The following is a 55,985-nucleotide window of genomic DNA, read 5'->3' as shown; positions in this document are numbered from 1 at the left end:
TGCATATTCTTTCGCAAAATCCTGAGCACAGTTTAACCATAACTGGAATGTTGCAGTTCCTGTAAATCCGATGATGATCAATGCAATGCTCTCTAAAGAGAAGTTTGCATTTTTGATATCCTGGATCAGAGATGTTTTTTGTGCGCCTGCAGCTTCCATCTTTGGAAGTGGTGCAAATAATACGAGCACACCGATGATGATAATGGCAACACCGCAAACATATAATAATACATTTAAAGAAAGGTTCGCACCAACGATGGCTCCGATCATAAACGGCATTAATAACTGAGAACATGAAATTGAAAACTTGGTCAGCATGGTTGCCATACTGGATCTTGGAGCCAGGATTTCAACACAAGCTGGTATCACACCGGTATCCAGGAATGAGTTTGCGATTCCTCCTAATACAGCTGCTATGTATGCAACCGTCATATTTGGTGACATAGCAAGGCCTAAGAAAAAGATTGCGTAAGAACCTGCACCGATAATGGAGGCCACTTTTCTTCCCATTTTATCAGAAAGAGGTCCTGCAAATGGAAGGGCGATCAATCGTCCAAGCCCCAGCGCTGCCGCTACCATTGTTACCAGCCCGATGTCAGAAGCTCCCCACTGCTTTACCAAAGTTTCTTTTACTGCTACCTGGCCTAATACAGAACATCCGATACCATGGATAAAATAATTTAAGTATAAAATAAAGGCACTTGGGTAATATTTTTTGTTCATAATAGATTCCTCTCTTGAATTTCCTCTTATTTAATCGTATTTAATATCCAGCACTTCTTTCATGTGGTCAATCGGCATATGTTTTCCGGTCCACAGATAGAAAGCGGCGTCTCCCTGGAACAGCATCATTCCAAGTCCATTCATTGTCTTGCAGCCGACTTCTTTTGCCATCTTTAACAGTGCTGTCTCTCTCGGCGCATACACAGTATCTGTGACGATTAGGTCTGGACGTAGGAAGGATGCATCAGGAATCACTGACTGGCCTTCTAACGGCTTCATTCCAACGCCTGTAGCCTGAGCGAACAGATAGCTGTCTGCAATCTCTTCCTTTAATTTATCTTTGTCTTCTAAATCGTAAAGGTTTACGATACAATCTGTGTTGGCACGGATCTTTTCAACTGTTTTCTCCGCGTTCTCCCAGAACTTATCTTTCACATTAAAGATTGACATCTCTTTCACACCATCAAGCGCCGCCTGAATCTCGATCGCTGTGGCTGCACCGCCTGCTCCTGTGATTGTCATTTTTTTGCCGATCACGTCAATATCATTATCCTTCAGTGACTGCATGTAGCCGATGCCGTCTGTGATATGTCCTGTCAAAACTCCGTCTTCGTTGACGATCGTGTTGACTGCTCCTGCCATTTCAGCAGCTGGTGACAGCTTATCCAAGTACTGTCCTACGACTGTCTTATTTGGCATGGATACGTTAGATCCTTTCAGCTTTAAGGCGCGTAAGCCTTTTACTGCATCTTCCAGTGTATCATTATCAACCTCAAACGCTAAGTATGCATAGTCAAGTCCTAATGTGGCAAATGCTTCGTTGTGCATCGCCGGTGAACTGGAATGTCTGATCGGATATGCCATCAGCCCGATTAATTCTGTATGTCCTGTGATTCTCTCTGCCATGTGTCATTCTCCTTTTTACTTACCCTTTTTTATTTACCCTGTTACTGCTTCACCCAAAAGTTAATTTTTTAACAACCTTACAAAAACCATTATACACGCATCCCATTGATACTTCTAATACATCTTTCATCATTTTTTAATAGCTTTTTGCTATCATTTATGTTATCCTTCCATATATAAATAGCCATTGAATATTTCCAATGAAATGAGGCCTGCCCTATGAATTTAAACCAACTAATATACTTTCAAAAAATCGCCACACTACAACATTATCACCAGGCGGCAAAGGAATTGAACGTTTCCCAGCCCAGCTTAAGCCGTTCCATCGCTAACCTGGAAGAGGAACTTGGACTTCCCCTTTTTAGGAAAAACGGAAGGAATATTGAGTTGACAAAGTACGGAAAGATCTTTTTAGAGCATGTCAATAAAATCCTAGATGAGGTAAAGATCGCAGAAGACAAAATGAAGGCGCTCTCCAATACCAAAGGCGGCCACATCGACCTGGCCTATGTATTTCCTCTGGCAAAGTCCTATATTCCCCATCTTGTGAGGAGCTTCCTGGATTCAGAGGGGAACCATAATATCACGTTCTCCATGACACAGGAGATCACCAATAAAATGATCCGTGACCTCAAGTCCGAGAGATACGATGTGATTTTTGGATCTTATGTTTCCAACGAACCTGATATTGAGTTTGTTCCGGTCATCAACCAGGAAATGGTCATCATCACACCTCCCGAACACCCATTAAAATATAAGAAAGAAATCTTTCTGGAAGATTTGCTGGACTACCCTGTAATCGGCTACGACCGGACCTCCGGCCTCGGACAGTTTACAACCTCCATTTATCGACAAAACCAGATGGAACCTCAGATTGCCTTTGAGACTTCCGACGAGAATGCGATCGCCGCCCTCGTGTCTGAAAACTTTGGTATCGGATTTGTGGCCCATGTGGAATCATTGAGAGAATATGATGTTGACATCCTTCACTTAAGCAATCTAAAACCGTATCATACGGTTTATATGGCCTACATGAAAAATAACATCATGATTCCGGCTGTAGAAAAATTCATTGGCTTTGTCAAAAGAACAATAGATACAGTCTATTGATTTCTTAAAAAATATCAATTTGTTAAATATTTATCCTTGCCTTATAATAGACTTATCATTACAGATCACCCAAATGCAATGATAACAACCCCATTTAGAAATCGTTGATCTTTTTTGGAGGTTATAAAATGAAGTGCAATTATAAAAATATTTTCAGTCCGCTGACAATCAAAAACATGACAATGAAGAACCGTATCATGATGACACCTATGGGAACCAACTACGGAGAACAGACCGGAGAGATGAGCTTTCTTCATATCAATTACTATGAGCAGAGAGCAAAAGGCGGCGTAGGGCTGATCATGGTGGAAAATGCCAGTGTGGATTCCCCGCTTGGCTCCAACGGTACCACTCAGATCAGAATTGACCATGACAATTACATGCCGCGTTTCTTTAAACTCTGTGAGACCATCCATTCTCACGGTGCATGTATCGGATTACAGTTAAACCACGCAGGTGCTTCTGCACAGTCTAAGCGTACAAACATGCAGCCAGTATCTGCATCAAATATTCCATCCAAGGCAGGCGGAGAAATCCCACGTCCTCTTACAAAAGATGAAATCTATGCCATTGTTAAGAAATACGGCGAAGCTGCTGCCCGCGCACAGGCTTCAGGTTTTGACTGTGTTGAAATCCACGCAGGACATTCCTACCTGATCAACCAGTTCCTATCCCCTACCACCAATGTAAGAACCGATGAGTTCGGGGGATCTGCTGAGAACAGGGCAAGATTTGCAAAACTGGTATTAGAGGAAGTCAGAAAACAGGTGGGACCGATGTTCCCTATTTTTGTCCGTATCAGTGCCGATGAATTTATGGAACACGGCAATACTCTGGAAGACACTTTGGATTATCTCCAATACTTCCAGGAAGAAGTCGATGCGTTTGACGTATCCGCGGGATTAAACGGATCCATCCAGTATCAGATCGATGCCAACTACCTAGAAGACGGATGGAGATCCTACATGGCCAAAGCGGTCAAAGAAAAATACGGCAAACCTTGTGTGACTATGGGAAATATCCGTGACCCTCGTGTGGCTGACGATATCCTTGCACGTGGTGACGCTGACATCATCGGTATGGGCCGCGGTCTTATCGCAGATCCTTGCTGGGTAAAAAAGGTTGCTACAGGACATGAAGACGAACTTAGAAAATGTATTTCCTGTAACATCGGATGCGCAGGCAACCGTATCGGAGTCAATCGTCCGATCCGCTGTACGATTAATCCTACGGTCAATGACGGAGCTGATTACAAAAAGCATAAGATCACAAAACCGTGCAACGTAGTCGTCATAGGTGGAGGTACCGCCGGACTGGAAGCGGCATGCACGGCTGCTGAAGTAGGCTGTACGACGTTCTTATTGGAAAAAGAAGACCACTTGGGCGGACTTTCCGTAGAGATCTCCAAGATTCCTGACAAGAAACGTCTGGGTGACTTTCCTCACTACTTACAGGTGAGAGCATCCAAGTTAAACAACCTGTTTATCTTCAAAGGACAGGAGGCTACACTTTCAGTGATCGAAGCTCTTCATCCGAACATCATTGTCAATGCCACAGGATCCAATCCTCTTCTTCCACCGATTAAAGGTCTTCATGACCATATCGACAAAGAGGGATCCAAGGTTGCTTCTATCTCAGGAATGATCAACCACTTAGCAGATTATCCAGAAGACTGCACAGGCAAAAAAGTCGTTGTGATCGGCGGCGGTGCTGTAGGACTTGACGTTGTAGAATACTTCGCACCAAAAGGCGCCGAAGTCAGCATTGTGGAAATGATGCCTGCCATTGGAAAAGATTTAGATCCTGTTTCCAAATCCGGTGTCACGGCTCTTATGAAAAAGCATGATGTAAACCAGATGCCAAATACGGCTCTCTGTGAAGTCAAGGCTGATTCCTTCCTTGTAAAAGCAGACGGAGAAGAAAAAGATCTTCCGTTTGACTATGGATTTGTCTGTCTGGGTATGCGTGCCAATGCGCCGATTCTTGATGAAGTCCGTGAGGCATATGCAGATACCAACGTAGAAATCGTCAATATCGGTGACAGCGTACGCGCAAGACGTATCATCGACGGCGTACAGGAAGGACACAATATCTTAAGAGTTCTTTCTGACATGGAATACTTATAGACAACACTTGCCAAACTCTTTTCATAACAATTTTTCATAACAGAGAGAAAGGGAACCATGCTGGTCATGGTTCCCTTTCTCTCATTTGTTCTCTTCTACTCATGAAATTTCAACGGAAGTCGGTTCTTTCCTTACTCACCTTTTTGTCTATTGATTAAATTGCTTATACTCATAACTGCCGGAAATGCTACTCCTGCAACCACCCAAACGATCCAACTGATTTCCCAGTTATTTGTAAGAAAACTATATCCCAGATATATTGCCGTGGCAATGAGCCAATAGGTAACTGAAATCGCTTCTATTACAGTGCTGTTCTTTTTCTTTTCCTTTGTATAATCACCTTCTTGTAAAAGTTTTTCATAGCTTGCCCATACAATGCCGCTGCGAACAAAGAAAACTACGCCAATTCCTATAAATACAAAAGAAACAGAAAGCATCTTCATAAACAGCAAATCATTATTTTCATCCATCATTACTCCTACAAACAAAGGAATTATCGCCATAATACAAAGAGTGGTTCCAATGATATTATTTCCTGTGTGGGTTTTATTATATTGTACTTTTCGCTCTGTAACCATTCCACTCACACCGTACTCTGTTTCAAAGACTTCTTTCTCTAAATAGCCATATGCAGCTGTTTTTCTTCCACTTGAAATGAATATCGCAGCCGCAATTGTGATAAGAATAATCAAAATAATCATTCCAATTCCTCCGGCCACATTCTCTTTTAAGCCATATTCCGGGACTTCACTCATTGCTCCCAGTAAAAACAGACAAACAGGCGATACGATACATAAAAAAGTTGCGATTGCGATTGACTTTGATGTCTTAGCCTTTACAGAAAGAAAAGCATTTGCTTCTTCTATTGATACCCGCCTTAATGCAGATGCTTCATTTGAAGATGTATAACATTCTACATCTTCGATTTCATCTTTCAGCAGATAATCTGTCGAGACGCCAAACAACTCTGAAAGACGTAATATTTTCTCAAGGTCAGGAACCGATTGTGCACCCTCCCATTTTGAAACAGACTGCCTCGTAACATTCATTTGTTCCGCTAATTCTTCTTGTGACCAGCCTGCTTTTTTGCGAAGTTGTGTCAGTTTGTCTGCAAAAATCATTTTTATCCTCCTCTGTATAATTAATATACATGTATTTTATTATTTTTCCCGGTTGCATACCACCAATCAGCACCATTCAACGTGTCAACTGTAGGTTGCACTTCTGGATAGGCTTAGGATATACCGGGTACGGCACATACCTGTAAAATCCGGATTATTTGCTCTCTTCTATTCATGAAGCTCCAACGGCAGTCCGTCAGGATCATGGAAAAATGTCATTTTTTTGCCAGTATAGGTATCCCGTCTAATTTCTTCTGTTTTGATTCCTGCCGCATTCAATTCCTTTACAGCCTGCTCTATATCTTCTACATAAAACGCCAAATGCCTGAGACCGCAGGCCTCTGGATAAGACAGTCTTTGGGGATGGCCTTTTCCTGAAAATATCTCCAGCTCACAGTCATGAAGCTTCAGGTCCAGCTTATAGTCCCTTCTGCTCTCTCTGTAGTTTTCCCTTATGATCTGAAACCCCAGCTTATTTACGTAAAAGTCTTTAGACCGCTCGTAATCGCTGACAATGATGGCGACATGGTGTATCCTGCCCAGTTTCATTTCTGATTATCTCCTTCTCTTAGTGTCACAATTCTGTACTTATTATATATTATAAAGTAAAAGAAAGAAAAGGATTGTTTTATGGACAAATGCTGCTGTCACAATCCATGCCCTCCGGCTCCTGTTCCGCCGGAATCCCTTAATTTTTATGCACAATTCGGTGCTTCTAATAACAGCGCCTCCGGCACATATTTAGATTTTTTCCCTGTTTTCCAGGAAGGGGACGGAATACAGCTGGAGAATGATACAACGATCTTACTGGCTCCGGGATATCTATATCTCATAAATTATCTTTTCCTTGCGACTCCTGAAGCAAATAATTATATGCAGATCCTGCCCTATATCAACGGCTCACCCCGTCTGTTATATTCATTTTTTGCCCCTGCCGGAGCAGAGCGGAATGCTTCTGCATCGGGAAGCTTTACTACAAACGAGGCAATTTCTGCTGAGGGGCGGCTGTCATTTCGCCTGACCTATTCTCCCGGCACACGAAATATTGATTTGACCGGTGCTGTATCTGTTACGCCGCTTCAGAATTATTCATAACATTTTGTATAAAAAATACCAGACAATTAAGTTTTGTCTGGTATTTTTATTAATTGTATTAGGTTTTTCTATCTGCTGATATATTTTGCTTCTACCGATGGAAGAGTTATACTAGCCCCCATAACTGACTCATACGTTGTTTCACCGGAACATTTTCCATATACAGTGACCATATCATCCTCTAATATCTTACCAGCAGTTTTTACCCCACTCGCTGTCACATATACTATATGATCATAATTTCCATCCATCGCAATTCTATATGTATCATTTAATGATTGGATAACCTTACCATACACCTTGATATATTTACCTTCATATTTTTCGGGATATCGTGCAATGCTTGTATACCCATAACTTTTGCATTTTGATTTATATTTTGCTTTAGATATGGTAGTACAACGTATTTTTAAGTTACAGCTTTTATCTAGATACGTTATTTTATATGATGTAGTTTTATCTGCTTTCAAAACTGAAGGATTGCTTACGCCCCAATCTGTTACATACTCTGTGGTTCCATCATCAAAATGCGCCGTAACAGAAATACTTGTATTATCTTCGCTTATTTCCGTTCCCGCTATGGTGCTTCCATCATAAGCAGCCGATATCTTTATTAACTTCCTCGGTGATACATAATCACTCAAGTTAATGGTATCAAAAAATTTCTTAGCCGCGTCTTCAGAGTCCAAATCCTTCTTAGCATAAAACCATACATGGAATGCTACACCATCACATGTAACAATTGCTGAATAGTTATTCCATTCCTGCTTCTCTTCCTTGTCCTCATAAGAAATAGCTTTTTGTTTATTTGCGCCATCAAAATTATATTTAATTGTCTTAACATGTTTAACGTTCGTAGAATCGGATCCAATATACTCTTTTAAAACGTCTTTCGTAATTTCATCATTGTCATCCGTTACGCTGGATTCAGTTCCTAAGTATTTGACATAACAACCTGCTACAATTTTACTGTCATCTTCTTTGTCCATTTTGAGATATTTAATCTCATCTTCTTCAGATGCATCATCCCATGCCTTGGGTACCTTAAAGTCTAAAGCATGCGTGGTTATCTTTTTTAGTTGATCTTTTTCAAAATCATCCGCAAGAGTAGCTTTTTTCTTGCATCCACTCAAACAGCAAATTGCAAAAAAGATTAATATTAAACCTACTGAAATTCTTTTCTCTCTCTTCATAAATCATACCCCTTTTCTATATAATATGTTATATTGTAACATATTTACACAAAAAATTCACCAATTGTTCACATTTAGATTATGATTAACGGTCCAATTGATAAAATATCCCCACAAGGCCAGTCCAATGCCCTGGTTCTGCTTCTTCTGAGTGTTCAGGGGGTTCAACCTTCAGAAAGGTCTGCCAAACCAATTTCATTGCTTTCGGAAGTTTAGAATGAAGTAATCTTTTGATGTCTATGCTCATAAATTGCGGCTTACATGTCTTTTCTCTCATTTGCTCGTTGGGAAATCCAAATCTCTCTTTCATAAAAATAGAAACTGCCAGAATCCTGTTTACAATTCCGGCAGATATCTTAACTTACATTTTTAATCTTCTCTTTAATTTCTCTACAGCTTTTTTCTCAATACGGCTCACATAAGAACGCGAAATATCCAGTTCTTTTGCCACTTCCTTTTGGGTCATCGGCTTTTTTCCATACAGTCCATATCTCATGATCAGTGTACTTTTTTCTCTGGACGGCTCCATTTCGTCTACCATCTTATAAAGATCCCTAATTTTTTCCTTGAGATCCAGTTCGTCTACTATGTCGTTCTCATCCGCCCCCAGTACATCCAAAAGATTTATTTCATTCCCCTCTTTGTCAATTCCGATCGGCTCATACAACGATGTATCTTTTGCACTTTTCCTCTCCTGTCTCAGCATCATGAGAAGCTCGTTTTCAATACACCGGGAAGCGTAGGTCACCAGCCGGTGCCCCTTTTCCACATTATAGGTATTGATTGCTTTAATCAGCCCAATGGTTCCGACAGATATCAGATCATCCTTATCCCTGTCGAAATTATTGTATTTCTTTACAATATGGGCAACCAGACGAAGATTGTGTTCCACTAATATATTTCTAGCCTCCATATCCCCCAGGTGGCTTTTCTTTAAATAATATTGTTCCTCTTCTTGTGACAGCGGTTCTAAAAATGCCTGCAAGTAAAGCAACCTCCAAGCCTTTTTAACATTGTATGCCCGCCTGCGTCCAATAGTGCTTTTCCTTCTGAAACTTATTTTTCCTTCTGTAATGGTTCTGTCATATATGTTAAAATCATAATATATTTTATTCAGGAGGTGCTAAGAATGAACGTTTTATTTCATATTGATGAAAGTTCAAGATGGAACATGGCTCTGGGAAACATCCAGAATATGATCCGGTATATGGAAGATCAGGCCATTCCTTATCAGATCGAATTAGTGGCAAACGGCCCTGCAGTCTGTGAACTTCAAGACTCTGTCTCAGAAAAGCTCGGCCTGAAGGAACCCCTGTGCTCTCTATCGCCAAAGATCCGGATCTGCGCCTGCCGCAATGCTCTTATGGGAAATCATATCACGCCCGGACGCCTGCTGCCTTTTGTTGATATTGTGCCTGCCGGCGTAGTGGAGATCGCCCAGCGTCAGGACGACGGCTTTTCGTATATCAAACCATAAAATATCCCACAGTACAATAAAGTTTGACACAAGGTTTTCCCAAATTCTCTCTGCTTTATGATATAATTATGTAAAAACAATACAGGAGATGAGAGAGTATGAGAAAATTAAGAATTGCGGCATTATTATGTCTTTTGTGCCTGCTGACCGCTGGGTGCTCAAAAGAAGAAAATGTCAAAAACAAGACGGTCACTTTAACGTATCAAGAAAAGAAATATGAGGGCAGGTATACCGGCCTCATGACAGACGGCAAGCCAACCGAAGGGACCTTTTCCTATAAGAATGGAGAGGACTATCTCACATACAAAGGCAAAATTTCATCAGGTAAAATGACCGGAAAGGGTACTCTTAGTACCAACCTTATGAAAACTTATTTTACAGGAATGGCCTACACAGGGATCTATAAAGGTCATGTTTCCAATGGCAAGGCCAATGGGGATGGAAGTTTTGAATTTTTGTCTCCTAAGGACTTTAAAGGCTGTATTTATAAGGGCAGCTGGCTTGCAAATATGATGAATGGAACGGGACGTATCGACTCCCCCATTGAGGGGGACGGAGCCTTTATAGGCCACTTTGACAACGGCTATTATGAACCTTCCACATTGGATTCCTATCAGACAATCGGGACCTTTGTGGGACCAAAATATAAAGTTTCTTCAAGGGCTGGGTCATACATAGAAAATAACAGTGAATTCTTTATGACAAAAGATGAAAATGATCTTGCCGCATCTGTTGATACCTCCCTCAATTTTTATGATGTATTAAAAAATCCAGATAAGTATGGAGATAAGATCATGAAATTTTCCAACTATCCGGTTCTAAATTCTACATTGGAAAAGGACCTATTTATCAAAGATCTTTCCTTGATTCTTATCGGTAAACCCTCTGAAAATATCTATGTCTATGTGATATGTCTGGATCCGGTAAAAAATGCTGTCACCAACAGTAATCAGACTGTATATGGACTTCCTCTTGCTTCTTCTGTCTATAAGACCAATTCAGGCGAAAAATTAAAAGTACTGATATTGGCGGGCAGTTTCTTAAAACACGAGTAGCAAAAGGAGGGTAGGATATGAAGAATTTAAAGTTTATCGCAGTCTTTTGTCTGGTCATCTTGTGTCTCACCGGTTGCACCAAAAATGTAAAAAATAAAGAACTGACGGTTTCTTTTCTCGACAGGGATTTAAAGGGCAAGTTTACCGGGACACTGAAAGACAAGAAACCGGAAGGAGAAGGTTCATTTCAGTATAAGAATGGCGAACAGTATTTATACTACAAGGGTGATTTTACCAAGGGGCATCCCTCCGGCAAAGGACACCTAAAGACCAACCTCTGCAAAGTCAAATTTGGCGTCACAGATACCACTGGTATCTATGAAGGTGAATCAATGGATGGAAAACTGAACGGCAAAGGGAAATACAGGGCCCTGACTCCCTCTGATTTAAAATCCACCTATACAGGGTACTGGAAGGACAACCTGGCGCAGGGACAGGGAGAATTGGTCTTTGATGATAAAAGCTATCTTACACAGTCCGGGACTTTTACGGAAGGTTCCTTTACACCAAATCTTCTGGAACTCTTCAACAATTTAGGTTCTAATAAAGATCTGCCTTTTTCGGTCTGCTATAAAGCCCAGAACTTTTTGTCGTACAATGAGGAATTATTCCCAGCCAAAAGTCTGAAAAAGATAAAAAATAAAATGGATCCTTCCATAAAGCTTGAACAGATCCTAAAAAATCCAGACCAATACGGAGATAAGCTTGTAAAGTTATCTAATTATTATGTGGTCGAGTTTGATACATATTCATGTTATGGATACGATATCAGTGAGCTGCTTCTCGTTAATTATTCCAAGAGACAGGTTTGTATTGTATATTATCCAGGAAAGCTTAAACAGATTCATGAATCAGATTTTATAGACGCCTACTGCATACCGATGGGAAATTCCTCCTATAAAAATCGAAATGGAGGTACGGTCAAAACGTATGTTTTTGCGGGAAGTTATATAAAAAAAGTAAAATGAGCAGAAGCCATTGCCGGGTTTGACCAGCCCGGGCAATGGCTTCCTTTAATTAAGCTTGTCTATATACTCTTCCAGGCAGAGATTCTTTTTTTTCATCTCCCTGGCTGCTTTCCTCCCCACATATCGGTAATGCCAAGGTTCGTATCCGATTTTTGTGATGCTGGTCTTGTCTTTTGGATATCTGAGGATAAAACCGTATTTCCAGCTGTTTTTCATCAGCCACTGCTGTTCTTTCCTTCGTTCCTGAGTCACGTCCAGCACAGGGTAGTCCACGGCCACGATGTCTAATGACAGTCCGGTCTGGTGCTCGCTGCGTCCCGGAAGTGCCACCCACATCATTGCTTTTCTCTTGGCTTCGTTTTCTGAATATCCCTGATTGATATACTTATTGATATCCTGTTCCAGAAGATAAGACTGGCGCTCGGATGTACGATATGCAGAACAAACAGAAGGATAAAGTCCCCTGCTCCTGGCCGCATTCATCATCCGCTGCAGATCCGGCAGTATTCTGCGGTCAACCTGGCATCCGTTTTTTAGGGTAGTCAGATCAGGCTCATAGTAATTCGGCACAGCATTTTCATGGTTGACTAACATCAGATTCCAAGGAGTATTCACCCTATGTTTTACTTCCTTGGGTCTCACAAAACTGCTGACAGGGATTGGTTTTTTCACGGTCTGCTGGGTAGAAGTACAATACTGGATGATCAGGATCGATAAAATCCATGTTCCCAGGACCTCCAATAACAGCAGGATAAAATATTTATGTTTTCTTCGTACCGCTTGATTCTTTCTCATTGGTCCGTCACCTACTTTCCAGAGAATCTACTCTCTGGTATTATCATAACCGAACCTTGTATCACAATTCATTCATACTTCCATCAAAGTTGTATCATTTCTCTTCACTGACCTGCTGTCCATAATCCTTTTCCGGAAAAATAGACAGTTCTCCTTCTTCCGCATTCTCTTTGCTATAAAATACAAACATATAGCAGACATTTTCTTTCCCTGCTTTATATTTAACAAAACGATATCCTTTCTTTGCCTTCATGATACTTTCTTCTGTTAACTCAAGATATTCTCCCCATGTCTTCACAATGCGGTCGGCATCGGAAGCCCTGATTCCGAATCCTTCCACGTTGTCTATTGCCAGGATCTTATGCGACGAATCGTCTATGATTATCCTCAGGCTCTTGTCCGCTGACTGTACAGTGATACTGTGGACTCTCAGCCGTCTGGAATAATTTTTTGTATCCAGATAAGTGGTAGTAGTATCATAAAATACCATCGTATTTTTATCTAATGTAACCTTGGGAAACATACCCTTTTGCTTTAATTTTTTTAACTCATTTAAGCAGATTTTTTTCAATGAATCCAGCTCTGCAGAGCCCCAATCATACGATTGATTGGTCACAGCAATTTCTCCATCTGAATCGTTTGTCTGGATGATAAGGGACAATTTTTCCTTTATGGACAACGTATCTGTCTGTATATCGGAGGTATCCTCTACCTTGTCAAGTTCTACTCTATCCCTCATCTTCTGGTCTTGATAGCTTGAAACCAGTGACGGCCAGAAAATACAAGAGACCGCCAACGCGATGGCCGTAATACAGATCAACAGATTTTTATGCCTCATCAGACCGCTCCTTCCTGAACCGGATCGTGACCGCCGTCCCCTCGGATACTTTGCTTACAAATTCCATCTTTGCTCCGTGCAGTTCCACTATGCGGCGGCACAGGGACAGCCCCAGTCCGGCGCCGCCTTCTTTTCTGGCTCTGGATTTGTCCGCCATATAAAAGGCTTCTGTGACTCTGCTCATGTCTTCCTCTGTCATACCCCTGCCATTGTCCTGTATGCACAGGGTATAACCATTCTCATCCGCTCTTCCTTCAAAGCAGATCATACCGTCCTCACCAACTGCCTTTCTTGCATTGTCGATGAGATTCAGGCACAGGCTCTGAAGCAGATCCGGTTCTCCCCAGAATGTCCCTTCCTCAAAAGAGCAATCGAATATTATGCCAGAGGTATTTAACAGCGGTTCCACAAGCCTCTGCACTCTCTCAAACAGGTCAGAAGCAAAAACCGTCCTCATGGAAATCTCCTGTTTGTCCAGTACGATCAGATCCATAAGCTTTAGGGACAGGGATTCCAGGCGTCTGCCCTCCTCAAAAATATAGTTTGCCGCCTGGAACCTCTGCTGCTCACTGAGCCCCCTGGATCTCAGCGTATCTGCGTAACCTATGATGGAGGTCATCGGCGTCTTCAACTCATGGGCAAAACTCCCCATAAACATTTCCTGTCTCAGCGCCGCATCTTTCAACTCACAGATCTTCTGCTCCAGCTGCCCAGCCATGGAATTAAAATCTTCTGCAAGAGAACCGATCTCATCTTCTGAGGTAATCTCTGAGCGTATCTTTAAATCACCTGCCGCAAATGCCCTGACTGCTTTGGAAAGAATTCTAAGCGGGCGGGTCAGCCAGTTCGTGAGACAAAAAACGGCGATTCCCAAGGTGATGATCAAGATCAGAGAAATCTTCTGATAAAGCGCAAGCTGGTTTTCTTTCATCTCGTACAGCGTAGAAATATCCCTGACATTTTCCAGATAAAAAACCTTATCATCTACTGTAAACCGGCAGGCAGACTGCAGATAATATCTGCCCTCCTGCTTAAGGATGGAATATCCCGCATGCCTGGCATCCAGTGTTTTTATAACCGTATCCGGCACCTGGAAACTCAGGTCGGAAAACAGCTGCTGATATCGGCTGTCACAGATACGGAACTTCCGTTCTTTTCCCGGCGAGGAAAGACTGATGGAACCGGCCAGTTTTTTTACTGTGTTCTCCGGAGAGCTGCTCTCCGGCGGAGAAACGGCGATGGATGCTCCTAAGGTAGCCCTGAAAATGTCATTTTCCTGATAAGCCATTTCTACGGCCTGGCGCAGGGATGACTGAAAAGTGGATTGTATCAAAAAATAACCCCCGATACTGAAGGTCAGCATGGTGGCCGTGATGATACTTAAGAATACTTTCCAAGAAAACTTCATTTGCTAATCCTCCAGGCGGTAACCGATTTTATATACGGTTTTGATCTTATGCTCCCATCCGATCTTCTTTCTGAGCCGCTGCACATGCAGATCCACGGTCCTGCTGTCTCCCATATATCCGCTGCCCCAGATCTTTTCATAAATGTAGTCCCTGAACAGGGCAATTTTTTTGTTCTGTATGAAAAGAAGCAGTAATTCATACTCCTTCACGGTCAGGTTTATAACCCTACCCTGCTTTTCTACGATTCTTGCGGACATATCGATCTCAAGGTCCCCGATCTTAAAATTGCTTTCCGTCTTATGATAGCGTCTGAGCACCGACTCCACCCGTGCCAGAAGCTCTGCGATCTCAAAAGGCTTGGTCAGATAATCATCTGCTCCTGCTCTCAGCCCTTTTACCTTATCTTCCGTAGATGACTTGGCCGTGAGAAATATGACCGGGATCCCCAAAGGCCTGATATAATCCATCAGCTCATATCCATCAATCTCAGGAAGCATGACATCCAAAAGAATTAGGTCAAATGCTTCCTGCTCCAGCAGGTCCGCTGCCCTGGCTCCGTCAAAAGCGCAGCCGCAGGAGTAGCCGGCGGCTGAAAGGTTCATCTGGATTAAATTTGATATAGCCGGCTCATCTTCTACAATCAAAATACGGTTCATATCTCTCTCCTTAACTTTTTATATTGATCAAGGTCAATATAACAGCTTTTTGTATCTTATTTGTATCATCTGCCGTAAGCTTACAGATCCAGAAATGCAAACGGATCCTCGTCCTTTACAAAATGCATCAGCATGTAGGCACACATGATTGCCACCCGCTCTTCTTTTAGTATCCTTTTGACTTCCTTCCTGTCTGCCAGAACGATCTCGATCTCCTCGGAATCCTCCTGTCCCTTTTTACTCGGTGTCCCGTTTGCATATCCGTAGATAGTGGCACAGGATTCATCCGTCATGCCCACAGACATAAATCCCGGTTTCTCATACATAGGCTCCGCCTGAATCAAGTCCAGGTCCAGCCCTGTTTCCTCTTTTAATTCACGAATTCCGGCTTCTTTATAATCTTCGCCTTCCTCCACCAGCCCTGCAGGGAATTCGTAGATATAACCGTCGATGGAATACCGGTACTGCTTTACCAGGACTACCTTGTCTCTTTTCTCTCCGTAAAGACTGTAAATGATGATCCCGTCCGGGGTATTCTTTTTTGTTTTCAGTTTCATGCGTTCCATGCTTTTGACTCTGGATGCGATATAATAATTCAGCGGTTTTCCCACACGGTTGGTTCCTTTTAAATGGTACAGGTTTAAATAAGGATTATCCGTCAGCTTCGTTACATCTTTAATATTTCCCATGATACACACTCCTTTTTCGATGATTCCATTATATCGGATATTTTTTCTAGTGGAAACCTCTTTCTCACAGAATGGCGGAACATTCCAGCGCCAGCCCAAAATACTTGTGCAGTCCAGAGAATCCATATTCTTTCAGATCCCTGCATTCCCATTCTTCTGAATCCAGATTGTCCGCCCCATACAGGAACGGGAGAAGTCTGACATCCCTAAACTGTGCTACAGCCAGTGCAGCCGAGAGTTCCATATCTACAGCCAGACAGCCCTGTTCTCTGCGCTCTTTGAGAGTTCTGGGAGTCTCTCTGTATACTGCATCTGTGGTCCATGTCTTTCCGGTCACATAAGATAAATCCAGCTTTCTTAGGCAGGCTTCCAGCTTCCGGATGGAACTCTCCTCCGTGTATATTTCTTCACTGGGCGGGATATAGTGATAACTGGTTCCCTCATCCCGTACAGCAGATGAAGGAATGATGATCTTATCCTGGACTGCCTGCTGGTTTAGAACACCACAGCAGCCAAACAACACGATCTTTTTCACACCCATGGCTATGACTTCCTCCAACCCTGCGATACAGGCAGGGGCCCCTACCCGGGATAAAAAGAGAGCAATCCGTTTTCCTTTATAGCTGATCCCATAAATCGGTGTAATTCCATTTGCAGTGTAAAGCTCCGCGATTTTCTCTGCCTGATTCAGACTGACAAATTTATCAATCATTGTGTTTGAAAAAGTGGTGATACACACCTCCGGAAAACCAGGTTCTGCTACAATGGTATCTTCCGGGTTGATAAATGCTGTTTTTGTATGATCAAAACGCTCAAATATAGTTGCCATGATTACCCCTCCTGTCTGACAAACAATTTACGGATCTCCTTTAACATTCTCCCCGGCACCTCCTGGTCCACCGGCATCAATTTACTGTACATACGGACTCCCTGGTAAGAAAAAATAATCAGGTCAAACACTGCTGGTATATCAATCTGGTTAAACTCCCCCCGGTCAATGCCATATTGGATCAATCTTTTCCATGATGCGTAAGATAACAGATACTGTTCATATAAAGCATTCTCACCGATGGTATTTTCTTTGATGCTGTAATATTCATATATGGCCATACTCAGAGAATGTCCACTGTCTATCATCTCATTTTTATATCGCCGAAGCACATCGTCCAGGATATCGACAGCAGGCAGGCCAAGATCCATTTTCGACTGGAACTCTTCATCCTGACAGCTCATCATATCCTCCGTGATCTCTTTAAAAATCTCACTTGTACTGCTGTAATGGCAATATAAACCGCCCCGGCTCAGTCCCGTGATCTCACAGATATCCTTCATCGTTACTTCCTTAAATCCTTTTTCTGCAAACATAAGACAAGCCTTTTCCTTGATCAAGCCTCTGGTCGCCTTCCCTCGCTTATTCATTCCGCCTCCATTTCCGACATACATGTCTTTTTATACAGAATAAGACACATATGTCGGAAAGTCAACAGAAGATTTAAGTTTTTCCCTATTTTCAGATAATCGAGTCTTTAAGATCTAAAAAAGTAACTGACGATCACATGCGAATACGATAGTTTTTCTTTATTATCGGAAGGAGGCCTTTCCAGAGCCGACTGGAGATAATGAAGAAAACTCATTTCCTCCGGGTGGACGCGCTTCGCGCGATAGAGTATACTTAATTATATCATTAGGTGCGTGTTGATCTCTTTGTTTTATTACAGGAAAGGATGGTTTTTATGGACGTTGGCGAAGGTATGAAAAAAATTCTGCTGGCAGGCATCGGTGCTGTTGCCACGACTGCTGAATCTGCCAAAGACATTGTGGATGACCTGGTTAAAAAGGGGGAACTCACTGTTGAACAGGGCAAGGTCGTGAATGAAGAACTGAAACACAAGGCAAAGGACAAGCTGAAAGATCATGTGACAGTCAATATTGTAAAAGAATACGACAACCTCATGGACGCAGTGGATTCTATGTCTGACAGTGACTTGGAGCTTTTGAAGGAAAAGATCAAAGCAAAAGAACAAAAGGATGCACAAACTCCAAAGGACCCAGAAGAAAATGAGCAGTGACGTTTCCAATCAGAGATTTTTAGACATTCTTAAAGTCTTAAAAAAACATCATCTGGCCAAGGGGATGACTCCAGAAAAGCTGAAGGAGATCTTTGAGGATCTGGGTCCTACCTATGTGAAGCTGGGACAGATTATGTCTATGCGCTCTGATATGCTTCCTGAAATATACTGCGATGAGTTAAAAAAACTCAGAACTGAAGTAAAGCCAATGGAATACTCTTTGGTGAAACAGGTGATCCAACAGGAACTTGGACGCCCTCTGGAGTCTGTTTTTTCCAAGGTGCAGGAGACCCCGCTGGGCTCAGCGTCCATCGCTCAGGTGCACCTAGCGGTGCTCTCCAGCGGAGGCCAGGCTGTCATCAAGGTTCAAAGGCCCCACATCCGGGAGATGATGGAACGGGATATACATCTGCTGAAAAAAGCGGCAAAGTTTCTGAAGGTTGCCATGGGGACCGGGGATCTGATTGATTTTAACACCATCCTGGACGAGCTGTGGAAGACTTCCCAGGAAGAGATGGATTTTATTCGGGAAGCGGAGAATCTACTGACATTTTATGAGAATCAAAGGGACATCTCTTATATCACCTGTCCTCAGGTTTTCACAAAACTTACAACTCCCCGTCTTCTCACCATGTCTTACATTGACGGAATCCAGATTGACCATATGGCGGCCCTTAAATCGGCCGGTTATGATCTGACTGAGATTGGTGAGAAGGCGGCTGAAAATTACTGCAAACAGATATTGGAGGACGGCTTTTTCCACGCGGATCCCCATCCGGGAAACCTCTGGATCTCAGGGGGCCGGATCGCCTGGCTGGACCTGGGTATGACAGGCCGACTGTCCGACCACTATAAACAGTTGCTTAAGAAGGCTATTTCTGCAATCTTAAAGCATGATATTTATACCCTAAAGAATGTTCTGCTGACACTTGGAGAGCCAAAGGACCGTATCAATCACGCCAGACTGTATACTGATGTCGATGACATTGTCAGCCGTTATATGACAATGGATTTCGGAGAGATGCGCCTGGGGGATCTGATTGAGAAGCTATTGGATCTGGTAAAAAAGCATAAGATCGCTATCAGCCCTGATATTACACTCCTGGGACGCAGCATGGTCACAATGGAAGGAACCCTGGCCGCCTGTTCTCCTGAGGTCAATATGCTTAAGATCCTCTCCATGCATATGTCATCCATGATCTACAAGGATTTTGACTGGAAGAAAGAACTGGTCCACCGGGGGCGCACAGCTTATGCTTCCCTTGACAAATCCATGGAGATCCCGTCCCAGTTGTCCGATCTGTTAAATATCACAAAAAATGGGCAGACAAAGCTGAACATTGAGCTGACAGACACAGAGGACTACATACGGGTGTTTCACCGCGCGGCAGGATATCTAGTACTAGGATTGATCGCTTCCGCTCTTTTTATCGGTGCGAGCCTTCTATGTATGACACAGCTGAGGCCGCAGGTTCTGGGAATGCCCTGGATCAGCTTTGCCGGCTTTGTCCTGTCGGGTATCCTGATCCTATATCTGCTGTTTCGGATTTTATTTCGCAGCAAATCATAAGAACGCTGACCTTTGATGTATGTCCATCATTTTGTTATGGCAATTCTGAAATACACTCATGCAGACGCCTGATAAATCTTCTGCTTGCCATTGAAAGACTGTTCTTGTCTTTATATCCTATGGCAATGGTCCTGAAAACCGGAGGATCTGTGGGCCGCAGAGCAAGGCGGTAGTTCGTCCTGTGCAGTATGAGTTCCGCCAGAATACTGACCCCCAATCCCGCTTCTACCATAGTCATGATGGAATAATCATCGTGGATCGTATATTTAATATTGGGTGTGATACCTACTGACCTGAAACTTTCTAAAGGCTCATAGTAATGCCCTTCCTCCAAAAGGATAAATGGTTCCGAGGCTAATTCTTCTAAAGTGACCATGTCCTTTTTGGCCAGCGGATGATCTTCTGGCAAGACGGCCAGCATTTCTCCCTCTTTCAGGGTGACCGTTGAAATTCCGTTTGCGGCACGGGGATTGATAAAACCAAAGTCAATGGCTCCTGTTTTGATCCATTCCTGGATGGACGTATAATCTCCCTGGTGAATGACAAACTCCACCCCAGGGTATTGTTCTTGAAATTCTTTCAGCAAACCTGGCAGCCAGTGGGCCGAAATACTGGAGATCGTTCCCATGCGGATAATGCCTGTCTCCAATCCTTTGATCTCCTTCGTTTTTTCTTGTATTGCCTGATACTGATACACCATCCGCTCAATGTAAGGATAAAGTTCTGCTCCCTCCAAAGTCAGTTTTGTACCTGTACGGAAACGGTTTACCAGCTTTATCGAGAATTCCTTTTCCAAAGACGAGATCATCTGACTCATAGCGGATTGGGTATATCCCAGAGCTTCTGCCGCCTTAGAAAAGCTGCCCAGCTCCACGATTTTGTGCAATGCAATATACCGGTTCATATCTTTACTTCACTTTCTCTAATGTTAAGTTTAGAAATATTTGTTTTACTTATATTTTAAGTGCCTGCTATAATGAAGTCAAACAAAACATAGGAGATACCTGAATATGAAAAACAAAATTCTAAAACAATATGTCATTGACGCATTTACAGATAAAGTTTTCGGCGGTAATCCTGCCGCTGTCTGCATCCTGGACCAATGGCTTCCAGATGAACTGATGATGAGCATAACAAAAGAAAATAATTTGTCTGAGACAGCTTTCGCGTTAAAAGAGGGCAAGGCATACAGTCTGCGCTGGTTTACCCCGGGCGGCGAGATAGACCTGTGCGGCCATGCGACCCTTGCCTGCGCTTTTGTCCTATTCAATTATTACGGCGAAAACAGCGGGAGAATTATATTCCGCACAGTGAGCGGTGAACTAACTGTTATGAAAGATGGAGATCTCTACGAAATGGATTTTCCAGCCTATGACTTGAAGCCTGTACGTATTACGGAAAAAATGGCGGAAGCCATCGGCGCTGTCCCGGCAGAGGCATATATTGGAAGAGATCTGTTATGTGTATTTGAAAACGAACAGATCATCAGAGACTTAAACCCAGATTTGGAGAAACTAAGGGAGCTGGACGGACTCCTGCTTCATATAACAGCAGAAGGAACTGTCACGGATTGTGTGTCAAGGTCGTTTGCCCCTAAACTGAATGTAGCCGAGGATCCTGTATGTGGTTCCGGACACTGCCATATCGTACCCTACTGGTCTGATAAACTGCAGAAGGATCATATTGCTGCCTGTCAGGCCTCTGACCGCGGAGGTACCCTGTACTGCAAAATGCAGGGTGACAGGGTAACACTGGCGGGTAAAGCTGTATTATATTCTAAAGCAGATGTATTTTTGAGACATTGATCCTGAAGGAATTACGCCGATGTGCCACTGCTTTTTTCCGGCAATACAACTCCAAAATTCAAATCCCGAAAAGGGCAATTCCGGTAATCAGATGTACAATGATAAAGAAAGAGACAGCCGTCTATGATGCCGCCTGCTATGCAGGCGGCATCATAGACGGCTGTCTGGAAATGACCTTTGGGGACGGCTCACTGAGCATAATCCCTAGTTCACCTCTGTCAGTGCCTTGATCAGATCTTCTTTTGATCCGTTAAACCAGAAATCCATCAACTTCTTTAGCTGGGCCTTTTTGTACTTTTCTTCGTTGTATAAAGGAGCGATATAAGAAAATCTCCCCCTTCTTTCAACCGTCACGGCTTCCTTTCCCTGCATGCTTGACAGAAAAGTACGCACAGTTGACCTGTTGGCATCCCACTGGAACCTTTCTTTCAATTCCCGCTGTAATTCTTGCAAAGAGATCTCCTGGCCAGCCGCCCAGACACATTTCATGATTAGTTTTTCCCTGTTTGTTAAATCCTTATCCTTCAAAATAGTTCTCCTTTTATTTTAAATCTACGCTCTTAGTTATTTCATAATTATTATATCATTTCCAATTTCTTTTTACAAGAAAGACATCGGATTTATCTCCGATGCCTTCGCTGAATTAATCTTCTTTTCTTCTGAGCAGATATCCCTCCGGGATCTCCTCCCCGAAATCTACATAGATCATCTGTCTTGGATGTGGTGCACTCTCCATGGAAACACCATCCTCATCCTCAATGGCTTTGACCGTCACCTGCCGGTTTTCTCCGTCTGGAACCATCACCTCAATCGTCTCCCCCACAAGGAACTTATTCTTCTGTTCCAGCAGCGCGTATCCCTTTTTGTTATATCCCTGGACAATCCCGATGTAGGTATACTCCTTGATATAAGTGTTGCTGTCATAGATCTGTGAGTTTTCGTCCGTCTTACCATAGTAAAAACCAGTGGTAAACTGACGGTAGGTGCACTTGGAGATCTCCTGTCTGTAATAGTCCATATTGGCCTTATATTTGTCAGGAGATTCTTTGTAATCGTCAATGGCTTTCCGGTAGGTTCTTGCCACCGTCGCCACATAGAGAGCGGTCTTCATCCGTCCCTCGATCTTAAGGCTGTCGATTCCAGCGCTGATCAGATCGTCAATATGTTCGATCATACAGAGATCCTTGGAGTTAAAAATATAGGTCCCCCGTTCATTTTCATACACTGGCATATATTCGCCGGGCCTGGTCTCTTCCACCACAGAGTATTTCCACCGACATGGGTGGGTACATGCTCCCTTGTTGGCGTTCTGTCCTGTAAAATAATTGCTCAGCAGACAACGCCCGGAATGTGAGATACACATGGCTCCATGGACAAATGCCTCAATTTCCAGGTCATCCGGTATGTTCTTTCTGATCTCCCCGATCTCTCTCAAGGATAACTCTCTGGCCGCCACCACGCGGGATGCCCCCTGTTCATGCCAGAACTTATAAGTGGCATAATTGGTGCTGTTGGCCTGAGTGCTGATGTGACGTTCAATCTCCGGGCATTCCTCTTTGGCTGTCATAAAGACTCCTGGATCAGAGATGATCAGTCCGTCGGGCTGAATACTTTTAAGTTCCCTGAAATATTCCCGTATGCCGGAAAGATCCCCGTTATGGGCTACGATATTTGCTGTTATATAAACCTTTACACCGTGCTCATGTGCAAAGCGGACGCCTTCTTTTACATCCTCCATAGAGAAATTCTTGGCCTTCGCCCGCAGCCCGTACATTTCTCCTCCGATGTAAACTGCATCTGCACCGTAGAGCACAGCTACTTTCAGTACTTCTAAATTGCTTGCTGGTATCAGCAGCTCTGTTTTTCTCATGTTACTCTCCTGTTTTCATACTCACTGCCACGCCGTCTCCCAATGGAAGCACAGATGTGTCCAGCAACGGATGTTGTTTCAATGTATATAAATACTCTCTCATCCTTTTGTGGATAGTCCGGTCCCTGCGCTCTATGGCATACCGTGATTTTACAATGTCACCGTCCTGAAGCACATTGTCAGAGACCAGAATGCCCCCAGCAGGAAGCAGCCTCAGAATGTGTTCAAAAAAGCGGATATACTGGCCCTTGGCCGCATCCATGAAGATAAAGTCAAAGGTACCGGAAAGTTCAGCCAAAATCTCTGCGGCATCACCCTCCATGAGAGTGACAGCATCTTTAACTCCGGCTCTTGAAAAGTTCTCCTTTGCCCTCTTGATCCTTCCTTCATTCCGCTCGATGGTGACCACGGTCCCGCCCTCTGGCTGAAACTTGTGCATATAAAGAGATGAAAATCCCACAGCCGTTCCGACCTCCAGGATTTTCATCGGTTGATTCATTTTCACTAATACTTTCAGGAACTCTTTTGTCTCCGGCTTGACGATCGGTACATGGTCTTTTCTGGCCTGGCGCTCAATCCCGTCGAGAAAGTCATCCTCCTCTTTTATAAGCGAGCGGAGATAATCTGTCACGTTTTCATTTACAATCATTTTGTATCCTTTTCACGGGCATCCCCGCACAGGACTGCCATAATCTCATCGATACCCTGAGACTGTGACAGCCTGTACTTTCCGGGGACAAAGTCCGTATCACTGTATTTTGAGAAAAATTTTCTTACCTTAAATCTGTTTCTTCCCACGATCAGATGCTTCTCATAAAGCTGGTCCGCCACCTGGTCGGTTTTCTCTCCTTTTGAGATCACCACCTGTACCTTTCTGGTACTGGAGGCATCATATGCCTCGTTAGAGAAAGCATGATAGGCAAAAGAATACATACCGAAAAACAATCCGATAATCAGGCCGATGATCAAAATCTGATGGACCACTTTCCAAAAAAGTCGAAACAGGTCTTCTCTATTCTTTTTTACATCTTCATCCTTTGTCATCATAACTCCCGGCACATTCCTTTCCGGCGTGGGTTTCTATACTTCTGTAATGATTGGAAGGATCATCGGATCCCTCTTGGTTTTCTTCCAGATATAATTGCTCAGCGTATCCCTGATACAAGATTTTAACTTGCCCCAATCAGTGATATTTTTGGCAAGACAGCCTTCCACAGCATCTTCCACCACCTGTCTGGCTCCTTCCATAAGGCTCTCAGACTCTCTTACATAGACAAAACCGCGGGATACAATATCCGGACCCGCAAGAATATTATTTCCACGTTTCTCCAGGGTCACTGTCACGATGATCAGCCCGTTCTGGGACAGCTGTCTTCTATCATTTAAGACAATATTCCCTACGTCGCCGATGCCGAGGCCGTCAACCAAGATACCCTGTGCCGGAACCTTTCCTGTGACCTTTCCGGCCTTTTTATTTAATTCCAGAACATCTCCTTCTTCCATGATGAAGACATTCTCTTTTGGAATTCCCATCTCGAGGGCCAATTCACTGTGTCTTACCAGATGGCGGTATTCTCCATGGACAGGGACCGCATACTTAGGCTTGGTGAGGGCATACATCAGCCTCAGTTCTTCTCTGCATGCATGTCCGGATACATGGGTATCCTGGAACACAACCTTGGCGCCCTTCATTGCCAGCTCATTCATGATGTTTGATACATTTTTTTCATTTCCCGGGATTGGGCTGGAACTGAACACGATGGTGTCTGTCGGTTTAATGGAAACCTTCCGGTGGGTTCCATTTGCCATCCTGGATAAGGCTGCCATAGTCTCACCCTGGCTTCCGGTCGTGATCATGACAATCTGGTCATCCGGATAATTTCTCATCTGTTCTGTTTCGATGAGCGTATTCTTTGGAATCTTAATATAGCCAAGCTCAGAAGCTGTAGCGATGATGTTGACCATGCTCCGCCCCTCTACTGATACTTTTCTTCCGTGCTTATAGGCGGAATTGATGATCTGCTGTACACGGTCTACATTGGAAGCAAAGGTGGCGACAAGAATCCTTCCGTTGGGATGGGCCGCAAACAGGCTGTCCAGTGTCTTTCCGACGTTCTTTTCAGACTGAGTATAACCAGGCCTCTCCGCATTGGTACTGTCCGCCATCAGCGCAAGAACACCTTCTCTTCCAAGCTCCGCAAATCTTGCCAGATCGATGGCTTCACCAAAGAGCGGTGTGTGGTCGATCTTAAAGTCACCTGTATGGATAATCAGTCCCGCAGGAGTATGGATCGCCAGAGCCGCCGCATCTGCTATGCTGTGGTTTGTCTTGATAAACTCGACTGTAAAGACTCCCAGCTTTATCACGTCACCGTGTTTTACCACAGTCTTTTTCACCTGCTTGAGCAGCCCATGCTCTTTTAACTTGTTGTCGATGAGTCCCATGGTAAGCTTTGTGGCATACACTGGAATATTCAGCTGTTTTTCAATATAAGGGATCGCACCGATATGGTCTTCATGTCCATGGGTGATGACCAGTCCCTTAATCTTCTTTGCATTTTCTTTTAAATATGTCACATCCGGAATGACAAGATCGATTCCGAGCATCTCATCATCCGGAAAGGCCACACCGCAGTCAACAATCAAAATATTATTGTTATATTCAAAGGCGGTGATGTTCATACCAATCTGTCCGAGTCCGCCAAGAGGAATGATCTTTACCGTTCCTGTATTCCTTCTCTGGGTCGTCTTTGGACGTCCCTGTGCCTTCGGAGCTGTCTTCGCCTTAGCAGGTGCCTCTTTTTTGGCAGGCGCCTGGCCTTTCGGCTGATTTTTCGGCTTTTCCTTCACCGTAAGCTCCTTTGATTCTTTTTTGATCACTGCCGGCGCCTTAGGCTGGCTGTACTTTTTCGGCCAGTAATTCCTGGCCTGTTTCTTTTGTTGCTGTCCTTCTGTCTTGTTACCTACACTTGTGTTGTCTGATTTCAAAATAATTCCTCCATTATGATTATTTCCGGTTATTTTGACAATCACGACAATATCCGTACATCTTCAATTCATGATCATGGACGATGAATCCGGTTGTTTTTTCCACCTGTTTTTCTAATTCATCTAATAAATCATCGTCGAACTTTAAAACTTTTCCGCAATTCACACATATCAAATGATGATGGTGGTGCTCATTTTTATCTTCTTTTCCGATTTCATAGCGAACGTATCCATCATCTAAATTCAATTTATCAATTAATCCTAATTCACAAAGTAACTGTATGGTACGATAAATTGTCGCAATCCCGATCTCCGGGATGTCTACTTTAACCAATTCATAGATTTCTTCCGCGGTCAGATGCTGGTCTGGTTTTTGTGAAAGTGCCTTCAATACAGCTTTTCTCTGATTGGTCACTTTTAAACCCTTGCTTTTTAAAATTTGTATAAAAGCTTCTTCATTATAACCCATTCAACCACCTCGAAATCCTGTTGCATTTATACTGTCAAATCAAAATCCTCGATTAATTCATTGAATATCTTAGAAATGATCTCAAGTTCTTCTTCATCTTCTACAATCTCATAAGAGACATAGTCTCCTTCCAGGGAGATTTCCTTCATGATCAAAACGGTCCCGTCTTCTTCCACGGAATCCGCAACAAGCAGGTAGTTTGTTCCTGCCAGTGTCGTCTGTTCCAGAACCATAAATTCCACTTCCTGGCCCTGGTCATCTAAAAAGAGAATTGTGCTCTCTTTATCTTTCATCTTATCAATCCTTTCTTTACAGGGAATCAAGATAACCCTGTAAAATCATTGAAGCAGCAACCTGATCAATGACCTTTTTGCGGTTTTCCCTCCGAACGCCGCTTTCCATCAATACTTTATTGGACGCAACCGTAGTAAGGCGCTCGTCCCACAAGATTACATCAAGTCCGGTTCTGCGCACTAAACTATCGCGGAAAGCTTCCGTTGCCATTCCGCGTTCTCCGACCGTATTATTCATATTCTTTGGATAGCCCAGGACAATCTTTTCTACCTTGTATTCGGCGATGATCTCCTCTATCCTTGCATAAGTTTTTCTTAACTTATTTTCATCTTTTCTCGTAATGGTCTCAAGCGGCTGTGCTGTGATCCCCAGTTCATCGCTGAGAGCGGCCCCCACTGTCTTTGTCCCATAATCAAGCCCAAGTATCCTCATATTTCTACTTCAGCCTTGTGTTGATATAATTTACAAACAGGGCTTCTATGATCTCGTCCCGTTCTACCTTATTGATAATGCTTCTCGCATTCTTATGGCTGGTAATGTAGGTCGGATCGCCTGACATAATATACCCTACCATCTGGTTTACAGGATTATATCCCTTTTCTTCCAATGCCTCATAGACATGCTCTAAAATTCTATGCACATCCAATTCATCTTTCACTACTGAAAAATGTTGTGTCTGATTCTTATCCATAATATCACGTCCTTTTTCGTATCTTTTTTTTATTCTAATATATATCCGAAAAAATAGCAATGGATTTTCTACAGATTTCCTGTCATATATCCATCCTCACTGATACCGGTAAGATGAGCTCTGACAATCTGATTTTCCAGCGGTTCCCTGCTTTTCACCGCCACTTTTACATATTCTCTGGTATGCCCCACATACAGGTTTTCCGCACTGTGCTTTAATTTTTCTTCGATCAGGACATCCCTGTCCGTCCCTATCTGTGCCTGTTCAAAAGCCCGCTTGTGAGTCTCATTCATGGCGATCAAAATGCTGCTTCTCCTTGCTTTTTCCTGATCATCGACCTGATCTTCCATAACAGCCGCTCTGGTTCCTTTACGCTTTGAGTATTTAAAAACATGCATTTCATACAGGTTGATCTCTTCCAGAAATCTTTTGGTGGTCTCAAATTCCTCGGGAGTCTCACCTGGAAATCCTACGATGATATCCGTGGTCAGCGCTGGCTGATCATATGCATCCCTCAATATTCTTATTTTTTCCCGAATCTCCTCTGTAGTATACTTTCGGTTCATACGTTTGAGGGTTTCATCGCAGCCACTCTGAAGGGAAAGATGAAAGTGAGGACAGAACTGTTCTATGTTCTTAAGCCTATTTACAGATTCCTCTGTGATGATCCCCGGCTCCAGGGAACCTAACCGGATCCTTTTGACTCCGCTGATCGTTCCTATCTCCTCCAGCAGGTCGATAAGATCCTTTCCCTCATTAAGGTCCGTGCCATAGGAACACACATGGATCCCGGTGATGACAAATTCCTGGCAGCCGTTCTCAGAAAGCTCCCGGATCTCCTCAAGAATATCTTCCATTGCCCGGCTTCTTACCCTTCCTCTGGCATAGGGAATGATACAGTAGGAACAGAACTGGTTGCAGCCGTCCTGGACTTTGATGTAGGCCCGGGTATGTTCATTTAGATGGCTTACATGCAGTGCTTCGTACTCGCTCCCGGAAGACAGATCCACCACTTCCGTCTCCTGCCTGCGGTCTTCAAAATATGTTTCCAAAATGGAGATGAGATCTTTCTTTTTATTGTTCCCAATAATCAGATCAATCAACGGATCTTTTTCTAATTCCTCTTTCCCCACCTGGGCATAACATCCCACAGCGGCAACCACAGTATCGGGATTCAGTTTCTTGGCACGGTGCAGCATCTGCCTGGACTTGCGCTCAGCGATGTTGGTGACGGAGCAGGTATTTACGATGTACACATCAGCACCTTCTTTGGGATTTACAATTCTTGCTCCTGCATTCGTAAGCATATCAAACATAGCATCGGACTCATACTGGTTGACTTTGCACCCTAACGTCACAATGGCTGCTTTCACATTATCTAAACTCATAGAGTGTTTCTTTTCCTTTCGTTGATATTGACAATTCAAATATTAGCTTGTACACTATCGTCATTGGAGGATGAATCATGTGCGAAGTACAATTAATGCTGAATTCCATAAAGAAGGTCAATGATTTTATAAACATTATCAAAGAATATGACGGCGATTTTTACATAATATCGGGTTCTTATCTCTTAGACGCCGCAAGCGTCATGGATCTGTTCAGCTTAAACTTAAATGAACCAATCCTTCTCGCCTTTCAGATTCCCGAACAGAGGTATGAGATTCTTGAAAGGCTGGAACCATTTCTCTTCTCTCCCTCTTAAGTAACCTCTTTCTATTTAACTACGATCACTTCTGTAGTATCGATGGCTTTTTCCATCAGTTCATCAATGATATCTTTTAGATTTTCTTCCGATTTCTCAATCTTTTTTAAATTTCCTTTTGTAACAGGATGTTTTGCAACAAAGATCGTACAGCAGTCCTCAAACGGCTGAATGGAGGTCTCGAATGTGTCGATCTTCTCCGCAATATTTACGATCTCCTGCTTGTCCATCCCGATCAACGGACGGAAAACCGGCATGGAACACACTTCGTTTGTGATTGCCAGGTTATGGATCGTCTGGCTTGCCACCTGACCGATGCTTTCCCCTGTGATCAGCGCCAGCCCGTCATTTTCTTTTGCAAAATGCTCTGCGATCTTCATCATGTAACGGCGCATGATAATGGTAAGCTGGTCGTGGGGGCATTTCTCATAGATTGCCAGCTGAATGTCTGTAAAGTTAACAACATGCAGATGGATGGGTCCTGCATACTTGGACACGATCTTTGCCAGATCCACTACCTTCTGCTTTGCGCGCTCACTTGTATACGGAGGCGCATGGAAGTAAGTCGCGTCAATCCTGACACCTCTTTTTGCAATCATGTATCCCGCCACGGGACTGTCGATCCCTCCTGATAAAAGCAGCATTGCCCTTCCATTGGTGCCCACCGGCATACCTCCCGGCCCGAGGATCTCTGTAGAATAAATGTAGATCTGCTGCCTTACCTCAATGTTCACCAGTACATCCGGATGATGCACGTCCACCTTTAATTCCGGCCAGACATCCAGAAGCTTTTCTCCCATAAGACAATTGATATCCATAGAGTTTACTGGAAATTCCTTATCCCCCCGCCTTGCGTTCACTTTAAAGGTAAAATCTTTCTTGTCATACTGGCTGTCCACATAGTTTAGCACCGCATCTGCCAGATGCTCCATATCTTTCGTCTGTTCAATGACCATCGGACAGATACCGGTGATGCCAAAGACTGTCTTTAAGCCCTCTACTGCTTCCTCATAGTCAAATTCATCCTGACCTTCCACAAAGACACGCCCGGACTCTTTTCTTACCTTGAACTCACCCACAGGCTTCATGGCATATTTAATCTGTCTTACCAGGGCATCCTCAAACATGTACCTGTTTTTTCCTTTAATACCGATCTCGGCATATTTAATCAAAAAAGCTTGTATTTTCATTTCTTCTCCTTCTTATCTCCTTACAAATTTCCGAAGCATTGGAACCAATTCTTCCAGTGCTGTTATAACCTGGTCTACTTCCTCTTTTGTATTATATACAGAAAAGCTGAACCGCAGGGTTCCGTCCCTGTACTCTGGACTCAGGCCGATGGCTGTGAGAGTGCCGCTTATGTGTGGCCGGTTAGAGGAACATGCTGACCCGGAGGATACATAGATTTCCCTCTCCTCCAACGCATGCAACAGAACCTCGCTTCGGATATTCTTAAAACTGATGCTTGCCACATGGGGCGCATCGCCCGAATTATCCTTAATATCAGGGATCTTGGCGACCTGATCTCTGAAATAATCTCTGACTTCTCCTATCTTTTGCGCATTCTCAGACAAATGTCCTGCCATAATCTCACACGCTTTTGAAAGTCCGGCAATGCCCGGCACATTTTCGGTTCCAGAACGCATGCCCTTTTGCTGTCCGCCGCCAAGTATCAGCGGCTGTATCTTTGTCTTTTCCTTTATATACAAAAAACCGACACCCTTGGGACCATGGATCTTATGGCCGCTCATAGAGAGCAGGTCAATGTTTTCGTTCTTGGGAATCACCGGAATCTTTCCATACCCCTGGATGGCATCTACATGAAATACTGTGTTAGGATTTCTCTCCTTGACGATACTGCCGATCTCTTTTACCGGCTCCACTGCGCCGATCTCATTGTTGACCAGCATAATAGACACAAGGGTGGTATCCTCTCTGACGCTGTCACTAAGCTGCTTAAGATCTACGATTCCTTTCTCGTCCACATTCAGATATGTGACCTCAAACCCTTCGTTTTCTAAATAAAACATTGGTTCGTATACGGAGGCATGTTCAATCCTGGTGGTGATGATGTGTCTGCCACGTCGTTTATTTGCCATGGCTGTCCCAACGATCGCCATATTATTGGACTCTGTCCCCCCGGACGTAAATATGATCTCTTTTTCCTTTGCCTTTAAGGTCCCCGCGATGACAGACCTGGCCTCTTTCACAATATTCTCCGCTTCTAATCCTTTTGTATGCTTTGCGGAAGGATTTCCGTAGGACACTTCCATAGCCTCGTTCATGGCCTCTAAGACCTCCGGAAAAACTTTTGTGGTCGCCGCATTATCCAAATATACTGCCATGTCACTCCTCCAACTCAAACATTAAAACCGACAGCACGGCCATGCCCGCGGTTTCCGTTCTCAATATTCTTCTGCCGAGACTCAAAACTCTGCCTCCTGCCTGTTTCAGTTCTTCGATCTCCAAAGGCTCAAATCCGCCTTCCGGTCCAATAAAAACACCGATGGACTCTTTGCCTTTTGTCTCCCGGATCAACTCTCTTGAATATTCCATACCCTCTGCCGCCTCGTAGGGTACCAGGAGGGCAGACAGGCTTTGGGCTTTCTCTGCAGCTTCTTTCAATGTAAGTACTTCGCTGACCTTTGGCACCAGACCTCTTTTGGACTGTTTTGCCGCACCGAGAGCGATGGCATTCCAGCGCTCTACTTTTTTTCTGGCCTTTTTTTCATCCAGTTTGACAACGCACCGCTTCATCTTCACTGGCACGATCTCACTGGCTCCAAGCTCCACGGCCTTTTGGATGACTAGTTCCATCTTGTCACCTTTAGGCAACCCCTGGAACAGTACAATCCTCTCCTTCAGTTCTGATTCCACACCGTGGATATCCAGAATTTTGGCCAGAACCCTGTTTTCCTCTATCAGTTCCAGTTCACATTCATATTCAATTCCCCGGCGGTTGGAAAGCAGCACATGCTCTCCCTTCTTCATACGGAGCACATTTTTTATATGGTTGACGTCTTCCCCCTCTATTTTGATCAAGGTTTGGTCCACCTGGCTCTCATCTATAAAAAAACGATACATCAATCTTTCCTTTTCCTTGCTGTAATGGAAACCCACTCTTTTAATCTTCTTGTCTTCACTGCCTGAAATCCGTATTCCTCCAGCTTTTGAAGCACATCCTGCTCTTTTGTATCAATAATGCCGGAGATTACAAATGCCCCGTCTTCCTTTAAGAACATGTCTACGATCTCAGTGAGCGGAAGAATCACATCAGCCAGAATATTGGCGGCTACCAGATCATACTGGTGCTCTCCCAGAGATCTTGCGAATTCCATGTCATCCAGTACATTCCCCCCGAACACCTCATACCTGTCCCCGGCTAAATGATTTACATCCATATTTTCCGCCGCGGCTTTCACAGCTCTCGGGTCAATATCTGTCATGACTGTTTTGCCGGCGCCCAGTTTCAGGGCAATAATGGATAAAATACCGCTGCCGCATCCCACGTCCAGCATGACCGTGTCCGGGCCTATCTCTTCCTTCAGGCCCTCAATACAGAGCCTGGTGGTCTCATGGGAGCCTGTTCCGAATGCGGTGCCCGGATCGATCTCTACCACCACATCTCCCTCTTTCTGGTCAGTAAGCTCCTCCCAGGTAGGTTTGATGATGATCGTGTCGTCCAGTCTCAGCGGCTTAAAGAACTGTTTCCAGTTGTTGATCCAGTCCTCTTCCTTGGTGAATCCGTATTCGATCGTACCCTCTCCAATGTCCATAAAATCCTTTACCCTGTCTAACATCTCCTGGATCCTCATGGTCACGTCTTCCAGATTCTCAGATTCATCGAAGTAACAGTGAAGCAGAGCTTTTCCGTCATCCGGTTCCTGATGGTCCGGCAGGACCTCAATGAACATCTCTTTCATCTCCTCCTGAGTCAGAGGCACCCGGTCCTCCACTTCTACACCGCACGCTCCAAGCTCTGTCAGTTCATAACTCAGCATATCCTCCGCTCCGGTCACGGTGCTGATCGTAATTTGGTTCCATCCCATGAAATCTGCTCCTTTAATGTTTCTCATCCGTTTCACTATACCAGTTCATTAGTGTATCACAGAAACCGGCTCAGAACAAGAAGTCCTGCATGGTTTTTGTAACACCCGGGTAGTTTCTTAACTCCGATTCCTTTTCTTTTGCACAGATCACTGCGATATCCCTGCACCCTGCTTCGTAGGCACTTTTGATCCCTGAAAGCGAATCTTCATAAATCCGGATGTGGGACATATCCACGCCGATCAAATCTGCCGCCTTTTCAAACATGGCGATCTTGTTTTCATAAGTCCCGTCATCATAGACGATCCGGGAAGGATCAAACCAGCGGTCCAGACCAAAAGACTCTATGAAAAAGTCCATATTTTCTTTAATGGATGCACTGGCGATAGTAAAAGGAATTCCCTTTTCTTTCAGAAGATCCAGAAATCTTTCTACCCCTTCCACCAAATGGAAATGCTCTTTATCCTCTCTGCAGAATCTCCGGTAGTATTCCTCTTTCAGTTGAGAATATCTGACCTGTTCCTCCTCTGTCGCCCTTCCGTTCATCATGTACTGGATATTTATGATGTTTGGGGTTCCGTTCAGCTTTGTGTGAAGTTCTTCGTCTGTGACATCCGTCCCCCTTAAAAGCCTTGAGATCTCTCCCCACGCCATCACATGCTTATCATCGTCAAAAAACATTGTCCCATTGAAATCAAAAATCACACCCTGATATGTCTCCATACTCATTCTCCTATTCATCATAAATTACAACCACATCATCTTCACGGATCATCGTCTCGCCGTTTGGAATCAAATCCTGGGCCTTTCTCCGTATCATGGCCACCAGCACATGATCTTCCAGATCCAGATCTTTGATCTTCCGGTTTCTCCACGGATGCTCCTCATCTATTTTAATCTCCCTTAGGGCTATTTCGTTGGCCGATTCGTAGGAAGGAACGTTCAGCGCAATCTCATCGCCGGCTTGAATCACCGTATCCCCCTTCGGTATGATAATCCCGTCCTCTCTTCTTATGACCATGGCCAGGGATCCCTCCGGCAGAGTCACATCTTTCAGTTTCCGGTTTTCCCAATGGTGTCCGGCAGATATATGCATCTGCATCAAAGTCATGGCGGATTCTTCCTGATAATCATTAAAGGTTTTTAAAACATTGTTTTGTTCATCAATCAAATGAAGCCTCCGGGCAGCTTCTGGGAGCAGGGTCCCCTGCACAGCCACTGAGATCAGAGCCAGCCCAAACACGATGTGAAATACATTGCTCTGCATTGTTGCACCTCCCGCCGAGGCGAAGATAGCAAACACAATGGAGGATGCCCCTCTGAGTCCCGAAAAAGAAACAAAGATCTTCTCTCTTAGATTGAGATAACCGCCGGTCAGCGCAAAAATCATCGCCGGCCTGGCAATCAGGGTGAGAAATAATATAATGACAATCGTCTCAGGAAGTGACGCGATCATCTGGGACGGGTAGGAAAGCAGCCCGATAAGAAAAAAAGTAGCCATCTGTGCCAGTATTGTGACATTGTCAAAAAACTTTACCACATTGGCCTTATTCTTTGTTTTCGCATTTCCCATGATAATGCCGGTCAGATATACGGAAAGAAAGCCATTGCCTCCAAGTATCCCTGCAAGGGCATAGGAAATCAGCGCTGCCGCCAGTACAAAAACCGCATCGAATCCATCGGTGCAGAATTTAAACTTCTGGATTACCTTCGGCGCCAGGATCCCCACAGCCAGACCGATGCCGATGCCCACGGCCAGCTGAAGAAGGACCATCTTCCAGAGAAAGCCCATTTCCCCGCCCTGCATGATCGTAAGGGCGATCACAGTGAGCATATAAGAAAAAGGGTCATTGCTCCCGCTTTCAATCTCCAGCAGCGGAGCTAGATTCCCTTCCAGGTTCAAGTTTTTTGACCGGAAGATGGAAAAGACAGATGCCGCATCGGTACAACTGACCACAGATCCAATCAGAAAACTTTCCGGAAACGGCAGCTTTAAAAGAAAATGACAGCAAAGACAGACCAGAGCCGCAGTCATGACAACACCGAGTGTGGACAAGGCCACCGCTCTCTTTACAGCCGGTCTGGCGTGTTTCCAGCTGGTGGAATAGCCACCGTAAAACATGATAAATATTAATGCCGCAGTACAGATATTTTCTGCAATCTGATAATTACTGAACTCAATTTTAAAAATTCCCTCAGATCCGAACATCATTCCCAGAAACATAAAGATCAGGAGACTTGGAACCCCAATCTTATCAGAGATTTTGTTGGAAAAGATACAGAGAAGCAATACTACAGCACAAAGCAACAAGTAAAATTCCATATGTAACCTCTCTTATTGTAATACACAATACAACGGGTATTCCATATCATTGTATCAAATCCTTGTTTATCTGTCGAGAAAGCCTCCCTGTAGAAAAAAGTGAACAAGCCTCCTAATTTTGGGGAGGCTTGTTCACTTTACGCGCCAAATGCGATTTGACGCAGGCAAATAATTTTCTCTGTTCTATCTAATTGGTGCCAGCTCTATATAACCTCTTGTCCCTACTGGCTCCAGCTGGATCCGGGGATTACTCTCATCCCACTGGCATCCGATAACGGAAGGATCATACTTCTTCATAGCTTCCCACACTTCCTCGATTGCCTGGCAGTAGTTCTCCTCCTCAAAGGGTTCGCTCTGGAACATCAGATACTTGGCAGCCGGGAGAAGGATCATCTCAAAGCCCTCCGGCACTTCTCCCTCATAATCTTTTGATACCTCCACACCCTGAACATATTCCGATGTGTCCGGCTCTCTGTAGGCCGGCGGAAGCCACAGGCATACCGGCTCTCCACTGATGGACTTGATGCTGAGCAAAAGGCCCCATACATCACATCCGACTTCCTCACAGTAAGCGAAATAATCTGCTGCTTTTTTCCCTCTTTTGATGATAACTTTTCTTTCTGGTTTTTCTGTCACCTGAATAAATACATTTCTTAAATTTTCCATGATCGGTCTCCTTTCAATTTCCCTGAATTTAACGCCATAAGATGTAAAGAGATATAAAGGAACAGGGTTTAAGGCATACTCCCGGGGATTGCACCCGAATTCACGCAAAAACGCTCTCTGATATCCATCCACACTGTCAAATCCCATCTCAAAAGCCACATCCGTGATCCTGCATGCGCAGTCCCTAAGCTTTAATGCCGACTTGGACAGGCGGAGCCGTCTTATATAGTCCGCCGGTGTTACCCCCACGTGACGGGTAAACAGCCGGTAGGAATACCACGGAGAATACAGTGATACATTTGCCAGATCAGCCAGCGTTATATTGTCCGCCAGATGTTCTTCTATAAAATCCTGCATGCGCTGGACCGCATCGATCTGTTCCTGCATATCCGTTACCTCCTTACATCTGCTATTATAGATTTAGCGAAAGGAAAACTCTCGACTATTTTTGCTCTTCCATCTATATATCATAAAACAAAACACGGAAGTAGACTTATGGAAAATTTATCTATGTTGGTAAAAGTGTACAAGCCCACATAAAGCCCCGGAAAAATCCAGGGCTTTGATGTATATCTCAATCGTTCTGAGGTCCGGCAGTACAGTGCATGCCGATCGGTTTTACATTAAAGTTGGAGCGGTATTCGCTCTCCGTCCAGAAAATATCCTCTGCCACAAGGCATTCCGGATTTAACTCTATGCCGTCCAGCATAATCTCTTTAAACTTCTTATAGCCGGCCCGGTCAATCAGGTGCCCGCCGTGCAAATACTCCGGCTTATAGTCCATGACCCAGGCAGAAAACTTCTGCCAGTTCCCGAGAACTTTAAGGATCACTTCCTCCGTGGCCCAGTTTAAAAACATCTTTCCCGCTCTGGGAGTCTGGCGGCCAGTGCGTCCTCCCAGGATCACTCTATAAAACTTCGTCTCCTGCCTGGTCCATGCACTGGCCGGACAGGCTCTCACACACTCCCCGCATCCAACGCAGCAGCATGTATCTTTTTCGATTTTCTGCGTCTCTTCATTGAGACTTAAAACCCGTGTAGCTCTCTGTTCACAGGCCCGCACACAGGCTCCGCAGCCGATGCACCGCTCCGGGTGATACGTCATCCTGGCAGTTCCTATGATGCCAAAGTCACACATATGTGCTTTATTGCAATCGTTGGGACAGCCGGAAATATTGATCTTAATATGGTAATGGCTAGGAAATATAATTGGCTCGATCTTTCTTGCCAACTCAAAGGTATTGGAATTGCCGCAGATACAGTGGTAGTTTCCGATACAAGCGGTGATATTTCTAGCTCCGATGGTCGGATAGCCTGCCTTTGGATCCCACGGTTCTGGCTCATGGGCCACCGTATCCATATCCGCTTTACAGAGTTCTCCGTCCACTTCTTTGATATACTGCTCCAGATATGCATTGACTGCAGGAATATTTTCATACTTGATACCTGGAATGTCAAAGGTCTGGCGCGTGCCGAAATGGAAGTTGCCGTCCCCCCAGGTCTGGGAGATATGCTCCACGTAAGACAGGTATTTGGCATCCACGGTTCCTCCGGGAACCCTCATCTGAAGCATGAACACTCCAGGTTCTTTGGATTGGCGGAAACAGTTCAGCCGTACTTTGCCCACATTGATATCATGATTCATTGTTGCACACTCCTTCCTTAATCCACCAGATCCCTGGCTGTTGTGTAAGGGAATACCGGTCCATCCAGACAGACATAGACTTCATCGATGCGGCAGTGCCCGCACTTTCCGATGGCGCAGGACATCTTTCTCTCAAAACTCATCCAGATTTTTTCCGGGTCCACACCGCAGTTTAAAAGTTCCAGTCCTGTAAATTTCATCATTGGGGGAGGCCCTACCACGATGACAGCATAATCTTCTTCAAAACTTTCAAACGGGATCTCCTTTACAAAAGCAGTGACCATCCCGGTCCTCCAGCCATCTTTCTCCCCATGATCAAGTGTATAAACTGTGTGGAATTGATCCTTCCACTCTTCTAGTTCTCTGCCGAATACGATTCCGGCCTCGTCTTTGAATCCGGAGATGAGGTGTACATCTTTTACAAAGTCCACATCCTCCGCACATTTATGGAGAAGAGAGCGCACAGGGGCCAATCCGGTCCCACCGGTGATGACCACCAGATGCCTGCCTCTGAATTCTTCTACCGGCCATCCGTTGCCATAAGGTCCTCTGAGAAAAAGTGTGTCCCCCTTTTCCTTGCTGAAAATGCAGTTGGTCACTCTGCCCACAGAGCGGATGGTGAACTCCAGCCAGCCGTCTCCCTGGGCGGAAACTGAGATCGGAGCCTCCCCTGTCTTCGGAATGGAAAGCTGCATAAACTGGCCGTGGTCCGGCCTGGCATCAGAAGCGACCCGGAACGTCCATTCATGCTCGCTTTCCCGCTTTACATTTAATATCGTACATGGCTGGGGCTGAACAAAATTTTCCATACCTTTACCTCCCTTGCTGTGCCATCTCGGCTTTTATCTCGTTTACCGCATCATTCACCTTGGAAACAGTCGCTGAAATAGAGATCAGCTCCGGACAGCGGTGGGCACACCTGCCGCATCCCACACACATGTGCCTGGTCTTGAAACGTGCTTTATAGTCATGGAACTTATGGAGGATCTTGTAGCGCATCCTGTCGCCTGCGGTGTCACGAAACTCTCTCTGGCCTGCCATCTGATCAAATCCTGCGATCTGGCAGGATGCGGTCACTCTGCGCCGTTCGCCAGCCTCCGGATTATCTCCATAGCTCAGATCCCGCGTGGAAAAACAGGTGCAGGTAGAACAGGCCACCGTACAGCTGCCGCAGGAGATACACCTTTTGTCGAATTCTCTCCACATAGGATGCTTTTTAAGGGCCAGCCGCACTTGTTTGTCAGAAAGGTCAGGGATGGTAACTTTTGTTTCATTTTCTTCCACAAAAGCAGGGGTATAGCTGCCTTTTGGCATTCCTTCAAAATATGTATCGAACGAATCCTCCTTGATCTGCACATCGGCCCCGTCCTCCCGGAACCGGACTGCCATGGAATAATCATCGGTTTTATTGCTTCCCATAGAAACACAGAAACAGGTATCATCCCCGCCGGTACATTCCATCATGGCAAACTTTACAAGGCCGCGCATACGCTCATAATAATAATCCGTATAGCCTCCGTTGCCTGCATATATTTCATCCTGGATATGCTGGGCATTGATATCACACGGTCTGGCCAGGATTAAAACAGGCTTTACAGGATTCTTGCTTGTTCTGTACTCATCCTCTGTGTAATAGAAAAGTGTCTGCTGAATCGGCATTACAACCTCTTTCATCGGATAATCTGACTTTTCCTTCCAGACAATTTCTTCAAATTTCCTTACCTCATCGTAGCGTATGATATCCGTGTCAGAATAACGCCCCTGTTTTGGAAAACGTTTCGGGGCATAGACGCGGTAGTCTCTGCGAAGCGCTTCCAACACCCGGTCAGCCTGGGCAATGTCAAGTGAATACTCCATCTTCTCATCCCTCCATTTTATACTCTGTGTAGCCTAATCTAAGATCTCCAGGTTTCATTACTTCTATTATACTGCTGTACTATAATTATTCATAATTATAGTTTTTTATCATAACATAATAAATTTTTATCTATATATTCAATCAGCCCCTCTTAATGTTATAATATTTTTTGACTATCATTTACATACAGAAAGGATGGTACCTACTTATGAAATATAAACTGATCGCCCTGGATTTAGACGGAACCTTAAACACCGATGAAAAAACGGTCACTCCAAAAACCAGAGATGCCCTGCTTGCCGCACAGAGACAGGGCATTACCGTAGCCCTCTGTTCTGCCCGTCCGGTTCCGGGCCTTTACAAAGAAATGCGTATATTAGAGATGGAAAAATACCACGGAATGCTGATCGCCTACAACGGCGGAAAGATCCTTAGAGCCGATGACAAGACAGTGCTCCACCAGCAGTCCTTCCCCTGTGATTTCGCCAAGGAAGTCCTGCGGCACTTGGAACACTATCCGGTGGTACCTATCATCGATGACGGCGAACGCTTTTATGTTACGGACAAGAATGGCTACAAAGTCCAGCATGAGTGCTGGAACAATCAGATGGAATGTACAGAAGTCCCTTCATTGGCTGATTTCCTCGACTTTGATCTGGTCAAGATCTTAATGTCCGTGCAGCCGGATCAGCTCTGGCAGGTTCTTTCGGAGATTGGAAAACCCTTTGAAGACGACCTTGTTTTCGTCAGGACAGCACCATTTTACATAGAGGCCATGCCCAAAGGGATCAATAAGGCAGAAGGTCTCAGGCGTACCTGTGGGCTCCTTCAAATCTCTCCCGAGGAAGTGATGGCCTTCGGAGATGCGGAGAACGACCTGGAAATGATAGAATTTGCAGGCCATGGAGTGGCGATGGGAAATGCCTGTGATGCTCTGAAAGAGATTGCTGATGAAGTGACACTCGGCAATAATGAAGACGGCATTGCACATACGCTGGAACATCTTTTATAAGCACTTATAAAACCCTGGAGAAAAAACTTCTCTCCAGGGTTTGGTTTATTTCTACTTTAATAGTTCCAGCACCTCATCAAATACTCTCTGCGCATTCATACTCCTAAAATTAATTCCTCTGTTTTTTCAGAATCTTGAATTTTCTGCAAAAGAAAATGTGATCCGCTTTCTTGGAGAAAAGATCGTTGACTTTGGAATTGCGGGAGATGATTTTATCGACTCTGTTCTCGAACGGGAACGTTTGTCATCCACCTGTTTCTTGGATGCTTTTGCAGTGCCCCATTCACTCCATATGAACGCAAGCAGGACAATGGTCTGTATTCTCACCAGCGAAAAAGGTATTCCATGGGACGAGCACATGATCCATATCGTTATGATGATCGCAGTCCATCAGGAAGACCGGAAAAAATTTATGGAACTGTACGACGGGATCGTGCGTGTCCTGGAAAACCCGCAGAATATCAAACAGCTTGTCTCTGCGCGTACCCCTTCTGAATTTATCAACTGCCTGGCCAGAGAGAACATTAACAGGTAAGAACAAAGTGGGCAAGCCCACTTCATCTCCCCAACCCCTCACTCTTTGAGGGGCTGGGCACCTTTGCGCGCCAAATGCGATTTGACGTAGTCAAATAGTTTCCTCACGCATTTGTGTGCATAATGCCCGCAGGGCTTTTTTATTCCATAGGGAGGTTCGCAGAACTTTCCTATAGAATAAAAAATGCAGGACTATGATGTTGTTTCAATCATAATCCTGCATAATCTATTTTTTATGTTTCCCAAAAAATCCTTTATGTTCTTCTTTTTTCGGTGTCTCACCCATAGATTCTTGGAACTTCTTCAAAGCATCCTTCTGTTCTTCGTTGAGATGCTCCGGCACCTGGACAACTAAGGTCACATAGTGGTCACCGCGGACGTTTTTATTCCTTAAAGTCGGCACACCTTTTCCTTTCAGGCGCACACGTGTATCTGTCTGGGTTCCCGCTTTGATTGTATAATCATAAGGACCGTCTACCGTATTGATCTTGATGGTTGCCCCCAAAGCTGCCTGGGTAAAGGAAATCGGCTCCGTGGAAATAATATCGTATTCCTGTCTCTGGAACTTCGGATGCCGGTCCACAGAAACAACCACAAGAAGATCTCCTCTTGGGCCGCCATGAGTTCCAGGCTCTCCTTTTCCCCGAATCCTGATGCTCTGTCCATTGTTGATACCGGCAGGCACTGTGACCTCGATGGTCTTTCTCTGGCTCGTGTAACCAGTTCCGTGACAGTCCGGGCATTTTTCCTTGATGACCTGGCCGGTTCCGTGACAGTCCGGACAGGTCTGGACATTTCTCACCGTGCCAAACATGGACTGCTGAGTATACACTACCTGGCCTTTACCGCCGCACTTCGGACAGGTTTCCGGCTGCGTGCCCGCTTTGGCACCGCTTCCGTGACAGGAAGCACATTCCTCTTTCAGAGAGATTTCCAGTTTTTTTGTGGTTCCGAAGACCGCTTCCTCAAAAGTCACATGGATCCTTGCCCGCACATGAGCACCCTGGGTCGGAGTATTGGCCGCGCGCTGGCTTCTTCCGCCTCCGCCGAACATACCGCCGAAGATATCTCCGAAAATATCACCCATATCCCCGCCGAAATCAAAACCGCCGAATCCTCCATTAAATCCTCCGGGTCCGCCCTGCTCAAAGGCAGCATGACCAAACTGGTCATACTGCGCTTTTTTTTCAGGATCACTTAAGACTTCATAGGCCTCGGAAGCTTCTTTGAACTTTGCCTCGGCTACTTTATCTCCCGGGTTCGTATCTGGATGATACTGTTTCGCAAGTTTACGGTAGGCTTTCTTTATTTCTGATTCTGAGGCGCTGCGGCTCACGCCCAGCACTTCATAGTAATCTCGTTTATCTGCCATAATCGTCTACCTTCTTTTTTCCTTATACTTCTTTGTAATCTCCATCTACGACATCATCTGCTGCACCTGCTGCTCCGGCAGCGTCCCCTGCAGTCTCCTGAGCTCCCTGGGCATTGGCTGCGGCAGCTTCGTACATCTTGGTGAATAATCCCTGTGCACTGTTCATGAGCTGATCTTTTTTGTTCTTCAAGTCTTCTACCTGAGCGTCTGTCAGTTCAGCGTCTTTTGTCTGCTCTAACAGGTCTTTTAATGCTTTTAAATCTTCTTCTACTTTTACTTTTTCTGTAGCATCGACTTTGTCTCCGGCTTCTTCCAGGGCTTTTTCCGTCTGGAATACCATAGAGTCAGCTTCGTTTCTGGTGTCGATGGCTTCTTTTCTCTTCTTATCCTGGTTTTCGAATTCTGCTGCTTCTTTGACTGCCTTATCGATGTCTTCGTCAGACATGTTGGATCCGCCAGTGATGGTGATGTGCTGTTCTGCACCAGTTCCAAGGTCTTTGGCAGAAACTTTTACGATACCGTTGGCATCGATGTCAAAGGTTACTTCAATCTGAGGTACACCTCTTCTTGCAGGTGCGATACCATCCAGACGGAATCTTCCTAAAGACTTGTTATCTTTGGCAAACTGGCGCTCACCCTGTACAACGTTGATATCTACTGCTGTCTGGTTGTCTTCGGCTGTGGAGAAGATCTGGCTCTTCTTTGTCGGGATCGTTGTATTTCTCTCGATCAGTCTGGTTGCCACGCCGCCCATAGTCTCGATAGACAGGGACAATGGAGTTACGTCCAGAAGAAGGATATCGCCTGCTCCGGCGTCTCCGGCTAACTTTCCACCCTGGATAGATGCACCGATGGCAACACACTCATCCGGATTGATTCCCTTAAACGGTTCTTTTCCTGTCAGCTGTTTTACCTTATCCTGTACCGCAGGGATTCTTGTAGATCCACCTACCAGAAGAACTTTACCTAGTTCAGAAGCGGCAATTCCTGCATCCTTTAACGCTGTGTTGACAGGGGTTGCTGTTCTCTCGACAAGAGATGCTGTAAGTTCATCAAACTTAGCTCTTGTAAGGTTCATGTCAAAGTGTTTTGGTCCTTCGTTTGTGGCTGTGATAAATGGAAGGTTAATGTTTGTAGTAGTTGCGGAAGAAAGTTCTTTTTTTGCTTTCTCAGCAGCTTCTTTCAGTCTCTGCATTGCCATTTTGTCTCCTGAGAGATCAACGCCTTCCTGTTTCTTAAATTCGTCTAACATGTAGTTTGTGATCACATTGTCGAAGTCATCTCCGCCTAATTTGTTATCACCGGCTGTGGAGAGAACTTCGATGACACCGTCACCGATCTCGATGATGGATACGTCGAAGGTACCGCCTCCTAAGTCATAAACCATGATCTTCTGCTCGTTTTCATTGTCCAGTCCGTAAGATAAAGCAGCTGCGGTAGGCTCGTTGATGATACGTTTTACATCAAGTCCTGCGATCTTACCTGCATCCTTTGTTGCCTGTCTCTGGGCATCGTTAAAGTAAGCTGGTACTGTGATGACTGCTTCTGTTACTTTTTCTCCAAGATAGTTTTCAGCGTCTGCTTTCAGTTTCTGAAGCACCATAGCTGAAATTTCCTGCGGTGTATAGTTCTTTCCGTCAATGGTTACTTTGTAGTCCGTTCCCATGTGGCGTTTGATGGAAGAGATGGTCTTCTCTGCATTTGTAACTGCCTGGCGTTTTGCCGGTTCTCCCACGATACGCTCATCTGTCTTTGTGAATGCCACAACAGACGGTGTTGTCCTCACACCTTCCGCGTTTGTGATAACGGTTGGTTTTCCACCTTCCATAACTGCTACACAGCTGTTTGTTGTTCCTAAATCAATACCAATAATTTTACCCATGATAAATTTCCTCCTAAAATAAATCTTTCTATATTTCCAATGCTTTCGCTTGATCTTCTCAAGTTTCTTACATTTAGTTCGCTACTTTTACCATACTGTGCCTAAGCACGCTTTCCTTATACATATATCCTTTTTGCAGTTCTTCAACCACGACATTTTCTCCGGCTTCTTCATCTTCCACGTGCATAACCGCATTGTGGAGATTCGCGTCAAATTCTTTGCCCTCTGCGTCCATGGCTTTCACTCCCAGTTCATCAAGAGTTCCCATGAGCTGCTTATAGATCTGTTCAATTCCCTGAACAAACGGGGTATCCTTTTCGTCTTCCGCGACAGCCTGAAGTCCGCGTTCAAAGTTGTCTACCACCGGCAGAAGCTTTTCTAAAACTCCCATGGCACCCATGTCATATCTCTGGACAAACTCTTTTGCCGTCCGTTTTCTGACGTTCTCAAACTCTGCCATCAGGCGCTGGTACTTATCAGTCAGCTCACCGATCTGTTGGTCTTTTTCTTTCATCAAATCTTCTGCCGCCTGCTTTTTTGACTGCTTCTTATCTGCCTTTTTTGTATCTTTTTTCTTTGGTTCTTCTTTTTGCTGTACGTTTTTATCTTCCTTCATTTCTTCTTCCTGAACCTTATTCTCTTCTCCCATAATGCACCTTCCCTCCTATGGTTTTTTCTTAAATAGGCCGTTGATCTCATCGGTAAGATTCTCCAGGGTTTTTACCACCCGCTTATAATCCATCCGTTTGGGACCAATGATCCCGATTGTTCCGGTTCCGCCTTCCTCCAGTTCATAAGTGGCTGTCACAATACTACAGTCACTCATATTCTTCACCGGAGCTTCATCTCCGATGTAGACCTGGATTCCGTGGTGGTCATCACTTCCCAATGTATCATCCACCAGCTTGTTCAGTGCCTTCTTCTCTACTAAAGCGTCCAAAAGTTCAGTGGCCGTCTCCGGCGCGCCAAGTTCCGGATACTTCAGGATATTAGAAGCGCCTCCCGTATAAATCTCCAGCTGGTCCGCATTGTGTATAACAACTGCGATCTCCTCCAGGATCTTTTCCAGGATCTTGCTGTGAATCCCTGCCTGCTCATTCATGGTCTGGATCAGTTCCAGATTGATCTCCTTCAGTGTCAGACCCTGCAGAAAAGAATTGAGCAATACGTTCAGCTTTAGGACTTCGTCATTTGCCAGTGGTTTTTCCACGTCGATGATCTGGTTTTTCACAATATTGCCGTCTGCCACGATGACCGCCAGCAGACTATAATCATCTACTTGGGAAAGCTGCACAAACTTGAGTTTTGTGTTCTTGTACTGAGGGGCAGATACCATTGTAGCATAATTTGTACTGGACGCCAGGACATTGGCAACCTGCTTTAACATCACTTCCATCTTGTCGACCTTCTGCACAAGTTCGAGCCGTTCTTCTTCGTCCGACTCTCTGTCCTGCATCAGCTGATCCACATAAAATCGATATCCCATGTCAGATGGGATACGCCCGGCAGAAGTATGTGGCTGCAGAATGAACCCCAGATCCTCCAAGTCCGCCATCTCATTGCGGATCGTGGCTGAACTCAGATTCAGTCCCTCCATCTTGGAGATGGTCCTGGAACCAACAGGTTCCCCGGTCTCCAGATAATTGGCTATAATCGCTTTTAATATTAATCTTTTACGATCATTTAAATCCATGGTATCTTTCCTTTCATTATTAGCACTCAACTTAGACGAGTGCTAATATCTATAACATAAGTTATCACTTTTAAATTTTGTTGTCAACCCCTCCTATACATTTTTTTAAATTTGGCGGATTGCAATACCAAATTGAACTATTTTGCATTTTTCTTCATTTTAGTTACTTTTAACAAATACAAACGCAAGATATATACATTATGCACATATCTCGAGATTCTCCACCTCCTCCTGATACAATTCCTCTGCCGTAGAATATCCCAGATTTCTCCGTGGCATCGTATTGATCCACTTCTCAATCTTCTTTAATTTCTCATCACTAAATTTTTTGATTTCCATTCCCTTCGGAATAAAGCGGCGAATAATACCATTTGTATTCTCATTTTGCCCTCTTTCATAAGAGGAATAAGGATGCGCATAGTACACCTTAATCCCCTTTTCTTCTATATTATATAAACGTGCAAATTCTTGTCCATTATCAGACGTAATACTTTTCAGTGCTTCCCTAGGAACCTCTTTTATAATCTGATCCAAACACTCTTGTACGGCTTCTATGGTCTTGCCCTCAATCTTACGTATAATTTCTTTTCGTGTTTTCCGCTCTGTAAGAGTCAACAGAACATTGTCCTCTTTATCTTTCTTTCCGATCACCAGGTCAATCTCCCAATGTCCAAACTCTTCTCTATTATTAATCTGTTCTGCTCTTTCTTCTATACTTCTCCCATCCGTTCGTTTATAACGCTTTGAATAGGTCTTCTTTTTTGTGCGTCGTTTCACTTTTTCTGGCAAATCAATATTTTTAACTTTTATAACACCTGCTTCTACATAATTGTAGAGCGTTTTTGTGCACACTACTTCTTCCTTTTTAAAATACCCTTGTTTCAGTACACGACCATAAATAGAATCTAACGAGCGTTTTTCTTCTAATACCTTACTCTCTACATATTTAATAAATTTTTCGCACTTAAACGCCTTGTAATCTTGTCTACAACGCTTTCTATTATTTTCATATGCTATTTGTCCACGCTCAGGGAAATATCGTATTTTTTTATAGTTTCCCTTATCCACGCTTATTGTAGAACCTCTTTTTAACTCATTTCTTATTGTATTACTTGCACGACCTAATAATTTTCCTATCCTATACGGCGTATACCCTTGTGCATGCAAGGCCGCTATCTGCCCACGTTCGATTGGCGATAGATGTTTGTTCTTTCTAAAATCCCCAATGTTACTTGCATAATCAAGCATAATATCCCCCTTTTCCCCAAAAATATTGTATCACTGACCAATTATTTTTGGCAAAGAATTTCCTGCCTAACTACTATTTTCTAATGTAACAAAGGAGAGAGAAAATACTCTCCCCCATATTTGTTTCCATATGACAATTTAAAAACTTACAAAGTAACATTTCTGATCAGAAGAACCTCTCTCCCAATCAGATTCGATTGATTCATATTCATTTATTCCCAAATTAAACATAGGGCGCATATCGAGTACTAATTGTCGATACCCATTTTTCGTCCAACTTCTCTGTATAGGTACTCCATGCTCTTTGATGGCTATTCCACCACCAACCATGATGTCCTAACGCAAGAACCAGCTGACGTTTTGGACACATTAAAAACTTTATGTATGCCCGATCTCCTTCCGTGTAAGCAGTAATATTAGCATCCTCATAGAAAATCTCTTTTCTAATCTCCTTAATTTCTCCGGCAAGAGATTTCTCATATAATTTAGCCACGTTACTGTTTTTTCTCCATTGATATTGTTTATAAAACCTCTTATACAGCCTTATAAACAGCTTATTTTCACGATACGCCAACTTTTCTAAATCTTTTGCAGGATTATAAGACGAATCATTCTTCCTGCAAAATTTAATTTTTTCATATAGTTCAATTACATCCTCATTTTCTTTCCTTTGAGCATCTCTTACCTGTTTCTCTACATCCTCAAACCAGTAAGCTATGTTTAAAGCACACTTAAAAATCTTATCCGATTTATCCATCCGCTTTGCATTATATCTTGCAGGCCCGGCAACCTTCTTGGATATATGCTGTGCTTCATATTTCAGCTTTTCATTCCATTTTTTATATAGTTCATTTAGAATTTTTTCTTTTCTTTCATCTGATATTTTCCATGATAATACTTTTTTTACATACGTTTTGTATTCTGACTCAGATAAAAATCCCCTTTCCCCTGATGAACTATTTTTATTCGCCTTATTAACCAACTCTTGATCTAATTCTTTTAATACCATAATGAACACCCTCACCTTTCTATTCTTGTTTTTGTATCAAAAGACATCTTTATTCGTTCACTTTTCTTTCACCATAGCTTCTGGTATAATTTAACTAAACTTTTGTAAGGAGAATCCTATGTTTACTTTTCTTGAAAAAATCAGCTATTGGTCTACAAAACAGATTTATAAAATTCCTCAAGCTATGATTGTAATTTTAATATTTACAACCTTATTTCAAAACGAAGCCGCAACTATTAAAAACATACTTAGTTCTAAAATTCAGATGATATTGCCTGAATCTACCATCAATTTTTTTACAGAACTTAATCTCTCACAAAAAGACCTCTTAACCATCTGGGCATTTTTATTAGTGACTCATGCCATTACTTTCGCTCTAACAGCCCTTGAGCAGTTCTCAAAAGATTACGATTACATCATAATTGGATCAGGCGGGGCAGTCCTTTTTCATCTAAACTCTATCATCCTTTTAACTGTATTGATCTATAATTCCCTTTACAGTCCAAGAATAATGATCCATTCCGTTCCCGTTCATTTCACTGGTTTGTATTATCCTTTTGTTATAGTTTCTGCCGGTTTATTTGCTTCTATTTTTTGTGTATCCTACTGTGCTAATCTCCTACGTTTATTGATAAAAATAAACGATAAAGAATTCCCCCTCAAAAAAAGAATTGTTTTAGATTTAACCTTTGGGATTATTGTTATTTATTTCTTTAGTAACTTGGTAAAATTTCTGCCCATCTAAGAAAAACAGAAAGACAATAAAGCGGAACAAAAAGTGCTATATGTAATCCGATATAAACTATCAAAGTTTTATCAAATGATAGTTTATGTTTTTCTTGAATTATATCTGAATATCCCCATGCCATAAGAAATGCAGTAAGAAATGCTGGAAGTGCGTCTTTTAAAAACTGTGTTGTCATATAATCATCTCCTTTTTTAGTAAATCAATAATTCTCTTAAAATTTGTATTGCAGTATAAAAGCCAGAATACCATCCAGCTTTTTTACACTCGACCCCATAATTTGTGCGTAAATTTGAAAGTTTATTCCTTTGTTTTAAATCAGAAACAACTTCTTCTGCATATTTTTCGTATTCGTCAGAAGTTAATTGAACTTTTTGATTATCAATCTCTTCCAAACACTCGCTAAAAAGTATATCTTTATAATCATTCATGCTCATCACTCCTTTACAATTCATGGTGGCGTTGCCCCCATACCCCTATAAGGAACTAAGTTCCTTAACCTTATTAACACTCGCCGTTAGGCAGGGAAAGCAACTCTCTGGTTGCTTCCCTTCGGGAAAGTTTATTTTATTCAAAGTGTCAAGGGTTGCCCTACGGCGTATCGGCTTCGCCTTGTCCCTTGACACTTCTTTTGTCTTCTATTTCACTTTTTCATATTTCAAGATCCCTATATCATCTAAACATCTTTTTAAAGTTCATGTTTTCCCTTTCTCCCCGTATACTCGATAGGACAAGTTTCAACTAAAAACACTACACTCTTATTTCAACTTAATAAAAAACTCCCCATTGTTTCGCCATTCAAAACTTTCAACCTCACGTTCTCCTTTCTTTAGAATATTATCCTGATACCAATTCCCCCATGTAATCAAACGTAAATTATTATCACGAATTGATATTTTTGTATTATCATTAATCACTCCTAATTCAAGAATTTCATTTAACTTCATTTATTTCCTTCTTTCTCCGGGAGAAAAACCGCTCCCGGTCGGATTATTTTATTGATAATATCTTTTAATGATGTACATTAATTTTTCTACAAGGCGATCCAATGTAATTTCTCCCCAACCATCTATGTAATGCCAATGAATTTGTGGGCTTCCAAGAACATCAAAGAATCTGAAAAAAATAATAGCTTGATTCTTTACATTCACAACCTAAAATTAATTGAGGATTATCACAATATTCGTCTTCTAAAGAGCCATATACGTCCATTTTAAAATAACAACTACTTTCAAACTTTAACCACGCTTCTTCTAATTCCTTACGTAACTCTTCCCCGGTTATTTCAAATAAATTTTTCATCTTCGTATCCTCCTTGACTTCTCAGTCTCTCAGCATTACAATTAATATGTATTTTATTTGAAATGGGGCGGTCGGTGGCTATCCGACAAACCCCTTGGAGTTATCCTTGGATATGTTCGATGTATTCGGCTTCTGTTGCAAACAAGATGTAAATGCCGTTTACGTTCCCCATATATCCAAAGGATGTGTAATATCCTTTCAAGGGTATCACCTCCTTTCTATAAAGATTAGGGAGTTAAGAAGTGGAGTTCTTAACTTCCTTTTCTTTATATTTATATATTACACCTTTTTCTGTGTAATGTCTATTGGTATTTTACACAAAATTATGTGTAATTATTCGTTCTTTTTTACACAGATTTTTGTGCATTTCCTCTTGACTTTTGCACAATATTCAATGTATGATTAAAAAAAAGATTGGAGAAAATCATATGCTAATTTACAAAATAGACGTACTAGATGCTTTAAAAAAGGCAGGATACAACACAAATAGATTACGCAAAGAAAAACTTCTTGGAGAAAATTCCATTCAATACCTAAGAGAAAAGAAACCCATAAGCGCAAAGGTACTCGACAAAATCTGTGAACTATTAGACTGTCAGCCAGGCGACATTTTAGAGTATAAAAAACACTCTTAATTTTTTCATCTAAAGAAAATCTTAAATTTTCAAGTTCCCTTTTCTTTGCTATTCTGCTAAATTCATAATTTTCATTAGATAAAAATTTAAGCAAAAAAATACTTAGTTTACATGTTTGTGCAAACTAAGTATTTTTTATTATTTAAATATGTCTTATATTACTCTTCTAATAATCCCTAAACTTTCATTAACTAAAAATACAAGCTATATGTAAACATACGGAACTAATAAAAGTTATAATACCAACTATGATTCCAACAGTCACATCAAATGCTGCAATAAAACCACCACAGCAAAATGCCCAGGCAAATGAACAGAAAAAAATCATGATGATATTAATTATTGGAATAAACCAAAGAATTGACATAACCAAAAACACACAAATAGCAGCAATAATGGCTGTTTTAAAACTTTGTGTATTACCCCAAGTTACTATGAACGTTAATACCGCAAAAGCAAAGTCTTCTTTTACAATACGAGTCAATCCCATATTTACATATTCGGCATTTAACAATAAAGCAAGTAGATTCATTTATTTATCCTCCTTTAGGGAGATTTTAACATATTTAAGCATAATTTTCAATATTATTACTTATCTTACCTTAATTTTCTTGTAACTACTATAAGACCCATAATATTTCCTTCCATCTATGATTTTATAGGCCCGCACTTTCACATAACAATTTTTCTTTCTTTTCAGGCCCTTTATCGTATAAGAAGTTTTTCTACTCGTCTTATACTTCGACTTCTTAAAGTTCTTGTAAGATGAATATCGAACCTGATAGCCAGACACACCGCCAGGACTTTTAGAAATATATACTGTTACTTTTTTCTTTCCAGCTTTTAACTTCTTGATTTTCGCCTTTTTCGGATAAATCTTAAAGTATCTAATATAGTTTCCAGTATAATTTCCTTTTCCCCGAATTGCCATTTTCGCTTTTCCACAGCTTTTATTCCTGCTGTAAGAAACCGTATAATCCCGATTTAATTTTAGCTTTGTCTTTCCTGCCTTAACAGACAAACTTTTCACAATATTCTTGCCTGTATAAGTAGCATTAGTAGGATTTGACACATAAGTAATCTTACGTTTCGTTGAAACTGTTGGTTTCGTCTGTTCCGTAGTTGATGGTGTAGGCTGTGGAGTTTGGCCGCCAGAGGTATATTCCCACCAGCTTATTTCATATTGCTGTTCTGCTTTTCCTGTAAAATTGCCAATTCCTGTGATAATAACTGTTGCCATCCCTTTAATACAATAACCGCCATTCACTTTTTCCCTTGATAATTCCTTACAGGTTCCATTTTTACCACCAATGTTATTACGGTATGATACCGTATAATCTTTTCCTTCAACCAAAAGCTCACGATCATAATAAACATAAAGCCACGCTTCTACTGGCTTTCCTGTTTCGCCCCCTTTTTCTTGTGCAGAAATTATTATATCATTACTTTCACCATTAGTATGATTCATATTTCCTTTTACTATGACTGTACAAGTATCCTGTTTTGTCCCAGCCGTTGCCGTTATCGTTGCACTACCTAATTTTTTACCAGCTTTCACAACGCCAAAATCATCTACGGTCACAATAGATGGATTACTACTTACAAACTTCACAGTATCCGTAGAAAGCGATGGATTAACACGTGCAATTAAATGCCATACCTTTTCCCTTGGATAATCCATCACTGCGGAAATTTTATGTTGGTTTAATGTTATGGATTCAGCCGTAACTTTTGGCAAAACAGATACGGACACCTGTTTCGTTTGATCCTGTGCATAAATATATTGATTTTCCTTGTTTCCCTGATTAAATTGATCTACAAGGTTCTGATTTTTAAATAAAAGCTTGCTTCCATTGTACAGATCCTGAAAATTCCATTTACCCATCTGCGGCAAAGTATCCCCTAGAAAATCTATTTCTATTGGATTCTTACTTTCTCCTGCATCTCCATAATTAAATGCTCCTGTAATCTTTGATACTCCTTTAGGAACCACAAGTTTTTTTAAGTTGCACATACTAAAAGAATAAGACATTAAAACCTGAGTATCCTCTGGAATAACATATTCATCCTCTGTTTTTCCTGCCGGATAGCAAATCAGTGTTTTTCCTCCATCTGTCCTGCCAAATAAAACTCCATCTTCTGTATGAAAATATGGATTTCCTTGTGCAACTTCTATTCTCTTAAGTGAATCATTTTCATAAAACGGCGATCCACCCGTTTTCATTTTAGAACCCATTTTAACTGTTTCTAGCTTCTTGCACTTGTCAAAACATTCTGAGCGAAAAAGAGAAGATACACCAAATGACTCTACATTATTAAAATCAATGCTTTTTATATTTGCAGAAGTTAAAGCCCCTCCATATACTTCTTTGACCGTAGAAGACATCATGATATTCTCTAAATTTTTTACATTTGCAAAGCATCCACTTACAACAGTTTTTATTCCATCTGGCACAGTATAATCCGTTCTCTTCGGAGACGCCGCAGGATAACAAAGCAATTCTTTATTCTTCTTATCAATCAGTACTCCATCTTTTAATTGATAAAAATTGTTTTCATAATCTCCTTCTTGTCCGGCAAAAACAATCTTTTTCAAATTTGCCATGCTAGAACAAAACCCGGTATTGATGCTTTCCAACGTGCTTGGAAGATGGAGTTCTTCTAAGTTTTTAAAGCTTTTAAACTCATTTAATGTAATGCTTCTAATACCTTCTGGCAGAATTAACTTTCTCAAATTCACATTACCAGAATCATAGAACTCAACCACTTTGTATTTTTTATTATCGCAAGTAATCTCAGACGGAATATCAGGATTCGTAACATCACCATGTTCTGCGGCTCCTGAAAAATAATCCCATAGTTTAACCTCATGGTCATTCAATATTTCATATCTATATCCATTTACGGTTATCCTATCATTATTATTCGCTTTCACCTGCACTGGCACCAACACAGAAAAAAACATACACAAAACTAACATATATACCCCTAATCTTTTCATACTTATTCTCCTTTTCTTTTCTGTCGATATTCTTCTAACACTTGCAAGATTTGTTCTCGGTCTTGATCCGTTTCTACAAACTTTAAAATGTCTCTCGGTTGCATCTCCAAAATACAACACAAACGATTTAATGCTCCAATAGAGATTGCGGTATTTCCTTCCTTAAATCTACGCATTGTTACCTGACTAAAGACTCCTGTCCTCTTTGCTACTGTGGTATTAATGCCTACTCTCTTTAATTCCTTTATTACATCTATCTTATATTGTATCATATAAAAAATTCCTTTTTTGTTTTTATTATATCATATTTATACAAAAAAGTCAATCTTATTTTCTCTTTTTTAAATGATTATATTTATATATTTTTCTTCTATTATATATTATTTTTCAGTCATAAATCTCTTATTAAAGTGATTTATCCATATAAACATTTAAGGAATTTCATTTAATGTATTTTTTTCTCATTATTCCATGTTAAAGACTTTTTCTTGACAATTAAATCAAAAAAATTTAACATCATATGAAAAGGAGTAAAATTTTATGAATCTTTATTATTTTAATACATTTTTAAGTATAATTACTTTATTAGGAAGTTTAGCTACTATTATTCAATTATTTATCCAAATTAAATCATTATCCAATGATCTTCCTATTATCAACAATCAATCACAAATACAACAAGTCAATATTTCAAATTCAATTTACAACGATTATTCTACTATAATTACTAAACATAGTAATATTCTTGCAAAGGCTTATGTTTTGGTTTAATCAATATAGAAATTTTCTATATTTTTTTGTTTTATGTACTGTTTTATGTTTTTCCTTACTACACTTTTATCAAATAAAAAACAATTTATATACAACAATAACCTTATAATTAATATTTTACTTTCTCTTTTCCATTACAGTTCTCACTATTGGAAGTCTAAACTTATTTGCACCTAGCAATTATAGTGACTATCTTGTTGCTTCTAAGTCTTATACTTCACTTAATATACACACTCTTAAGAAGTTCCTGGACTTTATGGTCAGACAACAACCAGCGTGTTTTTTTTACTTTATGTTCCAAATTGCGACTATAATACTACTTCTTCGTGACTATATCAAAATTTTTATTCATTTATTTATTGCTCTGCTCTTCCATAAACCTTATACTTTACTAGAAAATAAAGATTTAAGAGATACAATACTAAGTATAATTTTTGCTAACATATTTTTTTATGGAATTTTATATTCAATCCTACAAGCACATAAATAAAATCAATAAAAAATATTTTCATAAATTCTTTTAAATTATGAAACTCTTGTTCCCTTGGTCGAAGACAAACAGTAAGAGTCCGATAAATACCCACATAAATATAAGTAACCAGTATTGCTGACACTAAGTT

63 protein-coding genes (2 of these 63 cut by a window edge) are annotated in these 55,985 nt (G+C 42.5%); 15 read left to right on the top strand and 48 right to left on the bottom strand.

The window, feature by feature from the left end; all coding sequences use genetic code 11:
- Both AR1Y2_RS07755 and AR1Y2_RS07750 read right to left on the bottom strand, forming a co-directional pair.
- A protein-coding gene (locus AR1Y2_RS07755) for an MFS transporter (protein WP_137328437.1) crosses the window boundary here: on the bottom strand, positions 1-723 show its 5' portion. It extends 459 nt beyond the left edge of the window; the window shows 723 of its 1,182 coding nt (coding positions 1-723); its start codon is at positions 721-723; its stop codon lies off the left edge, out of view.
- Between the two features lie 30 nt (positions 724-753).
- On the bottom strand, positions 754-1,629 hold the full coding sequence (locus tag AR1Y2_RS07750) for a shikimate dehydrogenase (protein ID WP_137328436.1): 876 nt from the start codon (positions 1,627-1,629) through the stop codon (positions 754-756).
- A gap of 219 nt (positions 1,630-1,848) precedes the next feature.
- Here AR1Y2_RS07750 and AR1Y2_RS07745 point away from each other — a divergent pair, with 219 nt between their 5' ends.
- Positions 1,849-2,739 carry a LysR family transcriptional regulator gene (locus AR1Y2_RS07745; RefSeq protein WP_137328435.1) on the top strand — a complete coding sequence of 297 codons (891 nt, stop codon included), beginning with the start codon at positions 1,849-1,851 and terminating at the stop codon, positions 2,737-2,739.
- Between the two features lie 128 nt (positions 2,740-2,867).
- The gene (locus tag AR1Y2_RS07740; RefSeq protein WP_137328434.1) at positions 2,868-4,865 is read left to right on the top strand and encodes an oxidoreductase; all 1,998 of its coding nucleotides are present in this window, start codon (positions 2,868-2,870) and stop codon (positions 4,863-4,865) included.
- 131 nt (positions 4,866-4,996) lie between these two features.
- Here AR1Y2_RS07740 and AR1Y2_RS07735 read toward each other — a convergent pair whose 3' ends face one another.
- Positions 4,997-5,986 (bottom strand): helix-turn-helix domain-containing protein, encoded by a 990-nt coding sequence (locus tag AR1Y2_RS07735; RefSeq protein ID WP_137328433.1) that lies wholly within the window; start codon positions 5,984-5,986, stop codon positions 4,997-4,999.
- Between the two features lie 168 nt (positions 5,987-6,154).
- Positions 6,155-6,535, bottom strand: coding sequence for an SMU1112c/YaeR family gloxylase I-like metalloprotein (gloA2, locus tag AR1Y2_RS07730; RefSeq protein WP_137328432.1), 381 nt, complete (start codon positions 6,533-6,535; stop codon positions 6,155-6,157).
- Positions 6,536-6,616: 81 nt separating this feature from the next.
- Between gloA2 and AR1Y2_RS07725 the strand changes: the two genes are divergently transcribed.
- A complete protein-coding gene (locus AR1Y2_RS07725) occupies positions 6,617-7,081 on the top strand; it encodes a hypothetical protein (RefSeq protein ID WP_137328431.1) in 465 nt (154 codons plus the stop codon).
- Positions 7,082-7,149: 68 nt separating this feature from the next.
- Here the strand turns inward: AR1Y2_RS07725 and AR1Y2_RS07720 are convergent, their stop codons facing one another.
- Together AR1Y2_RS07720 and sigK are read right to left on the bottom strand one after the other, a co-directional pair.
- Positions 7,150-8,274 (bottom strand): hypothetical protein, encoded by a 1,125-nt coding sequence (locus AR1Y2_RS07720; protein WP_137328430.1) that lies wholly within the window; start codon positions 8,272-8,274, stop codon positions 7,150-7,152.
- Positions 8,275-8,635: 361 nt separating this feature from the next.
- Entirely contained in the window at positions 8,636-9,259 is a 624-nt protein-coding gene (gene sigK, locus AR1Y2_RS07715; RefSeq protein ID WP_137328429.1) for an RNA polymerase sporulation sigma factor SigK, read from the bottom strand.
- Positions 9,260-9,403: 144 nt separating this feature from the next.
- On the opposite strand from sigK, the gene AR1Y2_RS07710 reads away from it, so the two are divergent.
- The 3 genes from AR1Y2_RS07710 (at position 9,404) to AR1Y2_RS07700 (ending at position 11,774) form a co-directional block, all read left to right on the top strand.
- Positions 9,404-9,751, top strand: a complete 348-nt coding sequence (locus AR1Y2_RS07710; protein WP_137328428.1) for a DsrE family protein — start codon at positions 9,404-9,406, stop codon at positions 9,749-9,751.
- 98 nt (positions 9,752-9,849) lie between these two features.
- The gene (locus AR1Y2_RS07705; protein ID WP_175403612.1) at positions 9,850-10,806 is read left to right on the top strand and encodes an MORN repeat-containing protein; all 957 of its coding nucleotides are present in this window, start codon (positions 9,850-9,852) and stop codon (positions 10,804-10,806) included.
- A gap of 17 nt (positions 10,807-10,823) precedes the next feature.
- The gene (locus tag AR1Y2_RS07700) at positions 10,824-11,774 is read left to right on the top strand and encodes an MORN repeat-containing protein (protein WP_137328427.1); all 951 of its coding nucleotides are present in this window, start codon (positions 10,824-10,826) and stop codon (positions 11,772-11,774) included.
- 45 nt (positions 11,775-11,819) lie between these two features.
- Here AR1Y2_RS07700 and AR1Y2_RS07695 read toward each other — a convergent pair whose 3' ends face one another.
- The 7 genes from AR1Y2_RS07695 to AR1Y2_RS07665 form a co-directional block, all read right to left on the bottom strand.
- A complete protein-coding gene (locus AR1Y2_RS07695; protein ID WP_137328426.1) occupies positions 11,820-12,569 on the bottom strand; it encodes a M15 family metallopeptidase in 750 nt (249 codons plus the stop codon).
- Between the two features lie 94 nt (positions 12,570-12,663).
- Positions 12,664-13,407: a hypothetical protein gene (locus AR1Y2_RS07690; RefSeq protein WP_137328425.1), complete on the bottom strand. Its 744-nt coding sequence runs from the start codon at positions 13,405-13,407 to the stop codon at positions 12,664-12,666.
- A complete protein-coding gene (locus AR1Y2_RS07685) occupies positions 13,397-14,815 on the bottom strand; it encodes a sensor histidine kinase (protein ID WP_137328424.1) in 1,419 nt (472 codons plus the stop codon). Before AR1Y2_RS07685 ends, AR1Y2_RS07690 begins: the two co-directional genes overlap by 11 nt.
- A gap of 3 nt (positions 14,816-14,818) precedes the next feature.
- Positions 14,819-15,472 (bottom strand): response regulator transcription factor, encoded by a 654-nt coding sequence (locus AR1Y2_RS07680; protein ID WP_137328423.1) that lies wholly within the window; start codon positions 15,470-15,472, stop codon positions 14,819-14,821.
- An 80-nt stretch (positions 15,473-15,552) separates the two neighbouring features.
- A complete protein-coding gene (locus AR1Y2_RS07675) occupies positions 15,553-16,161 on the bottom strand; it encodes an NUDIX hydrolase (protein WP_137328422.1) in 609 nt (202 codons plus the stop codon).
- A gap of 64 nt (positions 16,162-16,225) precedes the next feature.
- Positions 16,226-16,990 (bottom strand): nucleoside phosphorylase, encoded by a 765-nt coding sequence (locus AR1Y2_RS07670; protein ID WP_137328421.1) that lies wholly within the window; start codon positions 16,988-16,990, stop codon positions 16,226-16,228.
- A 2-nt stretch (positions 16,991-16,992) separates the two neighbouring features.
- The gene (locus AR1Y2_RS07665; RefSeq protein ID WP_137328420.1) at positions 16,993-17,580 is read right to left on the bottom strand and encodes a TetR/AcrR family transcriptional regulator; all 588 of its coding nucleotides are present in this window, start codon (positions 17,578-17,580) and stop codon (positions 16,993-16,995) included.
- A 314-nt stretch (positions 17,581-17,894) separates the two neighbouring features.
- Between AR1Y2_RS07665 and AR1Y2_RS07660 the strand changes: the two genes are divergently transcribed.
- Positions 17,895-18,230, top strand: a complete 336-nt coding sequence (locus AR1Y2_RS07660; RefSeq protein ID WP_137328419.1) for a phasin family protein — start codon at positions 17,895-17,897, stop codon at positions 18,228-18,230.
- Positions 18,220-19,800 carry an ABC1 kinase family protein gene (locus tag AR1Y2_RS07655; protein WP_137328418.1) on the top strand — a complete coding sequence of 527 codons (1,581 nt, stop codon included), beginning with the start codon at positions 18,220-18,222 and terminating at the stop codon, positions 19,798-19,800. Before AR1Y2_RS07660 ends, AR1Y2_RS07655 begins: the two co-directional genes overlap by 11 nt.
- 34 nt (positions 19,801-19,834) lie before the next feature.
- On the opposite strand, the gene AR1Y2_RS07650 is transcribed toward AR1Y2_RS07655, so the two are convergent.
- Positions 19,835-20,704, bottom strand: a complete 870-nt coding sequence (locus tag AR1Y2_RS07650) for a LysR family transcriptional regulator (RefSeq protein ID WP_137328417.1) — start codon at positions 20,702-20,704, stop codon at positions 19,835-19,837.
- 106 nt (positions 20,705-20,810) lie between these two features.
- On the opposite strand from AR1Y2_RS07650, the gene AR1Y2_RS07645 reads away from it, so the two are divergent.
- On the top strand, positions 20,811-21,605 hold the full coding sequence (locus AR1Y2_RS07645) for a PhzF family phenazine biosynthesis protein (protein ID WP_137328416.1): 795 nt from the start codon (positions 20,811-20,813) through the stop codon (positions 21,603-21,605).
- A gap of 204 nt (positions 21,606-21,809) precedes the next feature.
- Here the strand turns inward: AR1Y2_RS07645 and AR1Y2_RS07640 are convergent, their stop codons facing one another.
- The 10 genes from AR1Y2_RS07640 to mtaB all read right to left on the bottom strand — a co-directional run bounded on the left by AR1Y2_RS07640 (position 21,810) and on the right by mtaB (position 29,305).
- Positions 21,810-22,133, bottom strand: a complete 324-nt coding sequence (locus AR1Y2_RS07640) for a BlaI/MecI/CopY family transcriptional regulator (protein ID WP_137328415.1) — start codon at positions 22,131-22,133, stop codon at positions 21,810-21,812.
- A gap of 115 nt (positions 22,134-22,248) precedes the next feature.
- A complete protein-coding gene (locus AR1Y2_RS07635) occupies positions 22,249-23,475 on the bottom strand; it encodes a peptidase U32 family protein (protein WP_137328414.1) in 1,227 nt (408 codons plus the stop codon).
- A gap of 1 nt (position 23,476) precedes the next feature.
- Complete coding sequence (locus tag AR1Y2_RS07630) at positions 23,477-24,124, bottom strand: O-methyltransferase (RefSeq protein ID WP_137328413.1); 648 nt, start codon at positions 24,122-24,124, stop codon at positions 23,477-23,479.
- A complete protein-coding gene (locus AR1Y2_RS07625; protein WP_137328412.1) occupies positions 24,121-24,522 on the bottom strand; it encodes an endolytic transglycosylase MltG in 402 nt (133 codons plus the stop codon). The genes AR1Y2_RS07630 and AR1Y2_RS07625 overlap by 4 nt, the downstream gene beginning before the upstream one ends.
- 33 nt (positions 24,523-24,555) lie before the next feature.
- Complete coding sequence (locus AR1Y2_RS07620) at positions 24,556-26,463, bottom strand: ribonuclease J (RefSeq protein WP_175403611.1); 1,908 nt, start codon at positions 26,461-26,463, stop codon at positions 24,556-24,558.
- 19 nt (positions 26,464-26,482) lie between these two features.
- Positions 26,483-26,932, bottom strand: coding sequence for a Fur family transcriptional regulator (locus tag AR1Y2_RS07615; protein WP_137328411.1), 450 nt, complete (start codon positions 26,930-26,932; stop codon positions 26,483-26,485).
- Between the two features lie 26 nt (positions 26,933-26,958).
- Complete coding sequence (locus tag AR1Y2_RS07610; protein WP_137328410.1) at positions 26,959-27,225, bottom strand: DUF1292 domain-containing protein; 267 nt, start codon at positions 27,223-27,225, stop codon at positions 26,959-26,961.
- 16 nt (positions 27,226-27,241) lie between these two features.
- Positions 27,242-27,658, bottom strand: a complete 417-nt coding sequence (gene ruvX, locus AR1Y2_RS07605; RefSeq protein ID WP_137328409.1) for a Holliday junction resolvase RuvX — start codon at positions 27,656-27,658, stop codon at positions 27,242-27,244.
- Positions 27,659-27,662: 4 nt separating this feature from the next.
- Complete coding sequence (locus AR1Y2_RS07600; protein ID WP_137328408.1) at positions 27,663-27,917, bottom strand: IreB family regulatory phosphoprotein; 255 nt, start codon at positions 27,915-27,917, stop codon at positions 27,663-27,665.
- Between the two features lie 68 nt (positions 27,918-27,985).
- A complete protein-coding gene (gene mtaB / locus AR1Y2_RS07595) occupies positions 27,986-29,305 on the bottom strand; it encodes a tRNA (N(6)-L-threonylcarbamoyladenosine(37)-C(2))-methylthiotransferase MtaB (protein WP_137328407.1) in 1,320 nt (439 codons plus the stop codon).
- Between the two features lie 77 nt (positions 29,306-29,382).
- Between mtaB and AR1Y2_RS07590 the strand changes: the two genes are divergently transcribed.
- Positions 29,383-29,622 (top strand): hypothetical protein, encoded by a 240-nt coding sequence (locus tag AR1Y2_RS07590; protein ID WP_137328406.1) that lies wholly within the window; start codon positions 29,383-29,385, stop codon positions 29,620-29,622.
- Positions 29,623-29,633: 11 nt separating this feature from the next.
- On the opposite strand, the gene thiI is transcribed toward AR1Y2_RS07590, so the two are convergent.
- The 10 genes from thiI to asrA all read right to left on the bottom strand — a co-directional run bounded on the left by thiI (position 29,634) and on the right by asrA (position 40,160).
- Positions 29,634-30,812 (bottom strand): tRNA uracil 4-sulfurtransferase ThiI, encoded by a 1,179-nt coding sequence (gene thiI / locus AR1Y2_RS07585; protein WP_137328405.1) that lies wholly within the window; start codon positions 30,810-30,812, stop codon positions 29,634-29,636.
- A 12-nt stretch (positions 30,813-30,824) separates the two neighbouring features.
- Positions 30,825-31,967: a cysteine desulfurase family protein gene (locus AR1Y2_RS07580; RefSeq protein WP_137328404.1), complete on the bottom strand. Its 1,143-nt coding sequence runs from the start codon at positions 31,965-31,967 to the stop codon at positions 30,825-30,827.
- A 1-nt stretch (position 31,968) separates the two neighbouring features.
- Positions 31,969-32,706 carry a 16S rRNA (uracil(1498)-N(3))-methyltransferase gene (locus tag AR1Y2_RS07575; protein WP_137328403.1) on the bottom strand — a complete coding sequence of 246 codons (738 nt, stop codon included), beginning with the start codon at positions 32,704-32,706 and terminating at the stop codon, positions 31,969-31,971.
- Positions 32,706-33,671 carry a 50S ribosomal protein L11 methyltransferase gene (gene prmA, locus AR1Y2_RS07570; RefSeq protein ID WP_137328402.1) on the bottom strand — a complete coding sequence of 322 codons (966 nt, stop codon included), beginning with the start codon at positions 33,669-33,671 and terminating at the stop codon, positions 32,706-32,708. Before prmA ends, AR1Y2_RS07575 begins: the two co-directional genes overlap by 1 nt.
- A 70-nt stretch (positions 33,672-33,741) precedes the next feature.
- Complete coding sequence (locus AR1Y2_RS07565) at positions 33,742-34,392, bottom strand: HAD family hydrolase (protein WP_137328401.1); 651 nt, start codon at positions 34,390-34,392, stop codon at positions 33,742-33,744.
- Positions 34,393-34,402: 10 nt separating this feature from the next.
- On the bottom strand, positions 34,403-35,992 hold the full coding sequence (locus AR1Y2_RS07560) for a potassium/proton antiporter (protein ID WP_137328400.1): 1,590 nt from the start codon (positions 35,990-35,992) through the stop codon (positions 34,403-34,405).
- A 183-nt stretch (positions 35,993-36,175) separates the two neighbouring features.
- Positions 36,176-37,045, bottom strand: coding sequence for an AraC family transcriptional regulator (locus tag AR1Y2_RS07555; RefSeq protein ID WP_137328399.1), 870 nt, complete (start codon positions 37,043-37,045; stop codon positions 36,176-36,178).
- 187 nt (positions 37,046-37,232) lie between these two features.
- A complete protein-coding gene (asrC, locus tag AR1Y2_RS07550) occupies positions 37,233-38,303 on the bottom strand; it encodes a sulfite reductase subunit C (protein WP_137328398.1) in 1,071 nt (356 codons plus the stop codon).
- Between the two features lie 17 nt (positions 38,304-38,320).
- Positions 38,321-39,112: an anaerobic sulfite reductase subunit AsrB gene (gene asrB / locus AR1Y2_RS07545; protein ID WP_137328397.1), complete on the bottom strand. Its 792-nt coding sequence runs from the start codon at positions 39,110-39,112 to the stop codon at positions 38,321-38,323.
- Between the two features lie 4 nt (positions 39,113-39,116).
- Entirely contained in the window at positions 39,117-40,160 is a 1,044-nt protein-coding gene (gene asrA / locus AR1Y2_RS07540) for an anaerobic sulfite reductase subunit AsrA (protein WP_137328396.1), read from the bottom strand.
- A 209-nt stretch (positions 40,161-40,369) separates the two neighbouring features.
- Here asrA and AR1Y2_RS07535 point away from each other — a divergent pair, with 209 nt between their 5' ends.
- Positions 40,370-41,173: a Cof-type HAD-IIB family hydrolase gene (locus AR1Y2_RS07535; RefSeq protein ID WP_137328395.1), complete on the top strand. Its 804-nt coding sequence runs from the start codon at positions 40,370-40,372 to the stop codon at positions 41,171-41,173.
- A gap of 157 nt (positions 41,174-41,330) precedes the next feature.
- Positions 41,331-41,708: a PTS sugar transporter subunit IIA gene (locus AR1Y2_RS07530; RefSeq protein WP_175403610.1), complete on the top strand. Its 378-nt coding sequence runs from the start codon at positions 41,331-41,333 to the stop codon at positions 41,706-41,708.
- A 225-nt stretch (positions 41,709-41,933) separates the two neighbouring features.
- Here the strand turns inward: AR1Y2_RS07530 and dnaJ are convergent, their stop codons facing one another.
- The 6 genes from dnaJ to AR1Y2_RS07500 all read right to left on the bottom strand — a co-directional run bounded on the left by dnaJ (position 41,934) and on the right by AR1Y2_RS07500 (position 48,911).
- Positions 41,934-43,079 (bottom strand): molecular chaperone DnaJ, encoded by a 1,146-nt coding sequence (gene dnaJ, locus AR1Y2_RS07525; protein ID WP_137328393.1) that lies wholly within the window; start codon positions 43,077-43,079, stop codon positions 41,934-41,936.
- A gap of 22 nt (positions 43,080-43,101) precedes the next feature.
- Positions 43,102-44,961 (bottom strand): molecular chaperone DnaK, encoded by a 1,860-nt coding sequence (gene dnaK / locus AR1Y2_RS07520; RefSeq protein WP_137328392.1) that lies wholly within the window; start codon positions 44,959-44,961, stop codon positions 43,102-43,104.
- 73 nt (positions 44,962-45,034) lie between these two features.
- Complete coding sequence (grpE, locus tag AR1Y2_RS07515; RefSeq protein ID WP_137328391.1) at positions 45,035-45,610, bottom strand: nucleotide exchange factor GrpE; 576 nt, start codon at positions 45,608-45,610, stop codon at positions 45,035-45,037.
- 15 nt (positions 45,611-45,625) lie between these two features.
- Complete coding sequence (gene hrcA, locus AR1Y2_RS07510) at positions 45,626-46,654, bottom strand: heat-inducible transcriptional repressor HrcA (protein ID WP_137328390.1); 1,029 nt, start codon at positions 46,652-46,654, stop codon at positions 45,626-45,628.
- Between the two features lie 198 nt (positions 46,655-46,852).
- Positions 46,853-47,902 carry an IS30 family transposase gene (locus AR1Y2_RS07505; RefSeq protein WP_022261463.1) on the bottom strand — a complete coding sequence of 350 codons (1,050 nt, stop codon included), beginning with the start codon at positions 47,900-47,902 and terminating at the stop codon, positions 46,853-46,855.
- Between the two features lie 223 nt (positions 47,903-48,125).
- Positions 48,126-48,911, bottom strand: a complete 786-nt coding sequence (locus AR1Y2_RS07500) for a hypothetical protein (RefSeq protein WP_022261462.1) — start codon at positions 48,909-48,911, stop codon at positions 48,126-48,128.
- A gap of 118 nt (positions 48,912-49,029) precedes the next feature.
- On the opposite strand from AR1Y2_RS07500, the gene AR1Y2_RS07495 reads away from it, so the two are divergent.
- The gene (locus AR1Y2_RS07495) at positions 49,030-49,656 is read left to right on the top strand and encodes a hypothetical protein (RefSeq protein WP_022261461.1); all 627 of its coding nucleotides are present in this window, start codon (positions 49,030-49,032) and stop codon (positions 49,654-49,656) included.
- On the opposite strand, the gene AR1Y2_RS07490 is transcribed toward AR1Y2_RS07495, so the two are convergent.
- From AR1Y2_RS07490 to AR1Y2_RS07475, 4 genes are all read right to left on the bottom strand, one after another.
- Positions 49,625-49,834 carry a hypothetical protein gene (locus AR1Y2_RS07490; RefSeq protein WP_022261460.1) on the bottom strand — a complete coding sequence of 70 codons (210 nt, stop codon included), beginning with the start codon at positions 49,832-49,834 and terminating at the stop codon, positions 49,625-49,627. The genes AR1Y2_RS07495 and AR1Y2_RS07490 overlap by 32 nt on opposite strands.
- Before the next feature lie 16 nt (positions 49,835-49,850).
- Entirely contained in the window at positions 49,851-50,087 is a 237-nt protein-coding gene (locus tag AR1Y2_RS07485; RefSeq protein WP_022261459.1) for a hypothetical protein, read from the bottom strand.
- Positions 50,088-50,414: 327 nt separating this feature from the next.
- Entirely contained in the window at positions 50,415-50,603 is a 189-nt protein-coding gene (locus AR1Y2_RS07480; RefSeq protein ID WP_022261458.1) for a hypothetical protein, read from the bottom strand.
- Positions 50,604-50,763: 160 nt separating this feature from the next.
- Complete coding sequence (locus AR1Y2_RS07475) at positions 50,764-50,958, bottom strand: hypothetical protein (RefSeq protein ID WP_022261457.1); 195 nt, start codon at positions 50,956-50,958, stop codon at positions 50,764-50,766.
- A gap of 428 nt (positions 50,959-51,386) precedes the next feature.
- On the opposite strand from AR1Y2_RS07475, the gene AR1Y2_RS07470 reads away from it, so the two are divergent.
- Complete coding sequence (locus AR1Y2_RS07470; protein ID WP_022261456.1) at positions 51,387-51,593, top strand: helix-turn-helix domain-containing protein; 207 nt, start codon at positions 51,387-51,389, stop codon at positions 51,591-51,593.
- 187 nt (positions 51,594-51,780) lie between these two features.
- On the opposite strand, the gene AR1Y2_RS07465 is transcribed toward AR1Y2_RS07470, so the two are convergent.
- Genes AR1Y2_RS07465 through AR1Y2_RS07455 form a run of 3 tightly spaced genes read right to left on the bottom strand, consistent with a single transcriptional unit; the run spans position 51,781 to position 54,866 of the window.
- Positions 51,781-52,125, bottom strand: a complete 345-nt coding sequence (locus AR1Y2_RS07465) for a hypothetical protein (protein WP_022261455.1) — start codon at positions 52,123-52,125, stop codon at positions 51,781-51,783.
- 60 nt (positions 52,126-52,185) lie between these two features.
- Positions 52,186-54,594, bottom strand: a complete 2,409-nt coding sequence (locus AR1Y2_RS07460) for a leucine-rich repeat protein (protein ID WP_022261454.1) — start codon at positions 54,592-54,594, stop codon at positions 52,186-52,188.
- Positions 54,595-54,596: 2 nt separating this feature from the next.
- Complete coding sequence (locus AR1Y2_RS07455) at positions 54,597-54,866, bottom strand: helix-turn-helix domain-containing protein (protein WP_022261453.1); 270 nt, start codon at positions 54,864-54,866, stop codon at positions 54,597-54,599.
- Between the two features lie 268 nt (positions 54,867-55,134).
- Between AR1Y2_RS07455 and AR1Y2_RS07450 the strand changes: the two genes are divergently transcribed.
- Positions 55,135-55,365, top strand: a complete 231-nt coding sequence (locus AR1Y2_RS07450) for a hypothetical protein (protein WP_022261452.1) — start codon at positions 55,135-55,137, stop codon at positions 55,363-55,365.
- A 437-nt stretch (positions 55,366-55,802) separates the two neighbouring features.
- On the opposite strand, the gene AR1Y2_RS07445 is transcribed toward AR1Y2_RS07450, so the two are convergent.
- Positions 55,803-55,985: the 3' end of a hypothetical protein gene (locus AR1Y2_RS07445; protein WP_022261451.1), read on the bottom strand. Its footprint extends 228 nt past the window's final position; 183 of the gene's 411 nt are visible here — the last part of the coding sequence; its start codon lies beyond the right edge, outside the window; it ends in the stop codon at positions 55,803-55,805.

Source organism: Anaerostipes rhamnosivorans (assembly GCF_005280655.1).
Classification (GTDB): Bacteria; Bacillota; Clostridia; order Lachnospirales; family Lachnospiraceae; genus Anaerostipes; species Anaerostipes rhamnosivorans.
The sequence above is the reverse complement of the archived record's forward strand: the minus strand, read 5'-3'. Positions and strand labels throughout refer to the sequence as shown.

Excerpts from the sequence above, each read along its gene's own strand:
- AR1Y2_RS07750 (WP_137328436.1), bottom strand. The coding sequence starts at position 1,629 with ATGGCAGAGAGAATCACAGGACATACAGAATTAATCGGGCTGATGGCA.
- AR1Y2_RS07745 (WP_137328435.1), top strand. The coding sequence starts at position 1,849 with ATGAATTTAAACCAACTAATATACTTTCAAAAAATCGCCACACTACAA.
- AR1Y2_RS07740 (WP_137328434.1), top strand. The coding sequence starts at position 2,868 with ATGAAGTGCAATTATAAAAATATTTTCAGTCCGCTGACAATCAAAAAC.
- AR1Y2_RS07735 (WP_137328433.1), bottom strand. The coding sequence starts at position 5,986 with ATGATTTTTGCAGACAAACTGACACAACTTCGCAAAAAAGCAGGCTGG.
- gloA2 (WP_137328432.1), bottom strand. The coding sequence starts at position 6,535 with ATGAAACTGGGCAGGATACACCATGTCGCCATCATTGTCAGCGATTAC.
- AR1Y2_RS07725 (WP_137328431.1), top strand. The coding sequence starts at position 6,617 with ATGGACAAATGCTGCTGTCACAATCCATGCCCTCCGGCTCCTGTTCCG.
- AR1Y2_RS07720 (WP_137328430.1), bottom strand. The coding sequence starts at position 8,274 with ATGAAGAGAGAGAAAAGAATTTCAGTAGGTTTAATATTAATCTTTTTT.
- AR1Y2_RS07710 (WP_137328428.1), top strand. The coding sequence starts at position 9,404 with ATGAACGTTTTATTTCATATTGATGAAAGTTCAAGATGGAACATGGCT.
- AR1Y2_RS07705 (WP_175403612.1), top strand. The coding sequence starts at position 9,850 with ATGAGAAAATTAAGAATTGCGGCATTATTATGTCTTTTGTGCCTGCTG.
- AR1Y2_RS07700 (WP_137328427.1), top strand. The coding sequence starts at position 10,824 with ATGAAGAATTTAAAGTTTATCGCAGTCTTTTGTCTGGTCATCTTGTGT.
- AR1Y2_RS07695 (WP_137328426.1), bottom strand. The coding sequence starts at position 12,569 with ATGAGAAAGAATCAAGCGGTACGAAGAAAACATAAATATTTTATCCTG.
- AR1Y2_RS07690 (WP_137328425.1), bottom strand. The coding sequence starts at position 13,407 with ATGAGGCATAAAAATCTGTTGATCTGTATTACGGCCATCGCGTTGGCG.
- AR1Y2_RS07685 (WP_137328424.1), bottom strand. The coding sequence starts at position 14,815 with ATGAAGTTTTCTTGGAAAGTATTCTTAAGTATCATCACGGCCACCATG.
- AR1Y2_RS07680 (WP_137328423.1), bottom strand. The coding sequence starts at position 15,472 with ATGAACCGTATTTTGATTGTAGAAGATGAGCCGGCTATATCAAATTTA.
- AR1Y2_RS07675 (WP_137328422.1), bottom strand. The coding sequence starts at position 16,161 with ATGGGAAATATTAAAGATGTAACGAAGCTGACGGATAATCCTTATTTA.
- AR1Y2_RS07670 (WP_137328421.1), bottom strand. The coding sequence starts at position 16,990 with ATGGCAACTATATTTGAGCGTTTTGATCATACAAAAACAGCATTTATC.
- AR1Y2_RS07665 (WP_137328420.1), bottom strand. The coding sequence starts at position 17,580 with ATGAATAAGCGAGGGAAGGCGACCAGAGGCTTGATCAAGGAAAAGGCT.
- AR1Y2_RS07660 (WP_137328419.1), top strand. The coding sequence starts at position 17,895 with ATGGACGTTGGCGAAGGTATGAAAAAAATTCTGCTGGCAGGCATCGGT.
- AR1Y2_RS07655 (WP_137328418.1), top strand. The coding sequence starts at position 18,220 with ATGAGCAGTGACGTTTCCAATCAGAGATTTTTAGACATTCTTAAAGTC.
- AR1Y2_RS07650 (WP_137328417.1), bottom strand. The coding sequence starts at position 20,704 with ATGAACCGGTATATTGCATTGCACAAAATCGTGGAGCTGGGCAGCTTT.
- AR1Y2_RS07645 (WP_137328416.1), top strand. The coding sequence starts at position 20,811 with ATGAAAAACAAAATTCTAAAACAATATGTCATTGACGCATTTACAGAT.
- AR1Y2_RS07635 (WP_137328414.1), bottom strand. The coding sequence starts at position 23,475 with ATGAGAAAAACAGAGCTGCTGATACCAGCAAGCAATTTAGAAGTACTG.
- AR1Y2_RS07630 (WP_137328413.1), bottom strand. The coding sequence starts at position 24,124 with ATGATTGTAAATGAAAACGTGACAGATTATCTCCGCTCGCTTATAAAA.
- AR1Y2_RS07625 (WP_137328412.1), bottom strand. The coding sequence starts at position 24,522 with ATGATGACAAAGGATGAAGATGTAAAAAAGAATAGAGAAGACCTGTTT.
- AR1Y2_RS07615 (WP_137328411.1), bottom strand. The coding sequence starts at position 26,932 with ATGGGTTATAATGAAGAAGCTTTTATACAAATTTTAAAAAGCAAGGGT.
- AR1Y2_RS07610 (WP_137328410.1), bottom strand. The coding sequence starts at position 27,225 with ATGAAAGATAAAGAGAGCACAATTCTCTTTTTAGATGACCAGGGCCAG.
- ruvX (WP_137328409.1), bottom strand. The coding sequence starts at position 27,658 with ATGAGGATACTTGGGCTTGATTATGGGACAAAGACAGTGGGGGCCGCT.
- AR1Y2_RS07600 (WP_137328408.1), bottom strand. The coding sequence starts at position 27,917 with ATGGATAAGAATCAGACACAACATTTTTCAGTAGTGAAAGATGAATTG.
- mtaB (WP_137328407.1), bottom strand. The coding sequence starts at position 29,305 with ATGAGTTTAGATAATGTGAAAGCAGCCATTGTGACGTTAGGGTGCAAA.
- AR1Y2_RS07590 (WP_137328406.1), top strand. The coding sequence starts at position 29,383 with ATGTGCGAAGTACAATTAATGCTGAATTCCATAAAGAAGGTCAATGAT.
- thiI (WP_137328405.1), bottom strand. The coding sequence starts at position 30,812 with ATGAAAATACAAGCTTTTTTGATTAAATATGCCGAGATCGGTATTAAA.
- AR1Y2_RS07580 (WP_137328404.1), bottom strand. The coding sequence starts at position 31,967 with ATGGCAGTATATTTGGATAATGCGGCGACCACAAAAGTTTTTCCGGAG.
- AR1Y2_RS07575 (WP_137328403.1), bottom strand. The coding sequence starts at position 32,706 with ATGTATCGTTTTTTTATAGATGAGAGCCAGGTGGACCAAACCTTGATC.
- prmA (WP_137328402.1), bottom strand. The coding sequence starts at position 33,671 with ATGGGATGGAACCAAATTACGATCAGCACCGTGACCGGAGCGGAGGAT.
- AR1Y2_RS07565 (WP_137328401.1), bottom strand. The coding sequence starts at position 34,392 with ATGGAGACATATCAGGGTGTGATTTTTGATTTCAATGGGACAATGTTT.
- AR1Y2_RS07560 (WP_137328400.1), bottom strand. The coding sequence starts at position 35,992 with ATGGAATTTTACTTGTTGCTTTGTGCTGTAGTATTGCTTCTCTGTATC.
- AR1Y2_RS07555 (WP_137328399.1), bottom strand. The coding sequence starts at position 37,045 with ATGCAGGAACAGATCGATGCGGTCCAGCGCATGCAGGATTTTATAGAA.
- asrC (WP_137328398.1), bottom strand. The coding sequence starts at position 38,303 with ATGAATCATGATATCAATGTGGGCAAAGTACGGCTGAACTGTTTCCGC.
- asrB (WP_137328397.1), bottom strand. The coding sequence starts at position 39,112 with ATGGAAAATTTTGTTCAGCCCCAGCCATGTACGATATTAAATGTAAAG.
- asrA (WP_137328396.1), bottom strand. The coding sequence starts at position 40,160 with ATGGAGTATTCACTTGACATTGCCCAGGCTGACCGGGTGTTGGAAGCG.
- AR1Y2_RS07535 (WP_137328395.1), top strand. The coding sequence starts at position 40,370 with ATGAAATATAAACTGATCGCCCTGGATTTAGACGGAACCTTAAACACC.
- dnaJ (WP_137328393.1), bottom strand. The coding sequence starts at position 43,079 with ATGGCAGATAAACGAGATTACTATGAAGTGCTGGGCGTGAGCCGCAGC.
- dnaK (WP_137328392.1), bottom strand. The coding sequence starts at position 44,961 with ATGGGTAAAATTATTGGTATTGATTTAGGAACAACAAACAGCTGTGTA.
- grpE (WP_137328391.1), bottom strand. The coding sequence starts at position 45,610 with ATGGGAGAAGAGAATAAGGTTCAGGAAGAAGAAATGAAGGAAGATAAA.
- hrcA (WP_137328390.1), bottom strand. The coding sequence starts at position 46,654 with ATGGATTTAAATGATCGTAAAAGATTAATATTAAAAGCGATTATAGCC.
- AR1Y2_RS07505 (WP_022261463.1), bottom strand. The coding sequence starts at position 47,902 with ATGCTTGATTATGCAAGTAACATTGGGGATTTTAGAAAGAACAAACAT.
- AR1Y2_RS07500 (WP_022261462.1), bottom strand. The coding sequence starts at position 48,911 with ATGGTATTAAAAGAATTAGATCAAGAGTTGGTTAATAAGGCGAATAAA.
- AR1Y2_RS07495 (WP_022261461.1), top strand. The coding sequence starts at position 49,030 with ATGTTTACTTTTCTTGAAAAAATCAGCTATTGGTCTACAAAACAGATT.
- AR1Y2_RS07490 (WP_022261460.1), bottom strand. The coding sequence starts at position 49,834 with ATGACAACACAGTTTTTAAAAGACGCACTTCCAGCATTTCTTACTGCA.
- AR1Y2_RS07485 (WP_022261459.1), bottom strand. The coding sequence starts at position 50,087 with ATGAATGATTATAAAGATATACTTTTTAGCGAGTGTTTGGAAGAGATT.
- AR1Y2_RS07480 (WP_022261458.1), bottom strand. The coding sequence starts at position 50,603 with ATGAAGTTAAATGAAATTCTTGAATTAGGAGTGATTAATGATAATACA.
- AR1Y2_RS07475 (WP_022261457.1), bottom strand. The coding sequence starts at position 50,958 with ATGAAAAATTTATTTGAAATAACCGGGGAAGAGTTACGTAAGGAATTA.
- AR1Y2_RS07470 (WP_022261456.1), top strand. The coding sequence starts at position 51,387 with ATGCTAATTTACAAAATAGACGTACTAGATGCTTTAAAAAAGGCAGGA.
- AR1Y2_RS07465 (WP_022261455.1), bottom strand. The coding sequence starts at position 52,125 with ATGAATCTACTTGCTTTATTGTTAAATGCCGAATATGTAAATATGGGA.
- AR1Y2_RS07460 (WP_022261454.1), bottom strand. The coding sequence starts at position 54,594 with ATGAAAAGATTAGGGGTATATATGTTAGTTTTGTGTATGTTTTTTTCT.
- AR1Y2_RS07455 (WP_022261453.1), bottom strand. The coding sequence starts at position 54,866 with ATGATACAATATAAGATAGATGTAATAAAGGAATTAAAGAGAGTAGGC.
- AR1Y2_RS07450 (WP_022261452.1), top strand. The coding sequence starts at position 55,135 with ATGAATCTTTATTATTTTAATACATTTTTAAGTATAATTACTTTATTA.